Source organism: Cyanobacterium sp. HL-69, assembly GCA_002813895.1.
GTDB lineage: Bacteria > Cyanobacteriota > Cyanobacteriia > Cyanobacteriales > Cyanobacteriaceae > Cyanobacterium.
In genome coordinates, this window is the sequence record CP024912.1 from 1,960,829 (window position 1) to 2,018,499 (window position 57,671).

Consider the following 57,671-nt stretch of genomic DNA (forward strand, 5'->3'; position numbering starts at 1 on the left):
CCAATACGCATGGCTGACACACAACAGGCGATACCGTAATCATCTCCATACTCAGGGCGCATCAAGTCATCGTTTTCATATTGAATGGAACTGGTATCAATAGAAACCTTAGCACAATAGCGTTTGAAGGCTAGGGGTAGTTTTTCTGACCATAAAATGGTTAAATTAGGTTCAGGCGCAGGACCTAAATTATAAAGGGTATGGAGGAAGCGGAAACTGGTTTTTGTCACCAAGGGGCGCCCGTCTAAACCCATACCGCCGATAACTTCCGTTACCCACACTGGATCTGCGGCGAATAATTGGTTATACTCAGGAGCGCGTAGAAACCTTACCATGCGCAATTTGATCACAAATTGATCAAGCAATTCTTGGGCTTCGGTTTCCGTAATCAATCCCTTGTCTAAATCCCTTTGAATATAAATGTCGAGGAAGTTGGCAGTGCGCCCCAAGGACATAGCCGCCCCATTTTGTTCCTTAACAGCGGCTAAATAGCCAAAATAGAGCCATTGCACCGCTTCGGTGGCGTTAGTGGCGGGGTTACTGATGTCAAAACCGTAACTACTTGCCATCTCTTTTAATTCCTGGAGGGCTTTGATTTGCTCGGTAATTTCTTCCCGTAGGCGAATGGTATCTTCATCCATCAAGTCCATTTCAAGGGAGAGGAGTTGATTTTGTTTGTCTTCCATGAGGAAGTCCACGCCATACAATGCCACTCGGCGATAATCCCCGATAATTCTGCCTCTACCGTAGGCATCAGGTAAACCTGTGATAATACCTGATTTACGGGCTTTTCTCATCTCGGTGGTGTACGCAGAGAAAACCCCATCGTTATGGGTTTTACGATATTTGTTGAATATATCATGGATTAAGGGATCTATGCTGTATCCATAAGCCTCGAGGGATTTTTCCACTACCCTAATACCACCATTGGGCATGATGGCACGTTTAAGGGGTTTATCGGTTTGTAAGCCGACTATTTTTTCTAAGTCTTTGTTGATGTAACCAGCTCCGTAGGCGTTGATACTGGAGGGAATTTTGGTTTCGGCATCCAATACTCCTTTTTCTCTTTCTTGTTTCATCAACAATTTAACCTCCGTCCACAGGTTATGGGTGGTGGGGGTGGCATCGCTGAGGAAAGATTCGTCGTCGGCGTAGGGGGTATAATTTCTTTGTATAAAATCTCTGACATTAACTTCTTGTTGCCATTTTCCGCTCTCAAATTCTTCCCAGATAGGGAATTTTGCTGTAGGGTTGGAGGCGGTTTTGTCTGTGATCATTACCATATGTTGCGATCTAGCTTTTGTCTATTGGTAGCTAGTCCTCCTTACTACTATTATACTCTTTGGCTCTAAGGGCGATCGTTTCGTTTTGTTAATGGTGTAATGTTTTTTTGATAAGATATTGAACACTTAAACCTAATACCTAAAAATTTACTGCACTCCTTATCTACTGCTTAGTTCTGATATTTGTAGTACAGCATTTGGGGTTAAATCTGAATTATACGTGCCTATCCATATATCATATTGACCCGATTCTGGATTATTAAAGCGTATGGAAGGGTTATGACTTCTAGAGTTGCCACTATCATCATCACAAAACCATTGACCATCTGGATTATTAATGACTAGGGTTGTATCGTATGCTGAATCTACTGAGATAATCAGAGGTTGTGAACCAGGGGTAAAATTGATACGATAATCTGGAGCCTGAGAAATGTTTCCAACGCATGAGCCTCCGATGGACTCACTAGCATCAATGCTTCCTCCAGCTTGTACAGTTATGGTGTGCGGATCTGGTAAAAATCCTCCAGAGAGTCTGGCCGAGCCATAAGTCGGATCAGAATCGTAGTCTTGGGCTGACACTCCTAGTGTAATGCTACCTAAAAGAGTTGCGCTAATAAACAGGACTTTACTAAACATATGTTTAATTTTTTTTAACGAGAATATCAAGAATTTATTGGAAGATAGTCTTTCTCTAAACTCTTGCTACGGTAATTGTACTGTGTCGTGATAAAGGCGATCGTTTCTTTTTGTTAACCAATTTGAGTTAATCCGTATATAATTATTTTAGGGTAACAAACATCTGTTTTATGGCAGTTATTTTTCCCCATTTCACTCCGCTGAAAAGTATTGATTTTGATAACATTAAAAGCTGTCATACTTACGTGTAATTACTGACAGTATGATGTCACAATACTTGATTATTAAGAATACATTTACCAAATTATTCCAAGTTACTATACCGTGATTTTGTTTACATAGAACTTTATCATTTAGCAAACTAAAAATTATATGAAATGTATATTAATATCAAAAAATAACTACAATCAAATCGTAAACAACAACTAATGTAATGAGATGAAGAAACAAATCGTATTAATATCAGCTTTAACAGCATCCCTGTTAACTTTTTTTCCCAGCCAAAAAAGCTCTGCTTCGGTACTGACCTTTGACATAAATGGAATACAGAATGGCGCCCTTATTTCCCAAGACTATGGTGATAATATTAATTCAACCAATAATGGGATATTCAACTATGAAGAAGGAAATGGTTTTACTCCCAATATTACAGTTTCTAATAATCTTAGTTTTTGGCAAGAGGGCTATGGTGACTTGAATGGTGTTGGCTATTCAAGTGACGGCGAAGGTTTAGTCTCTTTTACACCGGATACTGGGTATAGGGTTCGCCTTAATAGCTTTGACATAGCAAGTTATGCCCCTGATCAAAATGACCAAATCTTACAGATATTAGACGGAAATGACAATATATTATTAGACTTAGGGCCACTTTCTTTTCAAAATGTTGAAACTCAAACTTTTACAAATCTCAACATTGTTAGTGGAGGTATTTTAAAAATTAGATTCGGAAATAATGATTTTATCGGTATAGATAATATTGATTTTGATCAGGTACTAGAGATTCCAGAGCCTTCTTCTATGGTAGGGATTTTATTTTTAGGCGGATTAGGCTTAGCTTCTATGAAGAAAAAAGAAAAAATTCGGGGATAACTAATTTTCTGTTATCTATTCCGATTAGGATAAAAAGTATTAGAGATATTGCAAAAGCAATGTTTTAAATAATTTCATATCAAACGTTATCCTTTGTTTTAAAAAATTCCCTAAAAACTGTTTTGGGAATCTTCTGCAATCAACATACCTAAGTATATTATAAAGATAAAGTCGTCTTTTATTAAGTACTCTTACGTAATTATCCTCACGATGTAAGGAAATCTTAATTTAACGAGTCATAGCACATAAAATACTGGTTCGATTGACCATATAGATAAAGTAATCTAATTTATTTCCTCGGTTCATTGGTTGAGATACAATGGTGAAATAATAATTAAGTCATTAGATTAATGGTTTTCAGTGTTACCCGCAATAAATGGCAACTGATAATTAAGCAGTTGGAAAAAGTTTTAGGGAAAAAAGGGGTAATTAAACGCAAAGAAGAATTACTCACCTATGAGTGTGATGGTTTGCCTCAATATCGGCAACGCCCTGCTGTTGTTACTTTACCAAGGACAACGGAGGAGGTAAGTGCGATCGCCCGTATCTGTCACGAGAACGACATCCCATGGATAGCAAGGGGTGCAGGGACAGGATTATCAGGGGGAGCATTGCCCGTCGAAGACTGCGTTTTAATCGTTACCGCCCGTATGGCAAAAGTATTAGACATCGACTACGAAAACCAAAAAATCGTCGTACAACCCGGCATCATCAATAATTGGGTCACTCAAACCGTCACGGGTGCAGGGTTTTATTATGCTCCTGACCCCTCTAGCCAGATCATTTGTTCTATTGGAGGCAATGTGGCCGAAAACTCAGGGGGTGTCCACTGTCTCAAATATGGCACAACGACTAATCATGTCTTGGGCTTAACCATCGTCACCCCAGAAGGGGACATCGTCAAAATCGGAGGAAAAGTCCCAGAAACCCCTGGATATGACCTCACAGGCTTATTTGTTGGCTCAGAAGGTACTTTGGGTATTGCCACAGAAATCACCCTAAAAATCCTTAAAACTCCTGATTCTATCTCCGTAGTTTTAGCAGATTTTAATAGCATTGAAGAAGCAGGAAAAGCCGTTGCCGAAATTATCCGCTCAGGAATTATCCCTGCAGGAATGGAAATGATGGACAATTTTAGCATCAATGCCGTGGAAGATATTGTGGCTACTCAATGTTATCCTCGGGATGCCCAAGCCATCTTGTTAGTGGAGTTAGACGGTTTAGAAGTAGAAGTCAAAAACTACAAGGAAAAAGTAGGAGAAATTTGTTTACAGTGCGGTGCGAGAAATATTACCTCCGCCGAAGATGCCCCCACCCGTCTAAAATTATGGAAAGGCAGAAAAGCCGCCTTCGCCTCCATGGGCAAAATTAGCCCTAATTATTTCGTACAAGATGGAGTTGTGCCGCGATCGCAATTAGCCTCGGTATTAAGCGAAATAAGTGCCTTAGGGGAACAATATGGCTACCGTATCGCCAATGTTTTCCACGCAGGAGACGGAAATTTACATCCTCTTATTTTATATAACCAAGCCGAAGAAGGAAGTTTTGAAAAAGTAGAAGAATTAGGGGGAGAAATTCTTAAACTTTGTGTAAAAGTAGGTGGTAGCATATCAGGAGAGCATGGCATCGGTAGCGATAAAAAATGTTACATGGCAGATATGTTCAGTGAGCCAGACTTAGAAACCATGCAATACGTCAGAAGTGCTTTCAATCCCAAAGGATTAGCCAACCCTGAAAAAATCTTTCCCACCCCTCGCACCTGCGGAGAATCTGCCAATGCTCAAAAAGCTGAATTTAAAGGTAGTCAAGCATTTTAAGAACTAACATTACGTACTCATTTATAAGTTAGGTTTTATCTTTAACAAGGGGCCTCTCGCCCCTTGCCCAATTCCTAGCCCCCTCCCCAACTCCTAGCCCCCTCCCCAACACGTGTACGAACATAGCGTGAGCATCCAACATTTTTACCACCTCAAACTAATTATATTTTTGCGTAACATCAGTCAATAAAAGGCGAGGCATGGGGAATGGGCAATGGTTAAATATCTGATTTGTTAATTATTTAACAGTTTTGAATTATCAAGTCCTTGATTTTGGTAAAATTTAAGGACATAAGATATTTTTCATATAAAAAAATGAATAAAACTGTTGCTGATATAATGACTCCCTCACCCATCACCGTCAATCCTGATACTCCCCTCAACGAAGCCATTACGATTTTGGCTGAAAAAAAATTAAGTGGTTTGCCGGTGGTTGACAAGGATAATAAACTGGTGGGAGTAATCTCTGAGAGTGATTTAATGTGGCAGGAGACGGGGGTTGAGCCACCGCCATATATTATGATTTTGGATAGTGTTATTTACCTACAAAATCCTAATCGTTATGAAAAAGATGTACACAAAGCTTTGGGGCAAAGTGTGGGGGAAGTAATGACCAACAAGCCGATTACTGTTAAGGTTGATGACACTGTAAAAAAAGCGGCTCAAATTTTCCATGAGAAAAAAATAAGTCGTTTACCTGTGGTTGATGGTGATGGTAATGTAGTGGGCATTGTTACCCAAGGGGATATTATTCAAGCTATGGCTTTGGATCATTAATAATTCATTATCCCTGTTTTTCTAACAGTTTTTCTATTTATCAAAACTTATTTTCAGATATTATTTAAATTTAACAAATAATTTTAAAACAAAAGCAGAATATAACATTGAGTCAATTTTACTAAATTTATCAGTATTTATTCACAATAATTCTTAGAGCGAGTTTCACGTAAATTTTATGTATTAGAAAAATTACATTATGGAAGTTTTTTGGAAACTTAAAAAAAGTGTAAATTAATTCTAATATTGATTATCAATTTAAAATTTATCAACCATAACAAAAAAGTATATGACTAGCACACCAGAATCAGTTAAAAAACTCCTTTACTCAGAGGATTTTGGCGATCGCATTCGGGGCATTAACGAATTAAGAAACCTATCTCCCGATGATGCCTTTGAATTGATTATCCCCGTGATTGCCGATGACAATGTCAGGGTAAGATATGCCGCTGTATCACAACTCGACACCCTTGGAGGAGCGGATTTAGCCAAGAGTAAAGAAGTATTGTTAGACCGATTATATAATGATCCTGAGTCCGACGTTCGGGCGGCGGCAGCTGATGCTATTGCGGGGCTAAAAATGACAGAGGCTTATCCAGACTTGGAAAAAGTATATAACAGCACCGATGACTGGTTAATTCAATTTAGTATTGTGGCAGCCCTCGGAGAATTGGGGGATAGTAGAGGATTTCTACTCCTAGAAAAAGCTCTAAATTCTGATAATGCTTTGCTTCAAACGGCTTCTATCAGTGCCTTAGGAGAGTTAGGGGATAATCGGGCTATTGATTTACTTTTACCCTTTGTGGATAACGATGATTGGCAAATACGCCACCGTCTCGCCCAAGCCCTCGGCAGACTGGGGGGTGAAAAAGCTCAAGGTGCTTTACAAAAATTAACAAATGACAAGTCCGACGCAGTGGCAGAAGAAGCAAAAAATTATGTAACTGATAATGGATAACAGTTGTGAAGGTTAAGTGTTAGGTTTTTGGTGTTAAAAGTGGATAATTTATTAATCTTCCCCATTTGACTTTTTGGTTTGCTAATATTAAGATTCATTAAGTCAAAATGGAGATTTATAAACAGTGAACAAAAAATTTCTGAGTCAATTAACCCTTTCCCTTGTAATTGGTAGTACGGGATTATTTGGTTTAATGTCTTCCGTAGAGGCACAACAGAAGACAAGTAAACAGCTTACTTTTCAACAAAAAGAACAACTTTACGAACTACTAACCCAAGGTAAGGAGTATATTGATAGCGGAGATTTAAACAACGCGCTCAATGCTTATCGCCAAGCCTCTAGTATTGATGAAACTAATGCCCGTATTTTTTCAGGAATGGGCTTTTTATATGCTAGTAATGGGGATTATTCCTCTTCTGCCCAAGCCTATCGTCAGGCGGTTTCCCTAGAGCCTGATAATGCTCGTTTTTATGGTGCTTTGGGTTATACCCTTGCCAGAAGTGGTGATGATGAAGAAGCCATGAGGGCTTACACTAGGGCGGTGGAGTTAGAGCCTCAAAATGCGGAATATCATTTGGCATTGGGGGTAATTTCCCTCAGAAATGGACAACATCAGGCGGTGGAAAGACATTATCAACAAATTGTTTCTTTGAATGCCACGGATGAAACTGCCTATGATGTCATGGCAACTTCTTTGTATCAACAGGGAAAGTATGAAAGTGCGATCGCACTTTTAACCGAAGCCATCAGTAAATTTCCTCATAATACAGATTTACAAGTAAAATTAGCCACAGCTTATTTTCAACAGGGCGATGCCGCTGAAGGTTTGAACAAATTAGAAAGTTTACACGTCAGTAACCTCAGTGATGCCAATGTCATCTTGAAAATGGCAATGTTATACGAACAAAATGAAGACTGGGAAATGGCTTTAAGCGGTTATAGAAAAGCCTCTAGTGTCGATCCTAATTCTGTGGTTGCCCATGGTAGTATAGCTAGGGTGTTGGAAAAACAAGGTAATAACATTATGGCCATTGTGGCTTATCGTCAATTTATCGAAGTTGCCCCCCAAAATCCTTATGGTTATCATCGCTTAGGAATGCTTCTCAAAGAAAGAAGTAGAAATGAAGAAGCCGAAGCCATGCTCAAGAAAGCAGAAGAAATTTATCAACAAAGGGGTGATTTAGCTTCAGCCCAAGAAGTTAATGAAGTTTTAAAATAACAAAAGAGGTTTTGATATAAACTGACCATGACTTCTTAGTTTGACTTTGCCTTGTTTTTTCTTCCATAACTTAATCATTAATTACTAAATGTTTACAAAGTCTCAATCATCGATTTTTACTTGGGTTTCTGGTGTTTTAGGTGGCTTAATGCTAGTGGTATTAAGTCAGGGGGCTAGTGTGGCTCAAAATTCGGTGGTTGAGACAAATACCCCATCATTAAACTTTATTCAGGCGGTTTTTTTGGGGTTTGTGCAAGGGGCAACGGAATTTTTGCCCATCAGTAGCTCTGCTCACTTAAAAGTTGTGCCAATGGCTTTGGGATGGGGGGATCCAGGGGTTGCTTTTACTGCTATCATCCAACTAGGTAGTATCTTGGCCGTCATTTGGTACTTTTGGCAGGATTTAAAAAATTTAACCATGGGCATGATTAAGGCATGGCGTACCAAAAATTATGATACCCATGAATTTAAAATTGGTACTGGTATCATCGTCGGTACTATTCCTATCTGTGTGGTAGGTTTAGCTATTAAGGCTTTTGTGGATGATTTTGATGGCTCTGCGGTGAGGGGTTTGAGTGCGATCGCCCTTGCGTCTATAATTATGTCTATCCTCCTTGCCATGGCTGAAAAATTTTGTCACCCCAAAAGAACTTTTGATGACTTATCTATCAAAGATGGTATCTTGATGGGGTTAGCAGAAACCTTGGCCCTAATACCGGGTGTATCTCGCTCAGGTTCGACTATTACCGCTGGATTGTTTATAAATTTAGAACGCTCGACGGCGGCTAGATTTTCTTTTTTACTAGGTATTCCAGCCATTACCATCGCTGGTTTAGTGGAATTAAAAGATGTTTTAGCCCTAAATTTGACCAACGAATCCATTATGCCCTTAGTTGTCGGCACTATTTCTTCCGCCATCTTTTCTTATCTTGCCATTGCTTGGTTAATTCGCTTTTTACAAAAACAGAAAACTTGGATTTTTGTCTGGTATCGTCTCGTATTTGGTTTAATTATCCTAGGAGTAATCTTTTTTAATTAATCTCCATTGCCCATTCCCTATTCCCCATTGCCCTGAAAATGCTTGACATAGCCAAATTAGCCAGACAAATGCCCCAAATAGGGCAACAGATGCAAAAAGATGCCCAAGCTAGTTTAAAAAGATTGGAAATGGCTCAAGGACTTTTTTCTGAGGCAAATAAACATCAGGATGAGTTAATTAAAGCACAGGAAGTATGGGGCGATCGCATGATATTCTCCCCTGGCACCCCCGTAGAATCCTTAGACACTGCCATCGATATACCAGATGCACCCCCTAGCCATAGCGTTTTTTCCAGTGATGGCTCCCAAATAGCCCCCTCCCACCACGAAATTATCTATTGTTATCTAATCAATATAGGTAGAATAATGCTCCATTATGGGCAAAATTTTCATCCCCTATTAGATAGTATTCCCGAAATTTATTATAAAACCGAAGACCTCTACGGCTCCAGAAAATGGGGCATCCGCACCGAAGAATGGATGGGCTACCTTCGCACCATGCAAGAAGTGCAAGTATTAACCGAGATGGCTTGTACATGGGTAAACCCTCCCGGCGCCCATTTTAATATTCCCAATTTAGCCATGACAGATGGCTCATTGGTTTACTGGTTTTTGGATAATTTACCCACCGAGGCAAGGGAAGAAATTTTAAACCCCGTTATCGAATCTTGGGAGCAATTACGGCAAAGTAAAATCCCCCTCGTGGGATACATCAGCGCATCCCGTAGCATAGAGGTAATTAGTTTTTTACGCCTCATGGCTTGTCCCTATGAAGTACCTAATTGTAATAATTTTTGCTCCTTGGATAATGAAAAAAATCCTTGCCAAAAAGTAGAACCCTTAAGGGATACCAGCCTATGGAATAAGATTTTGCAACCCCGCCAAAGAAGCGCTATTTTCCGCAGTAATTCCCGTATCTTGGATTGTTACCCCGAAAGTCAAAAAACCCATTTTTGCTACCTTCATGGCGGTGTAGAGGTGGCTAGGGTGGAATTTCCTCAATGGATAGCCGAGGATTCAGAGTTGCTAAATCAAGCCCTGAGTATTACCCTTACCCAAATCGACAAAGGTTTTGGTTATCCCGTTGCCCTCGCTGAAGCCCATAATTTGGCGGTGATAAAAGGGGGCGATCGCACTCAGTTCTTTTCCCTCATTGAGGGTCAAATGTTAAGATATGGGGTGCGAAATGTGGGTGTTTCTTATAAAGAAGCCCGTAAACGGGGCAGTATAGCTTAGGGCGTGTCATCAATTAAGCCATATAACGACTGCGGCTAGATAAATAGCACCAAGAAAATTTATTTTTCGTTTATCATACCTAGTGGCTATGGCTCTATATTGTTTTAATCGGGCAAAAAAGTTCTCAATCAAATGTCTTGCTTGATATAAATACTTATCATATTCTCGTTGTTCTTTTCTATTTCTTTTTGGTGGAATAACCGCTATTTTATCCTGCTTCTTTAGCTTTTCCAGAACTCTTTCATCCGCATCATAACCTTTGTCCCCTAACAAAATATCTGCCTTTATTTCTTTTAGTAAAACATCTGCACCGTCCAAATCACATTTTTGTCCTCCGGTGAGGAAAAAACCTGTAGGATTACCTAATGCGTCAACCGTAGTATGAATTTTTGTACTTAAACCTCCTTTACTTCGACCTATTGCTTCCTCGTTTTTATCCCCCCTTTTGCACCAGCACTATGCTGGTGTGCTCTTACTATGGTTGAATCAATCATGGCATATTCATCGTCACTATCTCCTGCCAAAATTTGAAAAACCTTTTCCCAGACACCTTTTTTATTCCAACGACTAAAACGAGTATGAACCACTCGAAAATCACCAAATCGACTAGGTAAATCTCGCCAAGGAATACCAGCTCGATACCTGTACAATACCGCTTCGACAAAAAGTCGATTATCTTTGGCGGTGACTCCCACTGTACCAAATCGACCCGGTAATAAATCTTTAATTTTTTCCCATTGATCGTCTCTCAAACCATACCTGCGCATCTCTACCATATCCTCACTTTTGTCACAATTACTATCATCCTTATTTTATCTGTTATTCTCTTCTATTTGATGACACGCCCTAGGGGGAATGGGGAATAGGCAATGGGCAATGGTTTTCTAATTTTGAAACATCATATTAATCCGCATAACTTTTTCTTTGTTGTCTTTGATATTCTGCCAAAAAAAGGCTAGTGGCGATCGCCACATTAAGAGATTCCACATTGTTAAGTAGAGGAATTTTAACCTTCTCCGTTGCCAAAGCAGCCAAATCAGAAGACAACCCCTGAGACTCATTACCCATTAACAAAATTGTCGGCAAAGAAAAATCGACCTCCCAAGGAGTCTTATCCCCCTCCAAAGAAGTAGCAATAACTTGATAACCCTTATTTTTGTAACCTTCCACAAGAGTTATTAAATCATCCTCCGCCCTCGCATTGATGCGAAACCATTCCCCCACAGAAGCCCTCATCACCTTGGTATTATCCAAATCCACACTATCCCCACTCAACCACAACATATCCACACCCATGGCCACGCTAGTACGAATTATAGTGCCTAAATTGCCGGGGTCTTGTAACCGTTCTACCACCATGCCCAACTTGATATTTTCAGGATCTTTACTTTGGCGATGATGACGAGGGGCAGTAGCCAAAACTCCATCAGGAGTTACCGTAGTAGCCACAGATTTCATCACCTCATCACTAACAATTTCCACCCTTTGGGCTTGAGTCTGTAAACTTTGGGCGAGAAGATAATTTTTGTTTTGCCATATAGGGGTAAACAATAAAGTTTCAAGGGGGTATTGCACCTGAGAGGCAACCTCCAATAAATTTGTCCCTTCCAGTAAACAAAGATTTTGTCGATGTCTTTCCGATGGGCGTTGTAACTTGCGTATTTCTTTTATTAGGGGGTTTTTTAGACTACTTAACACGGTTTTTTTTGAGAATGGAGAATAGGGAATGATTTAATATAAAAGTTTCCTTCTCCTGGGGGAGAGGGGTTAGGGGTGAGGGTATAATAAGTTTTGACAAGAAACAGCCCATCAGTGGTCCTCATCAATTATTAATCAACTAACGTGCTCAAAAATAAGTCCATAACTATGGCGAATTAGTAGAAGATTGATGCCACACCATGATAATCTTAAAAGTGTCAAATTTTATTATAAATTAAAGTTTACGAAAGTAAATAAAACTAAAAATCAGCATGGTTGCAACAAAAGAAAAAACTAACGTCGGTAAAATCACCCAAGTAATTGGGCCGGTGGTTGATGCTGAATTTCCTAGCGGCAATCTTCCCCGTATTTATAATGCGCTCCGTATTGAAGGAACTAACGAAGCAGGGCAAACCGTTGCGGTAACTTGTGAAGTACAACAGCTTTTAGGTGATAACCAAGTTCGTGCAGTTTCCATGACTACTACCGATGGTTTGGTAAGAGGTATGGAAGTAGTTGATTTGGGTAAGCCTATTAGTGTACCTGTGGGTAAAGCTACCCTAGGACGTATTTTTAACGTTTTAGGTGAAACCGTTGACAACAAAGGTCCTGTTAACACCACTGAGACTTCTCCTATTCACCGTAAAGCTCCTGCTTTCACCGAATTAGATACTACCCCCACTGTATTTGAAACTGGTATTAAAGTTGTTGACTTATTAACCCCCTATCGTCAAGGCGGTAAAATCGGCTTGTTCGGTGGTGCTGGAGTTGGTAAAACCGTTATTATGATGGAATTGATCAACAACATCGCTATCCAACACGGTGGCGTATCTGTGTTTGGTGGTGTGGGCGAGCGCACCCGGGAAGGTAATGACCTTTACAACGAAATGATCGAATCTAACGTAATTGATTCTGAAAATCCCGAAAACTCTAAAATTGCTCTTGTTTACGGTCAGATGAATGAGCCCCCCGGAGCTAGAATGCGTGTGGGTTTATCTGCTCTAACCATGGCAGAACATTTCCGTGATGTTAACAAGCAAGACGTATTATTGTTCATCGACAATATCTTCCGTTTTGTACAAGCAGGTTCTGAAGTATCTGCACTTCTTGGTAGAATGCCCTCTGCGGTAGGTTATCAGCCCACCTTGGGTACTGATGTAGGAGATTTACAAGAACGTATTACCTCCACCAAAGACGGTTCTATCACCTCTATCCAAGCGGTATATGTACCTGCGGATGACTTAACTGACCCCGCTCCTGCAACTACCTTTGCTCACTTGGATGGTACCACTGTATTATCCCGTGCTTTAGCTTCTAAAGGTATTTATCCTGCGGTGGATCCTTTAGGTTCTACCAGCACCATGTTACAGCCTAGCATTGTGGGTGATGAGCATTACAACACTGCCCGTGCTGTGCAATCTACTCTACAACGTTATAAAGAGTTACAAGATATTATTGCGATTCTTGGTTTGGATGAATTGTCTGAAGAAGATCGTTTAGTGGTTAACCGCGCCCGTAAAATTGAGCGTTTCTTGTCTCAACCTTTCTTCGTTGCTGAAGTGTTCACTGGTAGCCCTGGTAAATATGTTTCCCTCGAAGATACTATCAAAGGTTTCCAAAGAATCCTTTCTGGTGAGTTAGATTATTTACCTGAACAGGCTTTCTACTTAGTTGGTAACATTGATGAGGCGATCGCCAAGGGTGAAAAGCTCAAAGGTTAAGGACAATTAACAAAGCACCCTTAGATTAATTCTTTGGGGTGATGATGGAAGGAAAGACAGGAAAATATTAATTTTGTCTTTCCTTTTTTCGAGAAAAATAAAATTATAAGTATTAAATTTTTAGTTTCAATTATGACTTTAACAGTAAGAGTAATTACCCCAGATAAGACTGTTTGGGATCAAGATGCTCAAGAGGTAATCTTGCCTAGTGGTAGCGGACAGTTAGGCATTTTAACTAATCACGCTCCTCTTCTCACTAACCTTGACATCGGAGTTTTGAGAGTGCGCACCGAGAAAGATTGGAAATCCATCGCCGTAATGGGTGGGTTTGCTGAGGTGGAAAATAATGAGGTCAAAATTCTTGTTAATGGTGCTGAGTTAGGAGAATCCATCGACAAGGAAACTGCTAAAAGTGACTTGGAAACTGCTGAAAATGAGTTAAAATCTGCAAATTCTGGTAGCGATCGCCAAGCACAAATCAAAGCAAATTCTCAGTATAAAAAAGCTAGAGCTAGACTTCAGGCAACCAACAGTTAATAAACTTTTAAAGGTAGGGTGGGCAATGCCCACCGCAATCATTGATAATTAACAATTACTTATTGTTTTTCAAACTCTTTGATCCTCAACTTCTCAGCTAATTCATATTTACTTTTCACCGCCACAGAAACTAAATAATTATTATCAATTTTTAGGTTTTTTATCTGCCATTCTGTTTCTATATCCTCAGAAATAATTTCTATATCTTCACTTAGAAAATTATAACTTAATTCAATGGTATCCAATCCCCCAGACAATCCCTCTCCAGTGGCTTTTAAATAGGCTTCCTTCGCAGTCCAAAGGGTATAAAATAGTTTTGCTTCATTTTCTTGATTTACTTGCTTTATTAACTGGAATTCACTGGGGCAAAAAAAACGTTGAGCAAGTTGTTTAAACTTTACTTGTTTACTAATATTTTCTATATCTACCCCTATTAATTGATTAGAAATTCCGTACACTATCCAATGATCAGTATGGGATAAATTGAAATGTAGGTTAGGATAATCTCTTAAAAATGGTTTTCCTTTTTGATTATAATTAAAGACAATTTTGTCTGGATTTATGTTGAGATAAATACTTAAAATAATTCTTAACTTTGCCCTACTAATACAAGTGCGATCGCCCTGTAACTTATTCTTAAAACGTTGGATTTTATCTAATTCATCTGGTGATAAAAGAGATTTGAAATAAGCTAAATCACACAAAAACTTATTAGTATTAACTGAATAAATATCTAACATATTAAAAATAATCAAGCTGGAATAAATCAATAAAACGAATGTTCAAGTCACTATTACTTAATATCAATAAACTTTTAAGCATAAATAGTAATTTAAGGTTTACTTATATACTTTTGTTTATAAAACAATAATTTTAAAACACATTTGTTACTTACTTAAAAATTTAGATTATAATACCTCTAAAAATGAAATTAAAGTAAATAATTTTTAATTATTGAATCAATGCCATGTCTAAATTTGCAACGACCATTTTTATCAGTAGCCTATTTTCACTATTTCTAGTCAGTACCCCCACTCTGGCTCAACAAAAATATCCTCTTATTTGTCGGTCTGGGGGACGTATTTCCATTAGAACACTGGCTGATGGAAGTGGAGAAATTCAAGGACTGAAACAAGGGCGAACCGCTGTCAACAGGAACAATCCAAACTCTTCTCTAGCTCCAGGGGAATGTGGATGGGAAGACAGAGCGATGAATAGTAACGAACCCACTACAATTTGTTACAGCAATGTTGCTGCTTTTAACATAACACCCATAACAACAATTATTGAAAATTTAAACTATCGTGGTGCTGGGGTTGCCAGATACCTTGTACACAACGACACAAGTAACCGCTGCATGAGAGTTAATTAGTTACCTATCAAACCATTTTTACAAAAAAACACCATGTTCCAAAACTATTTGCAAAAGTTTAGTCTTACTCTTCTTTTAAGTGTAATGACTGCTCCTCTCAACATTACTTTATCCCATGCCCAACCTCAAAGCTATGAATTAATTTGTCGAGGTGGAGGTGCTTGGCTAGTAACGACGGGGGATTTGAATACCGTGACAGAAAGGGGAAGACAATATGTATATGCTCCTGTTCGTGCTAGATTTGCCCCCGGTAATCCTAATATTGATCGCAACAGTGCTGATTTTGTTAATGCTTCTCCTAATGTAAAAGCTTTTCTGGTGCAACAAGCCCTAGCACCGGGAGAATGTTCATGGATTGACCGAGGAATGCGAAATGGTGAGCCATCAATTCTGTGTGATGTTACGGGGAAAAGTAGTGATGTGAATGCGATTCGTTACATTAATTTTATTTCTCGAAGTGAAGCCAGAGCTCGTTTGATGGTTTATAACGATAATGGTCAATGTCTCAGGGTTACGAGTTATGAAAATTTAGGAAGTGGCTTTTGATACTAAATCCCGTTTCAATAATATACTAATTAGGGCGGGGAACAGGGAACGGGGAACAGATAGTAATTGTTTATTGTCAATTGTTACACGGTGAATAATAGTAAACTCTACTAATCGGATTTGGTATGATATTACTTTTTTTGCCGAAAAACAAGATCTACACATTCTCTAAACTTTTCCTTTCATAAAAAATCCCCTCTAATAAAGGAGGGGTAAGAAAAGATAATAGTTCTTAATAATTAAGAAAACAACTTTGTGCCGATCAACATTTTGCCATTGCTACCATTACCATGGGAACCTATTTCATGGACATTTTTACTCATTTCTCTGGCTTGGTGATAACTGTCGATTTCACCTTTTTCAAAATATAACAAAGATGCCTTGCGTAAATCATCCACCGCTTTTTGCTTCGCTCCAGAATCTAAGTATAAAATACCTCTCTTGTGATAGGCTTCGGCATAATCACCATCTTTTTTGATAGCTTCAGTATAATCGGCGATCGCCCCTGAGATATTACCCAATTTACTATGACTGTTGCCCCTTTCATAGAAGAAACTAGCCGAATCAGGCTTAACCCGTAACTCTTGGGATAAAATTTCTACCTGTCGTAAATTACTAACAATCTCTTTTATCTCCTTAGTTTCCCCATTCAAAGCACTAACATTTTGGTCTAAACTATCCTTAACATTGTTTAAACGCTCATTAAAGCCTAGTTTCAAATCCTCTATCTGATTACCAAAATCAGCCTTACCCATCACCATCGCCTCCTTCAATTCCCCATGATTAGCTTCCACCATAGTATATAGAGACTCTATTTTTTGTTGTTGAGCATTAAAAGCGCCAATCAATCTTTCCTCCGACTGCTTACGGCTAAAAACATTACAACCAACCCCCACCGTAGAAGCCACCGATAAAGGAATGATTTGACCAGTAACCGCAGAGGCGATCGCCCCTAAAGCTGTGACACCCAAACCCACATAACCGAGCATATCAACTTGCTTATCCATAATCTTAAAAACCTTATTTCAAATAAAAAATAAATTAAACCAACACCGCACAATTAAGCTCAAAAACAGGAATAGCCAACTTAGCCTCCTCAGGAGTCAAAAACTCACTAATCACCTTGAGAAGTAGATCATAAGTGTCAATATTATCATCCTCAAACTTATAAGCCTTAGAAATAGTTTGAAACCAGAGCAACATATTAGTACGTAAACGCTCCATATCATCAAACAACAAAGCCGCCGCCGAATAACGCAACAAATCAACCATATCACGCTTACAAGTTACATAATAATCCTTAAACTCAGGATTACGTTTTTGCTTACCCACCTTCACCGCCTCCATAATCTCATCCGCCCCATCCCTAATTTTCATATAGGCACTCATGCGTAAATCTTTGGTCTCAAAATAATTGTCCAAAAATCTTAACTCGTAATCCTGTGCATAACGTCCATCAGCCTCAAGAGTCAAATCCGCAAATTGTTTTAACATAATAGCAACTCCTTTTGTTTTAATCTAAATAACATCTTCAGTTTGGGCAAGATACTGATCAACCTCACCCTTAGTATTTTGTAGCTGAGAAATCATCGAACGAGTAATCAACTTACCCTCCTCCACCAAGATTTTGCCAGAAATAGGGTGAAGGATATTTTTCTGAGCGCGTCTGCCAATCAAAGCATCCACATCATCAATTTGGCTCAAATACATCCCCGAAGGTAACTCAACCACCACCCCTTCGCCGATAACCCTAGCCTGACAAGCAAGACGAGAATTTGTCTTACAAGTAGTAATCACCTCCAGAGTTCTTTTTTCCCGACGATTGAGGGGCGATAAACTGTCCATACCCTCCTTAATGTAAACGTGACAAGTGGAACACATTCCCCGTCCCCCACACTCTTGCATCACATCCAAATCATTTTTTAGCAAACCAGATAACACATTATCATTAGTTTGAATTGCTGTTTCTGTGCCGATAGGATCTAACTTGATTGTTTTTGCCACAACTTTTAAATAAACCTCTAAAAACTCAATTACAAATATCTTTTTATCTTGACTCACAGAAAAAAGATTATAAACTGGTCATCTCACTACGAGAAAGCCGTTCCATAATAGTAGGGTGATCATGTCCTTCCTCTAACCATCCTTCCGTTAGTTTGATTCTTTCTGCCAAACCAATGACAAAATAATTAGCCTCAGCCCCCATAGACTCACAGCTAGTTTGTACACAGCCCAAATCTTGCCCCGTCAACTGACTAAAGAAAGAGCTTAAAATTCCCGCTTCGGGTTGACAAGAAAAATGTTTATCTTTAGGGGCTGCTGCCGCAAAAGGAGAATTAACAGTTTTCACCACAATAAAACCTTGGGGATAATAATCAAAATCAAATTCTGCTACCCCCCAACCATGGGTTTTCCAACATTGTTTGAGGCAACTAATAAACTCCGCCATCTCCATCTGAGAAAGGGGACGCTCATAATATTCGCTCACCTCACCAATAAAGCGACGGTAAAAACTTTTGCCCCACCAACGACCACAGTTATGGAGAACTACACTAGAAGCCTGTCCAATTTCCTCCTCCAAACCGTCATAAATACCCTGTAAGAGTACCTCTGGCAGCGCAATTAAACGAGAACCTTGGCGGGTTTCCAATAACCCTAATTCAAAGTCACCTTGTACATAGGCATCAGGGGAAAAGTAATTACCTTTTAACGGTTTTTTTTCGACTAAATCTGCAATAGAAATCATTAATTTATCTCCCATATCTAAAAAGTATTGTTTTAAGCCCTGACGGTATCTTTGACCAGATATTCCTTAGCTTGATTTAAGAATGGCTCTAAATCATTCATCTGAGAAGCATTAAGGAAATTTTTTAATTGTGCAACTAACAGGGAATGAACAGCGGAGTCAATAGATTGAGACTCTCTAGCTTCGACAACGTCGGTTAGCCATTCCAAAAGGCGACGTTCCAGAAATTCAGGGTTATTAAGTAACATTGCCATGGCGCTATATCTAGTAATCAATAGCCAATGTTGCAAAGAAGTTTCCAGGGCTTTTTCTTGACTATCAGAAAATTTGGCTACCAATTTATCCGCTACTGTCTGGAAAATCTCAATTTCTTGATCCCTAAGAAGGCGATAGATTGCCATTTTATTTTGAAGATTGTTGATGCAATTAGAAAAAGTTTCTAAATCATCGCTTTGTAAATAGTTGTACTCTGCTTCGTGGATCAGTTGTTGTAATTCTGGGTACATAGTTTTATCCTTAGTTAAAATAGATCAGATAAATCATTCATTTTCAATTCCGAGAAGGTAGAAGTCGGGTTGTTTTGTCTTTTCTCTATAATTGGCTTTTGGGCAATACTTGTCTTAGTCTCTTGTATTTGCTCTCCTGCCCAAGGGAATCTTTGGAAAAAATCTCCTACTTTCATTTGTAAAGAAAGGTTGGTAATAGTCGATAAATCATCATTGTTAGTGTTGAGGTGGGAAGTATAGGCAACCATTTTTTTGATGCCCTTCCAGTTATGGTGAGTGAAAAATTCTTCTACTCTTAAATTAAGGTTTGGAATAAAGTCATCTGCATTAATTAATTCTTGAGTGGTGATTACAGATGAGGGTTGATTTCTCTTAATACCACGCCAATTGGCGTTGGAGAAGAATTGCTCAACACTGATGTCAGAAAATGTTGGTGTTAAGCTCATGTAATTTTCCTGTTAGTTTGAGTGATTGGATATGTGAAGGGTTTATTTCAAAGGTTAATTACTTAAGATATTCGCCATTAACTAATTTTTTCTGAATATCTTTTGCCCCAGCCCCTTCGTTGTGCCAGAAAGTAGCTGCATCAATGCGATCTTGTTTTCCTAGCAAAAACTTACAATAGGTTTCACCCATGGAATAACATTGAATTTCGATGCAGTTTAATTGTTTATTAATAAAACGGCTAAAAAATCCAGCCATCAATCCAGCGTAGATGTGACATACGGGTTTACCCACGTCTCCGAGAGTACGGGCTACCGCAGAATCAAAGATATTAACGAACATAAAACCATTTTTTTGCTCACTTAAATCCACATCCCAGTTTCCCCAACCTTGGGTAGTAAAAGGCCACCACCAAGCTTCCAAAACATAAAGTAAGTTCATATCATGAACATCTTTGGGATATTCATATTCTTTTTGAAACCAATTGCAGAAAAAGTCAGCATCACGGACACCCCAAGCCTTACCAATGTTGTACATTACAACGCTAGATGCGGGTCCTACTTCTTCTTCTAAACCTTCTATTAAACCAACGATAAAATCTTCGGTTACTAAAACATTACGAGATTCGTTCCAATCGGTAATATCTCCGTTAACGGTATCAAAGTGGAAAAAGTCTTCGATGGTATAGTGATCGTGTTTTTTAGGGTATTGATTTTTCCAGAGATTTTTGGAAATTTTTTCAACGATGCGATTAGGTTTTGTAGGGGTAAAAGTCATAGATATTATTGTCCTTTATTAACTCTAAATGTTTGTTTTGTACAATTTTAAAACTATCTCAAAACCAACCTAAATACAGTGTAACTATGTTTTTTTATTGGTAGGTGGTTTTTACACATTTCTATACAATAATTAGATTTTTGTGATGTTTGTTTAAGAAAGATAAAGTTGTTAACTATAATTATTTTTTTAGTAAGGATTGAATAGTTAAACTTTTTTCTTCAATTATGTTGGGTAAATCCTGAACAATAAGGGAACATTTTCCCACAAAAGAGCTATTCCATTTTTCTAACCATTTAAGTTGTATGGTAGTTGCTTGATGGTTAAGGGAGCCAGTAAAAGTTACTTTACAATTTTTATCCATGGAGAATTGTTCTAGCCACTCTACATCTGGTCTTGATTGTTCAAAGTTTTTGGAGGTAATCATTCCCCCAAGGTAACGACTGGTAATTTTTGCTATTTCTTCAAAGTTGATGACTACGTCGGCAATGGTAATTTTGTGAGCCACAGTTCCCTCAAAGGAAGATATCACAGTCATTTTTAAACTTTCAGGGTCAAAGCCTTTATCAAATCTAGTGGAATTATCATATACTGCTCCCCTAAAGTCGGCTCCTCCGATGTGAGTCCCATTGAGGAATGCACCGCACAAGTCAGCTTTGACAAAGTTTGCTTTGGTTACAAAGCTACCTGTCAGATAGGCTTCTTTTATGTTTGCTTTGCTCAAATCTGCTTTAATTAGATAGGCTTTGATAAAGTATGCTCCTTGTAAGTTAGCTCCTTTTAATTTTGTACCTGTTAAGTTGGCTTCGTTAAAGTAACAGTCTCGTAAGTCGGCTCTACTTAAATCTGCTCCTCTTAGGTCTGCATAGCTAAAGTCAGAGCCTCTAAAATTAGCTCCTTTTAAATCTGCATTTCTTAGGTCAATTCTTCTTAGTTGTAGTTTGGGGAAATCTCTTTCTCCCCAGTTATATTTGGCTTGTATATCTGCATTTACTGTCATTGCCACCATCTACTTGACTCCTAGTTTGAGGAACATTTTTCTTTTGCTTTTGACTTGTATTACTTTCTATTTATGACTGAAATTATATTTTTTATTTGTATTAATAATTACTTTTATAACATTTTTATTTATAGAAGGCTATGAATATAATTTGTTTTTTACATTTATTAATTTAACTAAATAATTATTTGAATTTGCTTTGTAATAGTTCAGTATTCTTACTGATCCCATGGGAGTAGTTCTGTTTATTATATATTTTTGGTGTAAAGATAACTGTTTATATTTAAAAATTATGTAAAAGAAAAGTTTGGGAGAGCATTAAAGTTCTTTGGGAGGATGAAGGGAGATATATTATAGTAATAAATATCAAGTTATTTTTAAGTGAAAAAGATTATTCATTAAAAATACTTATTATTTGTTGCCAATATAAATATATTTAATGGTACATATTTTATTTTTTTACCTTGATAGAAGTAAGTTTGACGGCATGTCTTTATTCGTTTTAGATTATTTTGGGGAGATAAATATTAAAAATTTTAATGTTTTTTTGTAGGGAGATGGATAGAAAAAGAGAGTAATATATTTTCTCAGTTAAGATAAGTTTTTGTGGTTTTTAGTCTATTTTCCCTAGATATTAAGGATATTGTATTTTTTGATACAGAAACAATGATGGTAAACATATGAATATCTATTAGTCATTGAATTAAATCATAAAGTCTTCTTCTTAAGTAGGCAAAAAATTAGATAAACTTTCATTAAACTATGGTGATAATGTCAAAGAGAGCAAAGAAAAAAATGTCTGGGTCATACGATCAAGATAGTTTTATACTAAATTCTATCGGATGGTTACGTAGTAAGTTGCCTTCTTATTGGTTTGCTTGTATTCCCTTAAGTGCGTTAATTGTGGTTGTGTGGAATACTGCAAGTCAAGCTCAAGGTTTGGATGGTCCTGAAACTTTAGAAGAAGTTAAGGTCATTTTAGATACTATTTTCTTACTTGTTTGTTCCATTTTGGTTATTTTCATGAATGCCGGTTTCGGAATGTTAGAAACTGGTTTTTGTCGTCAGAAAAACGCTGTTAACATTCTTGCCAAAAACTTAATTGTCTTTGCGGTTGCTACTATCGTTTATTGGGCGATTGGTTACGGCTTTATGTATGGAGATGGTAATGGTTTCATTGGTACTCAAGGTTTCTTCTTTAATGGGGATGGAACGCCTTATGGGGATGATAATTATCCTGCGGCAGTTCCTGCGGCTATTAACTTTTTGTTCCAAGTAGCTTTTGCGGCAACTGCTGCGACTATTGTATCTGGTGCGGTAGCTGAAAGAATCAAGTTTGATGCTTTCTTAATCTTCAGTGTTCTGTTGGTGGGTATTTCTTATCCTATCACTGGTCATTGGACTTGGAATGGTGGTTGGTTAGCGGAAATGGGTTTTTCTGATTTTGCTGGTTCTACCATTGTTCACTCTGTGGGTGGTTGGGCTGCATTAATGGGGGCGGCTATTCTTGGTCCTCGTCAGGGCAAGTATTCTTCTGATGGTCGGGTGAATGCGATTCCCGGTCATAATATGAGTATTGCTACTTTGGGCTGTTTGATTCTTTGGATTGGCTGGTTTGGTTTTAATCCCGGCTCTGAGTTGGCTGCTACGGCTAATGTTCCTTATATTGCTTTGACTACCAATTTGGCTGCGGCTGCTGGTGGTATAACTGCCACTGCAACTTCTTGGATTAAGGATGGTAAGCCAGATTTATCCATGATCATCAATGGTATTCTTGCTGGTTTGGTGGGTATTACTGCTGGTTGTGCGACAGTAGGTTACTTTAGTGCGGTAATTATCGGTGCGATCGCTGGTATTCTTGTAGTATTCTCTGTGGCCTTTTTTGACAAGGTTCTAAAAATCGATGACCCTGTGGGCGCTACTTCTGTTCACTTAGCTTGTGGTATTTGGGGAACATTGGCTGTGGGTATCTTTGGTACTGGGGAAGAAAGCATTGTTACTCAACTCATTGGTATTCTTACTATCGGTGGTTTTACCGTTGTAGCTAGTGCTATTTTCTGGTATGCCCTAAAAGCTACTGTGGGTATCAGAGTTCATGAAGAGGACGAAATTAAAGGTCTTGATATTAGTGAACATGGTATGGAGGCTTACAGTGGATTTGTGAAGGAAGCGGATATTCTTTCTGGTGGTTTCACAAGTTCTATGACTAGCGAGGTTTCTTCTAGCACTGAAGGTTAATCTTGTTCTAGTATCTTACTCCTATTTGTAATTTGTTTCCTCTTCTGAGTTTTCGGGGGGGGAAATTTTTTTTGCGGTGGTTTGGATAAACTAATTAATAAGTTTATGTTGCATTTTTTATGACTAAAAAAGCTATTGTTTTATTATCAGGAGGTTTAGATTCTGCCACAAGCGGTGCGATCGCCCTTAAGGAAGGTTATGAAGTAATTGCCCTATCATTTCGTTATGGACAAAAACACTTCAAGGAATTAGAAGCCTCTGGCAATGTGGCTAAATCCTTGGGTATCAAAGAACATCACATCATCGATGTTAACCTTTCTATGTGGGGGGGATCATCTCTGACGGACGCTACCATGAATATCCCTGAAGATGGGATAAAAGCGGACGAAATTCCCTCTACCTATGTCCCAGGGCGTAATACGGTGTTTATCTCCATTGCCCTTTCCCTAGCCGAAGCCAAGGGGGCTCAAGCTATTTATTTGGGAATTAATGCGGTGGACTATTCTGGTTATCCCGACTGTCGCCCCGAATATTTAGACGCTTTCCAAAATCTTGCCAATTTGTCCTCTAAGGTCGGAATAGAAGGAAAAGCACCTCAATTAATAGCTCCCCTTGTAATGTTGTCGAAAGTAGAAATAGTACAAAGGGCGATCGCCCTTAACGTGCCCATCGAAAAAACTTGGTCATGTTATCAAGGAGGAGAGAAACCTTGCGGAGTATGTGATTCTTGCCGTATTAGAAACAAAGCTCTGATAGATGCAGGTTATCCCGAATTGGTGGGGTAAACCAGAAAAGAATTATTAAGTAATGTAAAGTTATAATAAACATGTAGCAAATTAATCAAAAGATAGGAATAATAATTATGGCTCTTAGCGTAGGCACAAAAGCCCCTGACTTTACCACCAAAGATGATCAAGGAAATACTGTCTCCCTAAAGGATTTTGCGGGTAAAATAGTAGTAATGTACTTCTATCCCAAAGATGATACCCCCGGTTGTACCAAACAAGCCCAAAGTTTCCGTGACAACTACGAAGAATATCAAAACAAAGACATGGTAGTTTTGGGTGTGAGTGTGGATGACGAAGCCTCTCACAAAGCCTTTAAAGAAAAGTATGGTTTACCTTTCCAGCTTTTGGTTGACAGTGATAAAGCTATTACCAAAGCCTATGACGTGGATGGCGGTGGTTATGCCAAACGTGTTACCTACATTATCAACGGTGAAGGTGTTATCACCCATGTAGATAGCAGTGTACAAACTAGCACCCATGCCCAAGATGTTTTAAAAACCATTGGTTAATTTCTCTTTTTGATAAAAGTATCGTAACCCTTTCTAATGGGCAATAATAGGCGGTGGGAGATGGCTCAGATGACTGGTATCAGCTTTTAATTCCCATTGCCATTTATCGTCAATATACCTAAGTTTACTTAGGCTACACAGGGGAATAGTGATGGGTTGATGTTCATGTCCTAATAAAGCCCCAATCATCCCTTGGATGGCGACACTATGCCCCACTATTAAGGGATTATGGTAGTTCATTAATATTTTAGTGGTTTGAGCAGTGCGTTGATATATTTCCTCTAAAGTTTCAGGGTATTGAGGATATATCTGAGGTTGATAATCCAAGTTAATTACATCGAGGTATTTTTTTTCGAGGTTGTCAGGATATTGAGTAAGGGGTTTTGTATCCATCCAATCCTTATTATGCCATTCTCCCAGTCCTGATTCAATTTTAATCGGTAAATTAAGGGCGATCGCAATGGGGTAAGCAGTTTCGATGGCTCGTAAAAAAGGAGAACAAAAAATATGTTTAATAGGTTCATTTTCTAGTCTTTTTGCCACTGCTTTAGCTTGAATTATGCCATCTTCTGATAACGGAGGATCATATTTCTTTTCAGCATAATTAAACCATTGAGGATAAACAAAATCATGTCTATTACCATGTCTTACAATCCACATAAATATTTGATAAAAAAGTATTTTAATTGAGGTGGGCAATAGGGAATAGGCAATGGTTTTCCTGTTTTTACCCTAACACCTAATACTTGTCACCTTAATTGTTAAATGTTTTCTTTGTTTCCAACATTACCTCACTTAGAGGAATTTGTAATCTTTTAGCTATTAAAACACAATCATCATATTCAGGTTGAATATTAACAACTTCCGAATCATATTGAGCAACTTTTACCCTAATATCACCATATTTCGTATTAACAGTCTTCATGTGACGACTCAAAACAGAGCGAGATTGTATCTGCTTTCTGATGCCTAAAGTAGAAGTTTCTCTAAAAATAACCCTTTCACAAATATCTACTTTATCCAAATCACAAATTACCGTTAATAACACCCCAGGGCGGTTTTTCTTCATAGCCACAGGTTGGGTAAAAACATCTTTTGCCCCCAATTGCAATAACTCATCCATCACATAACCAAAAATTTGTGGTGATAAATCATCTATTTGGGTTTCTAATACCGCCACAGTTTCCTCGTCGATGGCTTCTTTCTTTTCTCCTACCCACAGACGGAGAATATTAGGCATGGTTAAATCTTGATTTCCTGCCCCCAAACCAATTTTATGTAAATTCATGGCGGGGGGTTGACCAAATTTTTGAGCCAAAGTAGTAACGATGGCTGCCCCCGTGGGGGTTACTAATTCCTTGTCAATGCCATTGCTATATAAAGGTACTTTTCCCATTTGACACAATTCTAACACCGCTGGTACAGGAACAGATAAACGCCCATGGGCTGCCTTGATAGTGCCTCCCCCTGTGGGTAATGGGGAACATTCCAAGGTGTTAATATCAAGGTAATCTAAGCCGATACAAGTGCCGATAATATCAATGAGGGCATCCGTTGCCCCTACTTCATGGAAGTGAACTTTTTCGGGAGGAATGCCATGAACTTTTCCCTCTGCGATCGCCAGTTGCCTAAAAATTGCTAAACTATTATTAGTAACAGTTTCAGGTAAATTAGCTTGAGTAATAATTTTCTCAATCTCAGGTAAATGCCTATGGTGATGACTATGTTTTAGACTCACATCAACTTTTGTTGCCCTTTGCCCCTGTCTTTGTACATCTTCCTCTGTTAAGGTATATTCGTCGTCCAAATCAAGACTTTTTAACCTATCAATGAGATACTTAAGGGGCATTCCTGCATCCACTAAAGCACCGAGAAACATATCTCCTGCAATTCCTGTGGGGCATTGTACATAAGCAATTTTAGACATTTTACCAACCTTTTTTAATAATTATTTTTAGTAAAGATTAATTACACATTCTATGGCTACTATATATCAATTAAACTCTGAAAATCCTCAAGGGCGATCGATTGAACAAATTACGGACGCTCTCAAACAAGGCGCTATTATGCTTTATCCCACAGATACAGTATATGCCATTGGCTGTGATTTAAATGTTAAATCAGCCGTGCAAAAAGTAAGACAAATTAAACAGTTATCCAGTGATAAACCCCTTACTTTTTTATGTTCTTCTTTATCTCATATTTCTGAATATGCCGTAGTAAGTGATGAGGCATATCGTATCATGAAAAGACTTATTCCAGGACCTTATACTTTTATTTTACCTACTACTAAATTAGTGCCAAAATTGGTGATGTCTCCTAAGCGTAAAACCACAGGAATTAGAGTACCAGATAATAATATTTGTCATAGTTTATTAGAGTCTTTAGATAATCCAATTATTTCTACTTCTGCCCATTTACCTGACGAAGATGGAGAATATCCTTCCCATAACTGGGAAAAGGCTAGGTTATTTGATCATTTAGAAAAGTTAGTTGATATTATTATAGATAATGATGATGATCCTAGTTTAAAAGTTTCTACTATTCTTGATTTAAGTACCTCGGAACCAACGGTAATTAGAAAGGGTTTGGGATGGGAAACTTTAGACAATTTATTTAGTTTTTCTAGTTGATTATATTAGCTTTAAATTGTTAAAAAAATAATATATTTTATGACTAAACAAAGAAAAAAATCTGATTTGCCCACAAAAGTTTGCCCCGTGTGTGGTTTATCTTTTACGTGGCGTAAAAAATGGGAAAAATCTTGGGATGAGGTGAAATATTGCTCGGAAAGATGCCGAAGGCACAAAAATTCTTGATTCATATTTTACTTGTAAAACAACAAAGTAGGTGGGTAACACCCACTGTTACACCTCAGCTATTTTTTATAATCAAATAACTACAAAAGTATAGGAGTAGAAAGTGAAGCCAGATTATAGAACTATTTTAATTAATCCTAATTATGCTAATTACGGTTGTCTTTCGTTGTTATTGATAATGACGGTAATTGTGGCTATCGTGGGCTGGGATTGGGTTATTAATGGGGTGTTAATTTTCCTTGCTTTTTTGATTATTGCCCCTATTCTTGGGGCGGTGGCTTTTCGTTGGTGGCTAAAAACAAATGTAATGGAGGATAGTTGCCCTGTGTGTGATTATACTTTTGCGGGATTTAATAATAAGCAGTGTCGTTGTCCTAGTTGTGGTGAGACTTTGATTGCTAATCATGGACATTTTGAAAGGGTGACTCCTGAAGGTACTATTGATGTAAATGCGGTGGATGTTTCGGTCAAAAAAATAGATGATTTGCCGAATAATTAATGGTTTGGTGAGTGGATAACTCGACTCTAAATGATTGAGGTTTACTTAATTTTTGAATAAGTATCTTTTCATCGCCGACAATGAATTAAAATAGCGTAAATAGTTTTAATAATTAATTTTGGTATTTTTTTATGTATATGACCCCTAAGAGTGGTATTTTACTGCTGGTTTCTTGTGTAAGTGCGATCGCCGTTGTGGGCTGTATTTTTGAATTAACTTCGGGTAATCCAGAATTAGGACAAAATGTAACCAGTTTAATATTAGGTTTTAGTATTCCTTTAAGTATTGTGGCTTTTGTTTTTGCGGTTAAGGATGCCCGAGCAAATTCTCAGTAATAATTAACTATTGCCCATGGTCTATTTTCCCTTCTGGTAATAAATCGGGGCGTTTTTTTCGGGTCGCCTCTAATTGTTTTTGATGGCGCCAATGGGCGATCGCACCGTGATTTCCAGAACGTAATACCTCCGGCACTTCCCAACCCCGAAACACTGGGGGACGGGTATAGTGAGGATAATCCAATAAACCATCCTCAAAACTATCCTGCTCCAAAGAAGCCTTTTTGCCCACCGTGCCGGGTAAAAGACGTATCACCCCGTCCATAAGAGTAAGAGCAGGAATTTCTCCCCCCGTTAACACAAAATCCCCTAAAGATACTTCCCTCGTCACCAAATGTTGTACCCGCTCATCAATACCCTCATAATGACCACAGATGAGGATTAACTGTTGATAATTAGTAGATAAATCCTTAAACAAATTTTGATCCATTCTTTGCCCTTGGGGAGTTAACATAATCACCTCCCGAGGAGCAATATTTGGTACAGACTCCACCGCTGCAAAAATCGGCTCAGGCTTCAAAACCATACCCACTCCCCCCCCATAGGGAACATCATCCACCGTACGATGTTTATCCGTAGTAAAGTCCCGAGGATTGATCAAATTAACCGTCGCAATTTGCTTTTTTAAAGCCCTACCCAATAAACTGGCATGGAGTGCAGAGGTAAAAAAATCGGGAAAAAGGGTAATAACGTTTATTTCCACTGTTGATATTATTTGATAAAGTGAGCTTTGAGCATATAAATAACGAGTTTTTGCTCAAACTGTTAATTATTGGATATGTTACAAATTTAACCATAAAATAGTGTAGGAGATCATAAGATGGACGTTTTTGGGAGCCGAAAGTGTCTATCTGTTGGTGTAATTTTAGAAAAAGAATCAAGTAGGAATTAACATGAAGCAATATCAAAGAAGTTCAGTGCTAGTAATTGGAGGTGCCGAGGACAAAGTACATGGACGAGAAATATTACAAACTTTTTGGCGTTGTGCAGGGGGCGCGGATGCCATCATCGCCATTATACCCTCCGCTTCACGAGAACCTACTATTATTGGCGATCGCTACTTAACCATTTTCCGTGATATGGGAGTAAAAGACTTAAAAGTGTTGGACGTGCGCGATCGCATTCAGGGAGAAGATAAATATTATCAAGAATATGTAGAACAATGTACCGCCGTATTTATGACAGGGGGTGACCAACTTAGACTATGCGGTTTGCTATCCGATACCCCTCTCATGGAAAGAATTCGCCAAAGGGTAAAACTAGGAGAAATCACCCTCGGAGGCACCAGTGCAGGAGCTGCCGTCATGGGACATCATATGATTGCCGGGGGTAGTAGTGGAGAATCCCCCAACCGTGCCTTGGTAGATATGGCCATGGGCTTAGGTTTTATTCCCGAAATTATCGTCGATCAACACTTCCATAACCGTAATCGTATGGCAAGACTACTCAGCGCCCTTTCCAACCATCCCGAAAGAATCGGTATCGGCATTGACGAAGACACCTGTGCCCTATTTAGCGCCGATAATCACTTAGAAGTAGTAGGCAAAGGAACTGTTACCATCATTGATGCCCAAGCCATGAGTTACACTAATCAAGGAAAAGTAGATGCCGAATCTCCCCTTGCCCTTCACAATCTTAGGATTCATATATTGTGCCATGGCGATCGTTACAATCGAAAAACCCATCAACCCACCGCAGCCAGTGGCGATTAATATTATATTTAATGAATAAAATATTAATTATCCCCAAAAAATAAAAGAATGTTCACCCTGAACAGTAAAAAGTCAAGCAAAAACGAGACACTTAAAAATGGCTCTCAAACCCAGTAGCGTCTAAAATCAGAAACAGCATGAAAATCCTCAAAACACAAACCTTAAGGGGTCCAAATTATTGGAGCATTCGCAGACAAAAGCTCATCCAGATGCGTCTCGACTTAGAAAACATAGCCGAAAAACCATCCAATGAAATCCCCGGCTTTTATGAAGGATTAGTGGAAACCCTCCCTAGTTTGATCGAACACTTTTGTTCCCGAGATCATCGTGGAGGCTTCCTCGAACGAGTTAAAGAAGGTACCTATATGGGGCATATTATCGAACACATTGCCCTCGAATTACAAGAATTAGCAGGGATGCCTGTCGGTTTTGGACGCACCAGAGAAACCAGCACCCCCAGAGTTTATAACGTAGTCTTTGAATATGTCTATGAAGAAGCTGGTCGTTATGCAGGTAGAGCCGCCGTCCGACTTTGTAACGCCATCATCGAAAATGGCAGTTATCCCCCCCAAGAGTTAGCTCAAGATGTAGCCGATTTAAACGATCTAAGGGCAACCTCAGCCCTGGGTCCTTCCACTGAAACCATTATCAAAGAAGCCGAAACCCGTTCTATTCCTTGGATGATGTTGAGCGCCCGTTCCATGGTACAACTAGGATATGGAGTTAATCAAAGACGCATTCAAGCCACCCTCACCGAAAATTCTAACATTTTAGGGGTAGAACTTGCCTGTGATAAAGAAGGCACAAAAACCATCCTCCGAGATGCAGGAATACCCGTGCCTAGGGGTACAGTAATTTACTATTTAGACGAACTCGCTGATGCCGTCCAAGATGTAGGCGGTTATCCCATCGTTATCAAACCCCTTGATGGCAACCATGGCAGGGGAATCACCATTGATATTAACACCCGTGAAGATGCTGAAGATGCCTATGATTTAGCAGCGGCAGCCTCCAAAACCCGCTCGGTGATCGTCGAAAAATACTACCAAGGTAACGATCACCGTGTTCTGGTTATCAATGGCAAATTAATTGCTGTGTCCGAAAGGGTACCAGCCCATGTCATGGGGGATGGACAGTCCACCATTGAAGAGTTGATTGAACGAACAAACCTAGATCCTAATCGAGGAGATGGTCACGACAATATCCTAACCCGTATTAGTGTCGATCGCACCTCCCTTGGTGTTCTCAAAAGACAGGGTTTTGAAATGGATACGGTTCTAAAACAAGGGGAAAGAGCCTACCTTAGAGCCACTGCCAACCTCAGTACAGGGGGCATAGCTATCGATCGCACCGATGACATTCACCCCAAAAATGTTTGGATAGCTGAACGTGCAGCCAAAATTATCGGCTTGGACATTGCGGGTATAGACATAGTTACCCCCGACATTACCAAACCCCTTGATGAAGTAGATGGGGTAATTGTCGAAATTAATGCAGCTCCTGGATTTAGAATGCACGTAGCCCCCTCCCAAGGCTTACCTCGCAACGTGGCTGGCCCAGTTTTAGAAATGCTCTATCCCAATAATCACTCCAGCAGAATACCCATTCTGGCGGTCACAGGGACCAATGGTAAAACCACCACCACCCGACTACTGGCTCATCTTTATCGACAAACAGGAAAAGTTGTGGGCTACACCAGCACCGATGGTATTTACTTAGGGGATTATATGGTGGAAAGAGGTGACAATACCGGTCCCTTGAGTGCGGGAGTAATTTTGAAAGATCCCACCGTGGAAGTAGCCGTTTTAGAATGCGCTAGGGGGGGCATGATCCGCTCTGGTTTAGCTTTTGATAGCTGTGATGTGGGAGTAGTATTGAATGTGGCAGCAGATCACCTCGGCTTGGGGGATATTGACACCATCGAGCAGATGGCGAAAGTAAAAGGAATCATTGCTGAAACCGTTAACCCCGATGGTTATGCGGTATTGAATGCTGATGATCCTCTTGTGGCAGAAATGGCAAAAAATGTTAAGGGTAAAGTAGCCTATTTTTCCATGGATCAACATAACCCCATCATTGTCGATCATCTCCGTCGGGACGGCATTGCCGCTATCTATGAAAACGGTTATCTATCTATTTTTGAAGGGGAATGGACTCTGCGCATTGAGAAGGCAGAAAATATCCCTGTTACCATGAAGGGCATGGCACCGTTTATGATTGCCAATGCTTTGGCGGCTAGTTTGGCAGCCTTTGTCAATGGGGTGGATATTGAGTTGATTCGCCAAGGGGTACGTACTTTCAACCCGGGGGCGGCTCAAACCCCCGGCAGGATGAATTTATTTGAATTAAAAGATCATTCTGTGTTGGTGGACTATGCCCATAATCCCGCTGGTTATGAGGCTGTAGGGGCTTTTGTTAAAAATTGGCAGGGCGATCGCCTCGGGGTCATTGGTGGTCCTGGAGATAGACGAGATGAGGATTTGATGTTACTAGGAAAAATAGCCGCCCAAACCTTTGACCATATCATTGTCAAGGAAGATAATGACAAACGGGGTCGGGAAAATGGAGAAGTTGCCGATTTAATAGTTAAAGGTATCCTCAGCGAAAATCCCGAGGCTAGTTATAACGTCATCCTTAACGAAATGGAAGCTCTCGAAACAGGTTTGGATAAAGTAAAAGCCGATGGTTTGGTGGTCATTTTCCCTGAAAGTGTTCCCCGTGCGATCGAATTTATCGAGAAACTGAAAGAGGAAAGTTAAGGTAATAAATAATGGACAATTAACCTTCGTTTGAGAGGTAATTGTTCATTATTAATCCTTTTATCCAAACAAAAATTGGTAGGGTGATAGATACACACCCCACCATTAATATTTACCCTGCTAGGAATTTTATTACTTAATTATCAGCGCCCTCGATAGGTGCAAAACCTTGTCTCTGGATATTTTCAGTAACTACCCGAGGTTCTAAAAATTGCAGTAAATAATCTGGGCCTCCAGCCTTTGAACCTACCCCCGAAAGTTTAAAACCGCCAAAGGGTTGACGGGCAACGATCGCCCCTGTGATGCCTCTGTTAATATAAACATTACCCACCTCAAACTCCTTATAAGCCCTGTCAATATGGGCTGGAGTACGGGAATATAAACCCCCCGTAAGGGCGTAATCAGTGCCATTGGCAATATTGAGAGCATGGTCAAAATTATCAGCCTTTATCACCGCCAACACAGGCCCAAAAATTTCCTCCTGAGCAATTACCGCATCCTGTGTAATATCAGTGAAAACAGTGGGAGGGACAAAATAACCATGGTCAGGGGCTTCTACCTGTATCGCCAAAGTGCCTTGCTCTTTTCCTTTCTCGATATATTCCAAAATACGAGCTTGGGCAGAAGCATCAACCACAGGCCCTATCTTCGTACTAGGGTTTTTCGCATCCCCCACATTAAGGGATTTTACCGCCTCTACCAAACGCTCCACAAAGGCATCATAAACAGTATTTAACACAATCACCCGACTACAAGCCGAGCATTTTTGCCCACTAAAACCAAAAGCCGACTGGACGACTCCTGCCACCCCTTGATCTAAATCAGCGCTTTCATCGATGATAATGGCATTTTTGCCCCCCATCTCAGCGATAACTTTTTTGAGGTGTTTTTGCTTCGGTTGCAATATGGCTGCATCGGCATAAATCTTACAACCCACTTCCCTTGAACCAGTAAAGGCGATTAAATGTATATCAGGATGTTTTACCAAATAATCTCCTACCACCGAACCTTTACCAGGTATATATTGAAATACTCCCTTGGGAATTCCTGCTTCTATCAAAATTTCGGCAATTTTTGCCCCAATTACCGTACTGGTAGCCGCAGGTTTGAGTAAGGCACAGTTACCAGCTGCCAAGGCCGCCACCGTCATGCCCGTGGCAATGGCAAAGGGAAAATTCCAAGGAGAGATAATCAGGGCGATGCCTTTGGGTTGATAAAAATAACGGTCATTTTCCCCTGCCACGTCATAGTTATAACCCTGCTCTAATCGTTCCATTTCCGAGGCATAGTAGCGACAAAAATCGATCGCCTCTGACACTTCAGGATCACCTTCTTTAACGATTTTACCCACCTCAAAACACATCCAAGCGGTTAATTCATGGCGTTTTTGCTCCATAATATCCGCCGCTTTGCGTAGAATCTCCGCTCTTTCCGTGGCGCTAGTTTTGCTCCAAGTTTTAAAGGCTTCCTTGGCACTCTTCATGGCTTCATCGGCTTGGGAAACGGACATTAGGCCAATTTTACCGACAATTTGGGAGGGATTGCAGGGGTTAACGGAATCTATATATTCCTCGGTTTGCGCATATTTCCCGTCGATAAGGGGCAGGTAGGTTTTACCCAATTGATTGTTAACCACGGTGAGGGCTTGTCTGGCTTTTACGAGGTTGCTTTCTCTACCGTAGTCGGTGTCTGGGGCAGGGTTAAAGCCGCTCTTATTAAGGGGGGTTGGGGGGATCTCTTTTTCCCCTTCTATAGGGGAAACTTCCTCTTTTGGTTCAAGATGATGGACAGGGGGAGCGATTAATTCATCGATGGGTTTTTCCTCTGAATTTTGCCGTAAAAAGGAGCTATTGGCAGTATTTTCGAGCAAACGGCGGATAAGGTAAGCCATACCAGGTAATAGTTTTCCATAGGGGGCATATACCCTCACTCGATAACCTTTTTTTACAATAGCTTTGGCGAGATTTTCTCCCATGCCGTAGAGTATCTGGCATTCAAATCTGCGCTTGGGAATTTTTAGAGTTTCGGCAATGGCGATCGCATTTGCTTGGGTTCTAACATTGTGAGAGGCGATCGCACTATACAAATATTGATGATTTTCGAGGAGAAGACGAATAAGATTTTCGTAATTAATATCCGTTTCCGGTTTTTGGTTAAATACGGGCTGTTGCCAGTGATTTTGCTGAGATTTAATAGTTTCTTGATCCCAATATGCCCCTTTCACTAATCTAACAGTAATAGGATTTCCCCGTTTTTTTGCCCACTCAATCCAGCTTAATAAATCCTTTTCTGAATCCCGTAAATAACCTTGAATTGTCACCCCAATATCTGTGCGGGAGCGAAATTCTTCCTCCATCAATAATTCTTGTAAGATAGATATGGTAACGTCCTTATAGGCATATTGTTCCATATCAAAGTGTACCGCTGCACGTTTTTCCTTGGCGTGTCTGAGAAGGGTACGAATGCGATCGCACACCTTAACTTTACTACCTTCTGGGTCAATAGGATCAAACTGCGAGTAAAAAGCCGTCAACTTAACGGATACCTGCACCTTCGCCAAATCTTCTCCATCCGCAGTATCAATTTCAGGAATAGTTGACCATTTTTGAGCCTGATTACTTAATTGAGTAATTAACTCAAGGTAACTTTGTAGATAAGACTCCGCCTCTGTTTCCGTGATTACCGCTTCCCCTAACAAATCGATGGTAAAGCCCATTTTTTCCTTACGCATCTTTTCTACCGCCCGAATTACCTCCTTGATGGTTTCCCCCGAAATATACTTATAAGCAAGGGTTTCCACCGCTTTAGTAATGGTTGCCGAGGCAATTTGGGCAGGAGGTGAATTAGGATCACTAAAATTAAGAATGCCCTTAAGAGCATCAGGTAATTCTACCTCTTCCGTGGTTAAATACTGTTGAAAATGTCGAGCAACTTCTGGCTTACTCTGTAATGCAGGTAACGCATCAATGAAGCGGAATAATTGAACTCTTAAACCGGGGTTACTCATAGTCCACCCCATCAATTTATCGTCAAATTGTACCTGCTCTTTTAACTTACTAAAGATGTTTCCTTTTTGTCTCGTGGCTTGGATCAAATCCCTTGCAATGTTTTGTGTCGTTTCTTCGTAAGATGAGATCTGACTGTTTATAGCTACCATAAAACTCCCCTAATAAATATAATAAAATAACTCTAATTTTTCTTGGCAACTTAAAGTTTGCTATGCTAATATCGCATAATAATATTTTGTTTCACATTATAATATTATCACTAAAATTATTAGATTGAGTATTTTGTTACCGTTTAATACAACCCTTTTTTCTAAATAATTAAGTATTTATCCTTACTAAGATAAAAAAAGGTTATTCGTATTAATAAAAATAAAAAATAAATTATGAAAAAAAAGCAATTATTTATTTACGTTTTATTAGGAATATTCGGAGTATCTATCGTTGCGATCGCCCTTTTAAACATAAAAGTTAACTATAAACAGGAAAAATATATTAATCAAGCGGATACATTTTTCGATAATTTTAACGCGGAAACTTCTAACGATAACCATATAGTATTAGATTCCTATTTACAACAAATTGGACTAGGCAAAGTCAACAAAAGTGATAACAATGGAGAAAATAGTTCCTCCCCTGAAATGGAAGAAACTTTAGTATCATTAAACACTTTTTTTGAAAAACAAAGACAAATTAATAGTAATTATATAGAACCAATTCCCGAAGATTTAAAATTTTTCTTAAAAGAAAAAGAACAAGAAATTATTGATCTACGGAACTATATTTTAAGTATAAAATCTCTTCATTGGGAATATAATCTTAATAATAATTTTAGAGATCCGTTAAGCTATGAAATTCCTTACTTTATTAATATAGTAGCAGCTCAAAAAATTTTAATGTTATATAGTTTGTCAGAGTATTTTCAAGGAAACAAAGAAGAAGTTAACAAAACATTAGAGGCTTCTTTTCAGTTAAACAAATTCATTCAATCTCAACCCTATTTAATAGCTCAACTAGTAGCTTTAATTAATACGCAAGACCAAATAAGATTGTTAAGACAAACATTACCATTAACTGTTTATTGGAGAGAAAACTTAAACAACTATTATTATGATTATTCCCAGGGAATATTGAATGCACTTAAAATAGAAGCATATTTTATAGGTAGTCCTTTTATATTTTCTGAAAATTTGAGTAATAAACCCATTGCTAAATTCATTCAAAAACCCTATTTTCAATTTATGAGTCAAGATTTAGGTAATCGTCTGTTAAAAAGATTTTCTAATCTTGAAAACAAAAGTATTTGCCCGTTAGATATCGCTTCAGGAGAATCGCTTTCTGATAACATTCCATGGTGGAATTATTTAGGACAAATAGCAACACCTAACTTTGGGGAACAATGGTTAAGGGCAAATTTATTAATGTTAGATTGGGAGTTGACAAAAAATATATTAGAAGTAGAAGATATTCGACAAAAAGAAGGAAATTTTCCCAATAATTTAAACAGCTTAAATTCTACTGTGTGTGAGGGTAAAAATTGGGATTATAGACTTGCTAATAATCAAGCTTTTCTCAATTTTGAACAAAATTATCCAGAAGATAGTTTGATACTTAATAGTAATACGGTTTTTTTACCTTTAAATTTTACCTTGAAGTAAAAATTCATATGCCTTTATACTTGACTTGTATTAATTGATGGACAACGGGCAAAAGATCAGAAAGAATAAACAAGAACATATATACGAGTATAAAAATGAAAATTGCGATCTTATCCCAAGATAGTAACCTTTATTCCACCAGAAGATTAAGGGAGGCAGCAGAAAAAAGAGGACATCAAGTTAGGGTGGTAAATTTCCTCCGTTGTTATATGAATATTACTTCTCATAACCCTTCCGTGGTTTATGGGGGGAAAACTTTGGAAAATTTTGATGCGATTATTCCTCGCATTGGGGCTTCTAAAACTTTTTATGGTTTGTCGGTAGTCAGACAGTTTGAAGTGATGGGGGTTTTTAGTGCTAATGAGTCTCAGGCAATTTCTCGCTCTAGGGATAAGTTGCGCTGTGTACAAATTTTGGCGAGGGAGGGTATTGGTTTACCTGTAACGGGGTTTGCCCATGATACGGAAGATATTGATGGATTAATTGAGACTGTGGGCGGTGCGCCATTGGTAATTAAGTTATTGGAAGGTACTCAGGGCATTGGAGTAGTTTTGGCGGAAACTAATCAGGCTGCAAAGTCGGTAATTCAAGCATTTCGAGGTTTGAACGCCAATATTTTGGTGCAGGAGTTTATCAAGGAAGCGAAAGGCGCTGATATTCGTTGCTTTGTGGTTGGTAATAAGGTGGTGGCAGCTATGAAAAGACAGGGGCCAGAGGGAGATTTCCGTTCAAATTTACATAGGGGGGGTAAGGCAGAAAAAATTAAGCTGACTCCTGAGGAAAGAAGCACGGCGATTCGCTCGGCAAAGGCTATGGGTTTAAGGGTTGCAGGGGTGGATTTGTTGCGCTCTAATCATGGTCCTGTGGTGATGGAGGTTAATTCTTCCCCTGGTTTGGAGGGCATTGAGAAGGCGACGGAGGTTGATGTGGCAGATAAAATTATTGATTTTATTGAGAAAAATGTTGATATAAAAACGCGCGATCGCATTCAGGTGTAAATTCTTTAAGGGAATAGGCAATGGGCAATGGGCAATAGAGTATTATTATCAACTATCAATTATCTCCTGTTATTCTATTATTTGTACCGTTGAACATATATCAATAAAATGAAAGTAAAAGCTGCGATCGCCCTTAATGCCAAAGAACCGTTAGTTATTGACACCGTAGAGTTAGAAGGCCCCAAGGCGGGGGAAGTTTTGGTGGAAATCAAAGCCACAGGGGTATGCCATACTGATGCTTATACCCTCTCTGGCATGGATCCTGAAGGCTTATTCCCCACTATTCTCGGTCATGAGGGGGCGGGGGTTGTGGTAGAAGTGGGAGAGGGTGTCAAGAGCCTTAAACCGGGGGATCACGTCATTCCTTTATATGTGCCTGAATGTCGACAATGTGATTACTGTCTCAGTTTCAAAACGAACCTCTGTCAAGCCATTCGCATCACCCAAGGGCAAGGTTTGATGCCTGACGGTACCAGCCGATTTTCCCTAAATGGCAAAAAGTTACACCACTATATGGGTACTTCTACTTTTGCAAATTACACCGTAGTACCTGAAATTTCCCTCGCCAAAATTCGCCCTGATGCTCCCTTCGAGAAAGTGTGTTATATCGGTTGTGGGGTGACTACGGGAGTGGGGGCGGTGATTAATACCGCTAAGGTTGAACCTGGCTCTAATGTTGTGGTATTTGGTTTGGGGGGTATTGGTTTAAACGTCATCCAAGCCTGTCGTATGGTGGGGGCTAATATGATTGTGGGAGTTGATATAAATCCCGATAAAAGGGCGATCGCCGAAAAATTTGGCATGACACACTTTGTTAACCCCAAAGAAGTAGAGGGGGATTTAGTACCCTACCTCGTAGATTTAACCAAAGGAGGGGCGGACTATAGTTTTGAGTGCATTGGTAATACAAAAGTAATGCGTCAAGCTCTCGAATGTTGTCATAAAGGTTGGGGGGTATCTGTGGTGATAGGTGTAGCAGGGGCAGGGCAAGAAATCAGCACTCGCCCATTTCAACTGGTCACAGGGAGAGTGTGGAAAGGTTCGGCTTTTGGTGGTGCTAGAGGACGTACTGATGTACCCAAAATTGTTGATTGGTACATGGAAGGAAAAATTAACATCGATGATTTAATTACCCATGTGATGCCAGTGGAAGACATTAATAAAGCCTTTGATTTGATGCACCAAGGGGAATCTATCCGCAGTGTGGTTACTTTTTAGTTTTTATTGAAAGTGCAGGGGAAATCTCTGCACTCGAATTTATAACGAAAGCATTACTCCATTGAGAAAATTACCCTGAAAACTAGATTAAAATGAGTATATCAAGCTAAATTTAGTCATCCTAATCATAACAAATTTTCATCATGGCAAAAATTACCCTAGAAGTTCCAGACGAACTATCAGAACAATTATTACGAATAGGAGATCGACTTCCTGACCTTTTAGCACTAAGTTTACAACAGCCATTGCTTCCGACTAAGATTTATCACGATATTCTCGATTTCCTGACAAGTAAACCGACACCAGAACAAATTATCGCTTTCCGTCCTACCGCACAAATGCAGGAGCGTCTCAACACGCTATTGATAAAGAGTGAAACTGGTGAACTTACTGGCACAGAAAAACAAGAACTTGATGAATATGAACGCATTGAACACTTAATTATTATGCTCAAAGCAGGAAGTCTTCCTTATTTAGAACGTTGATTTATGAGTACCACTTATATTCCTACCCCATTACGTCGTTTGGTTGAACAAAGAGCTAAATATCAATGTGAATATTGTTTACTTCCTGCTAGTTTATCTTTTTTTTCCCATGAAATTGATCACATTATTGCAGAAAAACATGGAGGCAGAACAGAAGCCAATAATTTAGCTTATGCTTGTTGGCGTTGTAACCGATACAAAGGAACGGATTTAGGCTCATTTGACCCAAAAACAGGGGATTTTTGTTTTCTTTTTAATCCTCGTACTCAGAAATGGGCTGAACATTTTCAAGTCAATGATTTTCTGATATTGGGATTGACACCGATCGCACGAACGACGGTAAAATTACTTCAATGGAATAATAATGAACGCATAGCAGAAAGAAAGAGATTACAACAAATTTAGCCTTCTTCTCTTGACCAATTTTTTTCACGTGATAGGATGAGCGAGTATTTATTTCCATCACTATCAAAGACATTACATTGATTTTCTTTTACAACAGATTGATCACACAGAAAAATAAACCGCCAAAAAAAATATGGAATAGACTGGAAAGTTAAGGGTTAAAAGCCCACAAATCATCATCGAAGGAGTTTAACCATGGCATTATACGCCGACTTACATCGTCATTTAGGGGGTTCAGTAGTACCCCGCATTCTCTGGCGTTATTTCCAACGTCATAACCCAGATTTGGCTCAAAAATATCCTCAATATAAAGAATTTGAAGATTTTTACACGAGGGAAAGAAATACCCTTGAGGAATATTTAGAATTACATACCCTTGTGGAGAGTGTCCAAAATATTGATACTCTCCCTTATTTTATTTATCGTCTCATTCGTGGGGCTTATATTTTTGAAAATTTAGCCTATTTAGAAATTCGTTACACTCCCTATTTACGCACTAACCCTACATTGCCTGAAACCGAGAGAATAGAGCAAATGAAAGCCATTGTGGAGGTGGTAGATAAGGCATCGAAGGTGAATGAATATCCCATCGTCACCAGCCAAATTTTGTGTATGCACACTAGATTATCCTATGAGATAAATAAGGCTATTGTGGATTTAGCCGCCGATAATAAGCATCAAATATGTGCCATCGATGTGGCTGGGGGAGATAAACTATATGGAGAAAAAATGGATGAGTTTGTCAAACTGTATAAATACGCCCGTAGTAGGGACATAAAAACCACTGGACATTTATATGAAACGCCCCACGGTTGCTATCCCGAATTATTACCATACCTTATGCGTATTGGTCATGGTATTCAAATTCCCCTTCAATATCCTGAACTATTACCAGAGGTAGCTTCCCTTAATCAATGTTTAGAAGTATGTCCTACTACCTATGTTAAAACAGGAACTCTTGATGAGTTAAAGCAATTAAAAACAGTTTTTGATCGTTGTTTTGAGGCGGGGGTTGACATTGCCATTTGTACTGATAATGCGGGATTGCATAATGTGCGTCTTCCTTTTGAGTACGAGAATCTTTTAACCCTCGATATAATCGATTTTAAACAACTCCAAGCCTGTCAGGATGCGTCCTTTCGTCATGCCTTTGCATGGCCCTATACTCAACCCCCTAGTGCTTTACTGGTGGGGCTAATGGGCGATCGCACTACCCCCATAGCAAAAAAAGAAAAAACCCTCATGAAGTAGTCAATCAGAAAATAAAACACCAAAAATCAGGAACTCAGGTGATCAAAACGTAGTCAAATGAGATAACTTTGAATAGAGAAAAAATTACTAAATTTGACAAATTTTAAATCAATTATGCTTAAATCCTCACTACCCATAAAACTTGCTACCCTTGCTTTAACCTCCATTTTAGGTTTGATTCCCATGGATTTCGCTAAAGCTGGAATTTTTGAAGAGATGGAAGTTGACCAACAAAACTTTATCGCCGTAGCTCAACCTTTTGGCGAAGATAACAGATTAAATTTGATTGTGGTTGAGCAAATTCCAGGGCAAAATACTTGCTGGAGTGAAAATGGGTCTAATCCTACCAACGTAGATTTATTATTAATCAACTTTGACTTTAGCGGACATTGTCGCCGTGCCACCGATGCCAATGGTTATTCTATTCGCTATGAAGGGCAAGATTTAGGGCTAGACTATCTTTTAACTTTTGTCAAAAGAGAAGGGCAATTACATCTAATTGGTTTCAATATGCGCGAAAATAAACGCATTAATGTTGGTACTGTAGGAGAATACAACGATCAAGCCATGCGCGTTAACCTCAATCCAGGTTGGCAATTTTCCAGAAGAAGTTATCAAGGTAACGCTTTAGGTCACGTTTATTTCAGTTATACTGCCCCCGAAGAAACCGTAGAGCAAAATATGACCGAACCTGAGCCTGAAATGAACCAAACTCCCACCGAAGGACAAATTAGAGACATTGTCGCTCCCTCCGAGGAAAACCAATCCATCAGAAATACATATTCTCAACCCCAAGCCCAATTAAATCAATCTTCTCGCTTCTCCATGCAGTCTCGCTTTAGTAGATAGAAATTTAGAAGTGTTTTCTTTGTAATATTTAATTGTCAATTACCCTTTCTTTAGCTATTGTTTGATCAGTATCCTGTTGATGTATGCTGATTGAGCAATAGCTTTTTCATTTAATATTAAACCACATTAGAAATGCTAAAAAAAATTTTGTCTTTCGGTTTCTCTTTTTCAATTCTTTCTGCCCTGACTCCCCATGTATGGGCTGGAAACATTATGGAACAAATTAAGGAAACAGGGGTAATTAGAGCGGGTTATCGTCCTGATACCGTCCCCTTTGCCTTTGTGGATGATGACGGAAAACCCATAGGATATGCCATCGAATTATTAGAGTTGATTAAGGAAGAAACCGAAGCTAGATTAGGTAAACCCATCGAGTTAGAGTTAATCAAAATCACCCCTAGCAATAGATTTGAACAAATAACAGAAGGAATTATTGACATCGAATGTGGTTCGACTACTATCACTTGGGAAAGAAACAAGTATGTAGATTTTTCAGCTAGTTACTTCGCTAGTGGTACTCAAATGATTGTTAATCGAGGTAGTCAGTGGGCTAATGCAGAGTCTCTTGCCGGTGCTAAAATCGCTGTAATTCCTAATACTACCAATGAAACGGCCATTCGTAATTTTGCCCCTGATGCAGAGTTTATCTTTGTGGAAAGTGAGGAGGAAGGATGGCAAATGGTTCAGGATGATGAGGTGGTAGGTTTTGCTGGGGATGGCATTTTGTTACAGGCACTCAAGGGAGAAGTTTCTGATTCTGCTGATTATGAAATTGTGCCTGAGTTTCCTTATATGATTGAATCCTATGCTTGTACCTTACCTCTAAATGAGTCTGAGTGGCGCAATGTTGTTAATTATAGTTTGGTGCAATATATGCAAGGGGTTGTGGTGGGTGTACCCGAATCTCAGGCTTTATACTCCCGTTGGTTTGGGGTGAATGGGGTTACACCTTACCCCATTGAAACCATGGCGGATTATTTTCAAGGTATCGTCAATGGTTATCAGTGGATTCCTATTGAGGGAAGGTATTAGGGAATTAAGAATGAAGGATTAATATTTGTTGCAAGTCATTTTACTTGTTCTTAGTAATATTGTATCAATAGATAGCTGAGTAGGTAGGCATTATTAAATTGATCTAGTTAAGGGGTATTTAGCCCCTTCTTAATGGAAATTGTAGTTAGATAAAACTTGATCATTAATTTTGCAGATCCATTTATTAAAGTACAAATATTAGTAAATATAATGAATAATCAATTATTTTATGGGGATAACTTAGAGGTTTTAAGAAGACATATTAAAGATGAGTCGGTAGATTTATGTTATATTGATCCGCCGTTTAATTCTAAGCGCAATTATAATCAAATTTATAACAATATAGGAAAAGAAGATCGCGCCCAAGCTCAGGCTTTTATTGATACTTGGACATGGGATGATTTGGCTAATATTGGTTTGGCGGAAATTAAGGAAAATTATTATGGTAAGTTTACAGCGCAAGTGATAGCTTTAATTTCTGGTTTGGAAGCGGTTTTGGGTAAGGGAAGTTTGTTTGCTTATCTGGTTAATATGACTCTACGTATCACGGAAATTCATCGAGTTTTAAAACCTACAGGGAGTTTTTATCTTCATTGTGATCCTTCTGCTAGTCATTATTTAAAGTTAGTTTTAGATGCTATTTTTTGCTCTCAAGGTGGTGATTTTTTAAATGAAATTATTTGGTGTTATGGAGAACGTTGTTTGTCAAAAAGATACTTTAATAAAAAGCATGATGTTATATTTTTATACTCAAAACTAACAAATAATCACATATTTAATTATCAAATAGTGGCTGATGAATATTCTGAATCGACAAAAAAAAAATTTAGATATATTGATGAAAATAATCGCAGATTTAGATTAAGAGGAAGAAATGTTCCAGAAGCTGGTAACTTAAGACGAAAAACGGATATTCCTTTAAAATATGAATGTGAGTTTACCTATCGACAGTATCTTGATGAATCTGATGGTGTTTTAGCAAAAGATTGGATTGAATTGCCATTTATTAATCAGATGTCTAGAGAAAGATTAGGTTACCCTACTCAAAAACCAGAAGCATTATTAGAAAAAATAATCAAAGCCAGTAGCAATGAGGGAGACGTAATATTAGATGCTTTTTGTGGATGTGGTACAACCATCGCTGTAGCCGAGAGACTAAATCGCCCATGGATAGGCATTGACATCACTTATCAAAGTATTAGTTTAATTTTAAAACGCCTTGAGGATAGCTTTGGCAAAGGAGTTTTAGATAAAATTACCTTGAATGGCATTCCCAAAGATATGGAATCGGCCACGGCTTTGGCATTGAAAAAAGATGACCGCACCAGAAAAGAATTTGAAAAATGGGCGGTTTTAACCTACACCAATAACCGTGCAACTATTAATGATAAAAAAGGAGCTGATAAGGGTATTGATGGCATCGCATTTTTTGATGGGGGAGAAGATAAACCAGAAAAAATTATTATTCAAGTAAAGTCGGGCAATGTAAAATCGGGTGATATTCGAGATTTACAAGGAACAATGAGTTTAAATGAAGCTAGTTTAGGAATATTTATTACTCTTAAAAAACCCACAAAGGCGATGATTACAACAGCAAAAGAAGCGGGAATTTATCAAAGTAAATTCATGAATAAGCCTGTGGATAAAATTAGTATTGTAACTATAAAAGAAATTATTGAAGAACAAAAACGTCTTGACATCAGATTAGTGTTAGAGGTTTTGAAGTCTGCTGAAAAACAAAAAGAAACTCTTGATAATCAAGTCAAGATTAATTTTGATAATTAAAAAAATATTGTGTGTGCGGATTACCCTAATATTTTATACTTGTCAAGGGATTGTTATTGATTGTTACATAAGTTAATATGGAAGATGTAATCAAGCAAAGGAGCTTGAAAAAATGGCAATTTTAACTTTATCATTAATGGCGATCATGGTCTGGATCTGTGCGATCGCACTTTTAACTGTATCCTCAACTAACGGGGAAAGTTTAAAAGGATTGGTGCAACCATGGCAACATCAAGACACTGATTATGCTCTAATACCTATCCCTGTAGAAACAAGAAACAGAGCAAATTTTAACCAACGTAGGTAAAAATTTAAGGTGCGCTGGATATTACAGCCTTAGAGTGATGGGAAGATAAAAGTTTTATTATCAATTATTCATTCTCAATTATGCCTCTGGATGACGTACAAAAGGTAATGAAATCACTTCCCCTTCCACCTCATTCACCATCACTTTTAAGCCCTCTCCCCCCGCTTTGGTGCGAATATAACCGAGGGCAAATATTCCTTCTGGGGTGTCGCAATGGCTGGTAATAGTACCAACCTTCTCTCCATTGAGGGTTATTAACTTACTTTCGCTCAAATTTACAGGGGAAGCGAATTTGATACCCCATAATCTTTGTTTTACTCCCTTATAGGTATTTAACCTAGCGATGGTTTCTTGCCCAATATAACAACCTTTATCAAAAGAGATAGCATCCCATAACCCAGCTTCAAGGGGATTATAGTCGGTGGTTAATTCATGGTTAGGTTTAGGTTTACCTTGCATAATTCTTAGTTTTTCATAGGCTTCATTGCCAATGGGGCTAACTTTTTTTTGGCTAAGTTTTTCCCATACCCTAGGGGCGTTGTCTTGGGGAATGATGAGGGTATAGCCTTTTATTTTTAAACTACTACTATTTATTAAGGTTAACTCAGTGTCGTCAATGTTGATATCATGATGGCTAAATTCGGGGCTATGGAGTTGAGATTCTGTCGCCCATTCTGCCAAAATTTCGGGGCTTTTTTCTCCTATGAGGGTAAAAATTGCATATTTTCCTGTCAAGTCTTCTAATTCGACTTTGTCGAAGGGAAAAATATATCTATCCATCCACTGCATTAATGGCTGATTTTGTTGAGGAGATGTTAATATTAATAATTCTTTTTCTTTTACTATAACGGTTACTAAATCGATGGTTCTTCCTGTAGAATTGACGAAAACACTTATTGCCCCTTCTCTATTTTTGAGAGATTGAATCTTATTTGTGGTTTGATTATGAATAAATGAAAGTCTATCTTCCCCTGATACTTTTATTAAACCACCACAAGTGCGATCGCAAAGCGCCACTGGGTGGTCGCAAAGTGCCACTTCTTGAAATGCTTGATTAACTATAGTGGAATCATTATTAAAAGTTGAGGGAGTAGAGTCTGATTCAGAAAAAATTGCTCCCTGAGCCTTTTGTAAATCTTGTAAACTTGTCATAGTGTATCATAAAGAATTAATCTACAGCCATTATAACAATAATGAGCTATCAAGAATATCTAAAAATAATAAAAAGTCAGCTTTTATAACTTAGAAAAAACAACCTTATTATTAGCTATTATATATAATAATTATGATTACAATAAAAAACTTAATAATACCAATAATTTATTATTAAATACTTAAAATTACTTGATAGGTAGGTTGGCAAAATTAACTATAGCTCTTATTTGATTAAGACTCTTATGAACAAGGGGTTTAAACCTCTTGCCTAAATCGATTTAATTATGCCTACTTACTTAATCAACGATGATTCACAAAAAAAATAATGCTAAAAACCATGATAACTGAACTTATGAAATCCAAATTATATTTCTAATAACATAGATAATCAAATACTATTTTTTATTTGTAAGAATATATTACATTACTCAAAACTGCTTGAATAAAACTAACTTGAAACATATACTATTTATTCTTCCTTATCTTAGCCTAGGGGGTACTGAAAAACAGGCTTTTAGCTTAATAGAAAAATTAATTGATAAACATGAAATTTCTTTATTAGCTCCCGAAGGAGAAGGTAAACTAACCTTTATGACACTTCCCATCAAACAAAAAGAATTTACCCGTTGGGATTATAATTTTTTCAAAGGATTTTGGGAACTCTTTAGAGCAGTAAAGCAACTGAATAATCAAAAAAAAATAGACCTTATTCATATTCATGGAGCCCATGAATTAATGATTCCCATTCGCCTAATTTTAGGCAAAATTCCCATGGTTTTTACTGTCCATGGTTATCATGGTTATAATGCAAATATTAGTTATAGATTAAGTTGTTTGCTAAGTAATATTTTAGCCAATAATGTGATAAGTGTTTGTGAAGCAGAGTTTAATATTCTGAAAGAATTAGGGTTAAATGAGAAAAAGTTAAATTTAATTTATAATGGTGTAAATAAACCAGTTTTAAACTCAGAAATATCCCTCACCTATATTGATAAATTTTCTTTAAATCCAGAAAAAGAAATAATAATTGGTACAGCGGCTCGTCTTAATGAAGTAAAAGGATTAACTTATTTATTACAAGGATTTGCCATAGTAAATACGCATTTATTATCAAACAATGATGGATTAAATAACAACTTAAAATTAGTCATTGCAGGTACAGGAAAATTAGAAACTGCTTTAAAAAAACAAGCAAAAGAATTAAAAATTGATCATCAAGTAGTTTTCGCTGGTTATATTAATGATTTACCCAATTTGATGTCCTTATTTGATGTATTTGTATTACCATCTTTGCAGGAAGCGGCTAGTTTAGCTTGTATAGAAGCCATGTCTTTAGCAAAACCCATTATTGGCACTTCTGTGGGCGGTATTCCTGAGCAGGTGTATGATAATGTTAATGGTTTTATTGTTGAGCCTCGAAATCCTCAGCAGATTGCGAATAGTTTAATTCAATTAATTGAAAATCCTTCCCTGCGAGAAAAGTTTGCTAAAAATAGTTACTTACGTTATCGGGAATATTTTGATAGTGAGGTGATGGTTCAAAAAACTGTGGAGTTGTACGAAAAAACCATTAATTTATGATTATTTTGTTGACATAACATTCAAATTATTGCATATGAGGCGATCGCCCTTACTAACATACGATAGAGGTACATTAATATTACATCCCCCCCCAAAAGGGAAAGCATGGATAGACTTTGCCACTTGGGATGACAGAGTTGAGAAATTTCGTATTCCAGCCCATCAATATCGCTCATTGATAGAAAGCCTTGAAGAAAATCAAATTAACTTTATCGATGATGCCAAAGAATTTAGCACCCTCGACATCGAAGCCAACCTTACCCTAACCCCTTACGCCCATCAACAAGAAGCCCTTGAAGCATGGAAAAAAGCCCAAAGACAAGGGGTTGTCGTCTTGCCCACCGCCGCAGGGAAAACATACTTGGCACAAATGGCGATCGCCTGTACTCCTCGCACTACCTTGATATTAGTACCCACCCTCGACTTGATGCACCAATGGTATGCCCAAATGGAAAACGCCTTTCCTAACATTGAAGTAGGCTTACTGGGGGGAGGAAGCCATGACAGTAGCCCTATTTTAATCGCCACCTACCACAGCGCCGCCATCCATGCCAAACATCTGGGCAACCAATACGCCCTGCAAATTTTTGATGAATGCCACCATCTACCCACCGACTTTTTTAAAGTAATCGCCGAAGAATCTATTGCCCCCTACCGTTTAGGGTTAACCGCCACCCCCGAAAGAGGAGACGGAAGCCATAGTAAATTAGATACCCTTATCGGAAAAGTAATCTATCGCAAAACCCCCGAAGAATTATCAAAAATTGCCCTGTGTGAATACGAAATTATCCCCATCAAAGTAACCCTCACCCCCGAAGAAAGAAAACAATATCAAGAAGCTATCCAAACTCGCAACGACTTTCTCAAAGAATCCCATATCTATCTTTCCAGCCTTGAAGGGTGGCAACAATTTGTGATGGCTAGTGCCAAATCTGCCCAAGGAAGAAGGGCGATGATAGCCCACCGACAAGCAAAGGAAATCGCATCAGGCACCAATGGTAAACTGAAAGTATTAACGGAGTTAATTAGTGAGCATTATCCCGATAGAATGCTAATCTTTACCAACGATAACGCCACGGTTTATCGCATTTCCCAACAGTTTTTAATCCCTGCCATCACCCATCAAACTCCCGTAAAAGAGCGCCACAAAATCTTAACAAAATACAAGGAAGGAGACTATCGAATTATTGTGGCTTCCCATGTACTTAATGAAGGGGTTGATGTGCCTGATGCCAAGATTGCCATAATTTTATCAGGTACAGGGTCAACTAGGGAATATATTCAACGATTAGGGCGTATTTTGCGCAAAGCTAATCAGCAAGAAAAGTTAGCGAAGTTATACGAAGTGGTAGCGGAAAACACCAGCGAGGAAAAAACCTCTAATCGCCGTCAAGAAAAAATGAAAAAATCGAAAAAGCAAGGGGAAGTGATACCCCTATCCTATGGCAAGACTAAAAACAGCGGAAATTTTAAAGCAGCGGAAAAAAAAGATAATCCCATGGACAATTAATCGTTATGAAGTAATAAAGGGCGATCGCCATATAGAAATTGCTCTTTTTGCTAGGTGTTGTTGTCGCCTACTCAGACTATCAGGATTCCATTCTTCTGCTAAAATCTTTTGGGTTAAACTATAACTACTTTTTTGATAAAAATCCTTTTTAAAAGAATAACTTTTATTACCAATTTCACGGTTAAAATGAGGTTCTAGTAGAGTCATATTTCCCAAACGATAAACCATTTCTTCCATTTGGTTATCCGTAAAAAACTCCCCCCATTCAACAGAAGGAGACTCGGGTAAAATATGCTCAATGGAAAAACTATCCTCATCAATATTTAATCCTGAAATATCATTTTCCAACTTACAAAAAATATACTTAACTAACTTTTTTCCTTGCCCCCTAGTGGATATAGTCATAATAGAAAAATCTTGACTAAATTTATCATCCGATACATAAATCGAGCGCACCTTATCAAATACTTGCCGAGGGTTATTAATTTCTTTTTTGTTAATGGCTACGGCAACTTGATTATAAATTTTTTCTAACTCATTAGGATTCAAACCGCTAACTACGTTATAACGAAAAGAAACTACACAAATTAATTTTAGTAAACGGGTGAAATTTTCTGGAGAAAAGCTATGGTAGGCGGCAAACAAAACAGGATAGGCTTGTTTTACCCTAAACAAATTTAATTCACGGATATAAACACAATTTTCAGGGGTATCAATCCAAAAATCATCATAGGGATTACCTAATGCAATAAACAAACCGCCGTAGTTTTCCAACTCATCGAGTAAAGTAAAGGCTTCTTGAGGAGTTGTAACCCATTCACGGACAACTTTAAATAGTCTCTCCCGTCTTACTCTAATTTTTCTTGTACTCAGATAGTAGCGCAGAAATTCGGGAAATTTTGCCATGGGTACTGTATTAATGATTCTTCGCCATTGTCTTTGGGCTTCTTGTAAATCATCTGGCCCTTGGAATAGAGAAAATAGGTAATTTTTTAATAAATCCGTGGCACTTAAATCAATACCTCTAGCATTGAGAGTCTCAAAAACTGTATAAGCATTTAATTCGTCTTCTACGTTGATTTGAATAAATAATAACTTTTTCGCAATAATATCTGTGAGGAATTCCGTGAGGTTTTCACCCGTGGCAGTCACCGCCATTAATTTTCCTAACTCAGTACTAAAATAGTCGAAAGCACCCCAGAGTAATTGATTTGATTTTGAGAGACTTCTTAAATTACGTGGTTTTCTTAAGTTAATTAAATTACTTTGATAAAAGTCATTATTACCTTCATTTAATAGTATTTTACTAGAGTAACGGAGCGATCGAGGATCTTTATCTCCTAAATAAGTACGCCTTAAAATTTCTTGTCTTTCTTGATTGGCTTCCTTATCTTTCTGGGCTTGAATTAAATTGTTGATTTCCTGAATAACGCAGATAACAATAATACTTAGGGTAGCTAATCTTTGCTGACCATCAATAATTTGAAATTCTTTATCGGAAGTAGCTATATTTTGAAGGACGATCGCCCCCATGTAGTGACTAGCTTCAGGATTATGATAAAGTGTTAGTATATCCTCCCATAAATCTTCCCAATTTTCCTTTTGCCAAGAGTAGTTTCTTTGAAATAAAGGTACTCTGTAAATTTTACCATTCCCTAGTAAATCTCCGAAACTACTGGTACGAGTATCAAGAAGGTTGATTTGTCCCATGGTTAAATGATATTGTCACCTATTATCAAAACGATTACCTTTTATCAACTTATCGTAATTAACGTAGAGTCAGAGGACGAATATTATTACGATACTCCCCTTGATTTAAACCCATACCTTGATTCGCACTGTTACTGGGAATTTGTTGATTGAGGGCGACAACTCTTTCTCCTGCACCAGGGTGGGTACTTAGAATATTTGCCCTTCCGCCCCTATCAAGTTTTTGCATAAAATCAGGCATTGCCCTCGGGGCATAACCAGTTTCAGTAATTATTCTTAAACCGAGGGTATCGGCTTCTAATTCATCTTGACGGCTATTGGGTAAACTGACGGCAGCGGCAACTCCTAGTTGTACAATTTGGGCATTACCTAATCCTGCGGCACTCAATAATCCTTGGGTTACGGCTTGTTGACGAATTTGTTTTTGGGAGTGTTTGGCTACCACATGGCCTATTTCATGGCCGATTACACTAGCCAATTCCGCTTCGTTGGAGGCGGTGCGTATTAATCCTGTATTGATATAAACAAAGCCGCCCATGGTGGCAAAGGCGTTAATTTGGTCATTATCTACCACAGTAAAAGTATAGGGCAAGTTGGGGCGATCGCTCCTTTTTACTAATTGTTGTCCAATGTCATTTACGTAGCGATTAACGTTTTGATTTCGATATACCTTTACTCTGCCACTATTTATTAACTGTTGACGCATCTGTCGCCCATATTCTACTTCTTGAGTATCGGAAATATTACTGATTTGGATGACTTGAATACCCCGCAAAAATAACTCTCCCCAAGGGAGGGCATAACTAACGGTAACGTTATTAAAAATAACGGTGAGGGCAACGGTGATAGATAGTATTATGTGGAAAAAACGACGTTTCATGACTTTGTGGAGAAAGAAAATTATGATATGCTTTCGACTCAGCAAACTAAGCCTATGGTTTTAGACGGCACATACTTCTAATTTGTTTCATCTTGTGGTAAAGAACTTTTTAGAAGTAATAAGAGCGATAATGGGTTTTAGTATATGATAGCAGTCTTATTCTTATGATCGATCGCACTTTAGAACCAGAAGTAATGGACAGTGAAGAGGAAGCCCTTGAGTATGATTCCATGGATTTTACCGAGGTTAACCGAGATTTCGCCCAGTTAGCGGCTAATGTAGCCCCACAGCATAGTTTTGTTTTGGATTTAGGCACGGGAACAGCCAGAATACCCATAATATTTTCACAAATGCGCCCCGACTGTCAAATAAGGGCGATCGACTTAGCCCCCTCCATGTTAAAAATAGCCCAAAAAAATATTGATTTAGCCCATAAAAATCAACAAATAAAACTAGAATTAGCAGATAGTAAAAAACTAAATTATCCAGACCAAACCTTCGATGTAGTCATGTCCAATAGTTTAGTCCACCACATACCAAATCCCCTTGATTTATTCCAAGAAATTAACCGAGTAATCAAACCAAAAGGAAAAGTAATTATCCGAGACTTGTTACGCCCTGCATCCTCCCCAGAAGTTATGGACATAGTCGCCCAAGCCAACCTAGACTATAGCCCCAGACAAAAACAACTGTTTGAAGACTCCCTCCATGCAGCCCTGACCATCGCAGAAATCAAAACCATTATCCATGAGCTACAATGGCAAAAAGTCAACATTTATCAATCATCCCCTAGACATTGGACATTAGAAAAAACCTAGGGAACTTTCATGAAAAATAATCGTCCATAAATCACTATTTAAAATTGCCTAAAGATTCTAATATCTTTCACTCCTATAAATGGATTTTATGTAAATTTTGCTCAACCAAATAACAATTATTTTGTCGTCATAAAAAAATATATTCAACCTTGAGGAAATCTAACTATGTGGAATAAATATACTCAAATTTTCGGCTCTCTCGCAATATTAATAGTTCTTGCTTACCCCACCTATGATGTGATGAGGAATTTTGCCAATGAAAGGGATGGTCGTATGCAATCAACCAGCTATGAGTTTTCTCGCTACCTGAGAGACAGAGGAATTATATAGGGTAATAAGGTGCTAGGGGTTAACAATTGTTGTTTGTTGCTCTAATTATCCATTATCCATTACCAATAAACCTGCTAAAATTAAGCCTTGTATGTAGATGAGTGCAAGGAAAAAAGAACGTGAAAGTATTAGTAGTGGGTAATGGTGGAAGAGAACACGCTTTGGCATGGAAGTTGTTACAATCTCCTCAAGTAAAACAAGTTTTTTGCTCTCCTGGTAATGGAGGCACTGCCACCCTAGCCAATTGTCTTAATGTAGGAATTGCCGTGGATGATTTTACTTCCATGGTGGATTTAATCAAAAAAGAAGCCATCGATTTGGTGGTAGTAGGGCCAGAACTACCTCTATCTTTGGGCATTACCGATTATCTGAAAGAACATAATATTAACGTTTTTGGGCCCGATAAAGCGGGGGCAACCATCGAGGCGAGTAAGTCTTGGGCTAAGGATTTGATGGTTAGTGCCAATGTACCTACGGCAAAATCAGCTACTTTTACCAGTGCAGAGGAGGCGAAGGAATATATTACTCAAGAGGGTGCGCCCATTGTGGTAAAGGCTGATGGGTTGGCAGCAGGAAAAGGGGTGGTGGTAGCTATGACCCTAGGTGAGGCGTTAGGGGCTATTGATGAACTTTTTGCCCAAAAGTTCTCTACGGTGGTGGTAGAGGAGTTTTTGACGGGGCAGGAGGTGTCTGTTCTGGCTCTCACTGATGGGCTTACTATTCGTCCTTTGATAGCTGCCCAAGATCATAAACAGGTGGGGGAAGGTGATACGGGGGCAAACACTGGTGGTATGGGGGCTTATGCTCCTACTCCCTTGGTGAATGCCCAAATGAGCGATCGCATTTACACAGAAATTTTGCAACCTACCCTCAAGGCATTACAGGATAAGGGCATTGACTATCGGGGAGTGTTGTATGCCGGATTGATGATTACCCCAGAGGGTGAACCCAAAACCCTTGAATTTAACTGTCGTTTTGGAGATCCTGAAACTCAGGCGGTGTTACCCATGCTCAAAACTCCTTTATTTGATGTGCTTTTGGCTTGTGCCGAGCAAAATTTGGCTTCTTTACCTCCTTTTGAGTGGCACGAAGGTAGTGCGGTGTGTGTGGTGGGGGCATCAGCTGGTTATCCTGGGAGTTATGAAAAAGGGAAGGAAATTTCTGGGGTAATGGAAGCACAAAGCACAGGGGCGACGGTATTTCATGCAGGTACAAAGTTAATGGATGATCGCCTTATAACCGATGGTGGTAGGGTATTAGGGGTAACTGCCATGGCTGATGATTTTCAAGGTGCGATCGCCTCTGCTTACCATGCCATGGATAAAATCTCTTTTGAGGGTATTTATTTTCGCCGTGACATTGGACACCGCATTATGCGCAATTGACAATTAATATAGTATTTCTCATAGTTATGAGATATGTCTATTATGTCCAAGTCCCCCTTATGATACCAAATCCGATTAATAGAGTTTACTATTATTCACCGTGTAACAATTGACAATAAATAATTACTATCCGTTCCCCGTTCCCTGTTCTCTGTTCCCCGCCCTAATTAGTATATTATTGAAACGGGATTTAGTATGAAGGGGGATTTAGGGGGATCATCTTGCGTAAGTCCTGTAACTTCTAATTAATGGAGGAAGAAAAAATTAATATTACAGTTAATGGTGAAACTCACCACTTTGAAACCAATCTGCTTTTACTGCAACTTCTGGAGATCTTAAAATTTAATCCTCGTTTAATTGCCCTAGAGTATAATGGGGAAATTCTCCATCGTCAATATTGGGATTCTACCATGGTACAAGATGGCGATCGCCTTGAGGTGGTAACTATTGTGGGAGGCGGTTAATTTTTTGCATTAGTTGGTAAATGCGATCGCCCATTTCCTCCCATTTTCCTGCCCTCACCAAATCCGTGGGAAATAAGTCCCCAGAAAGCCCAACGGCGATCGCCCCTGCATCAAGGAAATCAATAGTTTCAGCCATGGTTACTCCCCCCGTGGGAATCAAGGGAAACTGATTCATGGGGCCTTGCAAACTTTTGATATAGTCCACCCCTCCCAACGCTTTTACAGGGAAAACCTTAACCGCCCTTGCCCCTCCATCGAAGGCGTTGATAATCTCGGTAGGGGAAAGAGTACCAGGGTTAAAAGGGATATGATGGTAATGGGCAAAGTTGAGTAAATCTTGGTCAAAATGAGGACTAAAAGCAAATTGGGCTTGGGCTTCTATGGCATTTTTTAACTGTGCCATGGTCAAAATTGTACCTACTCCCACATAACAATCAGGGAGTGTTTGGCGTAGGTGATAGACTAATCTTTCTGGCTGATAACTATTCCAAGTAACCTCGATTAATTTAATACCTCCCTGCGAAGCAATGTAAGCCATTTTTTCCCCTATTTCTTGACTGGAAGCCCTGATAACAGCAATGAGACGATATTGTTTGAGAAGGGAGAACCAACAGTCGAGCATTAATTTTTTAGTGGTTAGAATTGATTATTATTCGACAATCATTAATAATGAGTAAGAAAAATGCAAATATTTTGCACAAAAGAGCATTATTCACCAAGGTAAAACAACAGTTTATTATTTAATTACTGTCACTCTTTAACACATCATCAATCAACAAGGAAGGGATAGCGTGAAAATACTGGTACTAGCATGGGAATTTCCGCCGAGAATAGTAGGGGGCATTGCTCGTCATGTAGCAGAATTATATCCTGAAATTGTTCAATTAAATCATGATATACATTTAATTACCGTCGAATTTGGTAGCGCCCCAGCTTACGAAAAGGTAGAAGGACTCAAAATTTACCGTGTGCCCGTCGCCCCCCATGATAATTTTTTTGAGTGGGTAAAAAACATGAATCGCAGTATGCAAAGTCACGCCCAAAAATTAATTAATAATATGGGTACTTTTGATTTAATCCATGCCCATGATTGGTTAGTGGCAGAAAGTGCGATCGCCCTTAAACATCAATATAAAATACCCTTAGTAGCCACCATCCACGCCACCGAATACGGCCGACACAATGGCATCCACAACCAAACCCAAGCCCACGTATTTTATCACGAAGCCAATCTTATATACAACGCATGGCGAGTCATCGTCTGTAGTAACTATATGCGCCAAGAAATCCATCAAGTTTTCCATTGCCCTTGGGATAAAATTGACATAGTTTATAACGGCATCAGAGCCGAAAAAAAGCAACATCCCCCCTACTTCGATAAAATGGAGTTTCGCCGAAAATATGCCGCCGATGACGAAAAAATAATTTACTATGTCGGCAGAATGACCTATGAAAAAGGAATTCAAGTATTATTAAATGCCGCCCCCCAGATTTTACGAGCCACAGGGGGAAAAGCAAAATTTGTTATCATTGGCGGAGGTGATACCCATGCCATGAAAGTTCAAGCAGGAAGACTAGGCATATGGGATCGATGTTATTTTACAGGATTTATGTCAGAAGAAGATCTCAACAAATTTCAAACCATCGCCGACTGTGCCGTTTTCCCCAGTTTATACGAACCCTTTGGCATCGTTGCCCTAGAAAGTTTTGCCTCAAAAGTGCCTGTAGTGGTTTCCAACGCAGGAGGATTACCCGAAGTAGTACAACACAACAAAACAGGCATTAC

Annotated in this window: 58 protein-coding genes (2 of these 58 running past the window's edge); 37 read left to right on the top strand and 21 right to left on the bottom strand. The window is 38.7% G+C overall.

All coding sequences use genetic code 11. The annotated features are described in order from the left end of the window. A protein-coding gene (gene pflB / locus AA637_RS08975; protein ID WP_446682470.1) for a formate C-acetyltransferase crosses the window boundary here: on the bottom strand, positions 1–1,283 show its 5' portion. The gene continues 988 nt to the left of window position 1, outside the view; the window shows 1,283 of its 2,271 coding nt (coding positions 1–1,283); the start codon lies at positions 1,281–1,283; the stop codon falls past the left edge of the window. Positions 1,284–1,442: 159 nt separating this feature from the next. Further along, positions 1,443–1,919 carry a peptidase S1 gene (locus AA637_RS08980; protein ID WP_446682471.1) on the bottom strand — a complete coding sequence of 159 codons (477 nt, stop codon included), beginning with the start codon at positions 1,917–1,919 and terminating at the stop codon, positions 1,443–1,445. Positions 1,920–2,357: 438 nt separating this feature from the next. Between AA637_RS08980 and AA637_RS08985 the strand changes: the two genes are divergently transcribed. The 7 genes from AA637_RS08985 (at position 2,358) to AA637_RS09015 (ending at position 10,053) form a co-directional block, all read left to right on the top strand. Next, positions 2,358–3,008 carry a PEP-CTERM sorting domain-containing protein gene (locus AA637_RS08985; RefSeq protein WP_446682472.1) on the top strand — a complete coding sequence of 217 codons (651 nt, stop codon included), beginning with the start codon at positions 2,358–2,360 and terminating at the stop codon, positions 3,006–3,008. Between the two features lie 350 nt (positions 3,009–3,358). Next, positions 3,359–4,825, top strand: a complete 1,467-nt coding sequence (gene glcD / locus AA637_RS08990) for a glycolate oxidase subunit GlcD (protein ID WP_446682473.1) — start codon at positions 3,359–3,361, stop codon at positions 4,823–4,825. Between the two features lie 315 nt (positions 4,826–5,140). Then, positions 5,141–5,602: a CBS domain-containing protein gene (locus AA637_RS08995; RefSeq protein WP_446682474.1), complete on the top strand. Its 462-nt coding sequence runs from the start codon at positions 5,141–5,143 to the stop codon at positions 5,600–5,602. 289 nt (positions 5,603–5,891) lie between these two features. Continuing rightward, positions 5,892–6,560, top strand: a complete 669-nt coding sequence (nblB, locus tag AA637_RS09000) for a phycobilisome degradation protein NblB (protein WP_446682475.1) — start codon at positions 5,892–5,894, stop codon at positions 6,558–6,560. A 124-nt stretch (positions 6,561–6,684) separates the two neighbouring features. Then, complete coding sequence (locus AA637_RS09005; protein ID WP_446682476.1) at positions 6,685–7,779, top strand: tetratricopeptide repeat protein; 1,095 nt, start codon at positions 6,685–6,687, stop codon at positions 7,777–7,779. Positions 7,780–7,867: 88 nt separating this feature from the next. Continuing rightward, positions 7,868–8,818 (top strand): undecaprenyl-diphosphate phosphatase, encoded by a 951-nt coding sequence (locus tag AA637_RS09010; RefSeq protein WP_446682477.1) that lies wholly within the window; start codon positions 7,868–7,870, stop codon positions 8,816–8,818. A 38-nt stretch (positions 8,819–8,856) separates the two neighbouring features. Further along, positions 8,857–10,053, top strand: coding sequence for a DNA double-strand break repair nuclease NurA (locus AA637_RS09015; protein ID WP_446682478.1), 1,197 nt, complete (start codon positions 8,857–8,859; stop codon positions 10,051–10,053). 9 nt (positions 10,054–10,062) lie between these two features. Here the strand turns inward: AA637_RS09015 and AA637_RS09020 are convergent. Continuing rightward, a protein-coding gene (locus tag AA637_RS09020) for an IS5 family transposase (RefSeq protein ID WP_446684519.1) occupies positions 10,063–10,820 on the bottom strand; the annotation gives its coding sequence in 2 pieces (ribosomal slippage) (positions 10,063–10,481 and positions 10,481–10,820; 759 coding nt in all). Between the two features lie 136 nt (positions 10,821–10,956). Then, positions 10,957–11,751: a TrmH family RNA methyltransferase gene (locus AA637_RS09025; protein WP_446682479.1), complete on the bottom strand. Its 795-nt coding sequence runs from the start codon at positions 11,749–11,751 to the stop codon at positions 10,957–10,959. Between the two features lie 272 nt (positions 11,752–12,023). On the opposite strand from AA637_RS09025, the gene atpD reads away from it, so the two are divergent. Both atpD and atpC read left to right on the top strand, forming a co-directional pair. Beyond that, positions 12,024–13,472 (top strand): F0F1 ATP synthase subunit beta, encoded by a 1,449-nt coding sequence (gene atpD, locus AA637_RS09030; RefSeq protein WP_446682480.1) that lies wholly within the window; start codon positions 12,024–12,026, stop codon positions 13,470–13,472. A gap of 132 nt (positions 13,473–13,604) precedes the next feature. Beyond that, the gene (atpC, locus tag AA637_RS09035; protein ID WP_446682481.1) at positions 13,605–14,009 is read left to right on the top strand and encodes an ATP synthase F1 subunit epsilon; all 405 of its coding nucleotides are present in this window, start codon (positions 13,605–13,607) and stop codon (positions 14,007–14,009) included. 59 nt (positions 14,010–14,068) lie between these two features. Here the strand turns inward: atpC and AA637_RS09040 are convergent, their stop codons facing one another. Then, positions 14,069–14,749, bottom strand: a complete 681-nt coding sequence (locus tag AA637_RS09040) for a 4'-phosphopantetheinyl transferase family protein (protein ID WP_446682482.1) — start codon at positions 14,747–14,749, stop codon at positions 14,069–14,071. 470 nt (positions 14,750–15,219) lie between these two features. Between AA637_RS09040 and AA637_RS09045 the strand changes: the two genes are divergently transcribed. Beyond that, a complete protein-coding gene (locus AA637_RS09045; protein ID WP_446682483.1) occupies positions 15,220–15,381 on the top strand; it encodes a hypothetical protein in 162 nt (53 codons plus the stop codon). A gap of 33 nt (positions 15,382–15,414) precedes the next feature. Beyond that, entirely contained in the window at positions 15,415–15,927 is a 513-nt protein-coding gene (locus tag AA637_RS09050) for a hypothetical protein (protein WP_446682484.1), read from the top strand. Positions 15,928–16,166: 239 nt separating this feature from the next. On the opposite strand, the gene AA637_RS09055 is transcribed toward AA637_RS09050, so the two are convergent. The 8 genes from AA637_RS09055 to AA637_RS09090 form a co-directional block, all read right to left on the bottom strand. Further along, positions 16,167–16,934, bottom strand: coding sequence for a tetratricopeptide repeat protein (locus AA637_RS09055; protein ID WP_446682485.1), 768 nt, complete (start codon positions 16,932–16,934; stop codon positions 16,167–16,169). A 34-nt stretch (positions 16,935–16,968) separates the two neighbouring features. Beyond that, on the bottom strand, positions 16,969–17,421 hold the full coding sequence (locus AA637_RS09060) for a hypothetical protein (RefSeq protein WP_446682486.1): 453 nt from the start codon (positions 17,419–17,421) through the stop codon (positions 16,969–16,971). Positions 17,422–17,445: 24 nt separating this feature from the next. Next, positions 17,446–17,931, bottom strand: coding sequence for a 2Fe-2S iron-sulfur cluster-binding protein (locus AA637_RS09065; protein WP_069792067.1), 486 nt, complete (start codon positions 17,929–17,931; stop codon positions 17,446–17,448). Between the two features lie 67 nt (positions 17,932–17,998). Beyond that, entirely contained in the window at positions 17,999–18,673 is a 675-nt protein-coding gene (locus tag AA637_RS09070) for a V4R domain-containing protein (RefSeq protein ID WP_446682487.1), read from the bottom strand. Positions 18,674–18,705: 32 nt separating this feature from the next. Beyond that, positions 18,706–19,179 (bottom strand): phycobilisome protein, encoded by a 474-nt coding sequence (locus AA637_RS09075; RefSeq protein ID WP_069792068.1) that lies wholly within the window; start codon positions 19,177–19,179, stop codon positions 18,706–18,708. 14 nt (positions 19,180–19,193) lie between these two features. Beyond that, positions 19,194–19,625, bottom strand: coding sequence for a hypothetical protein (locus AA637_RS09080; protein WP_446682488.1), 432 nt, complete (start codon positions 19,623–19,625; stop codon positions 19,194–19,196). Between the two features lie 58 nt (positions 19,626–19,683). Further along, on the bottom strand, positions 19,684–20,400 hold the full coding sequence (locus tag AA637_RS09085; RefSeq protein ID WP_446682489.1) for a V4R domain-containing protein: 717 nt from the start codon (positions 20,398–20,400) through the stop codon (positions 19,684–19,686). A gap of 181 nt (positions 20,401–20,581) precedes the next feature. Beyond that, complete coding sequence (locus AA637_RS09090) at positions 20,582–21,400, bottom strand: pentapeptide repeat-containing protein (protein WP_446682490.1); 819 nt, start codon at positions 21,398–21,400, stop codon at positions 20,582–20,584. A 795-nt stretch (positions 21,401–22,195) separates the two neighbouring features. Between AA637_RS09090 and AA637_RS09095 the strand changes: the two genes are divergently transcribed. The 3 genes from AA637_RS09095 (at position 22,196) to AA637_RS09105 (ending at position 24,935) form a co-directional block, all read left to right on the top strand. Continuing rightward, complete coding sequence (locus AA637_RS09095; RefSeq protein WP_446682491.1) at positions 22,196–23,638, top strand: ammonium transporter; 1,443 nt, start codon at positions 22,196–22,198, stop codon at positions 23,636–23,638. 119 nt (positions 23,639–23,757) lie between these two features. Next, a complete protein-coding gene (queC, locus tag AA637_RS09100) occupies positions 23,758–24,423 on the top strand; it encodes a 7-cyano-7-deazaguanine synthase QueC (protein WP_446682492.1) in 666 nt (221 codons plus the stop codon). A gap of 77 nt (positions 24,424–24,500) precedes the next feature. Beyond that, positions 24,501–24,935 carry a peroxiredoxin gene (locus AA637_RS09105; RefSeq protein WP_069790481.1) on the top strand — a complete coding sequence of 145 codons (435 nt, stop codon included), beginning with the start codon at positions 24,501–24,503 and terminating at the stop codon, positions 24,933–24,935. 33 nt (positions 24,936–24,968) lie between these two features. On the opposite strand, the gene AA637_RS09110 is transcribed toward AA637_RS09105, so the two are convergent. Continuing rightward, positions 24,969–25,595, bottom strand: a complete 627-nt coding sequence (locus AA637_RS09110; protein ID WP_446682493.1) for a histidine phosphatase family protein — start codon at positions 25,593–25,595, stop codon at positions 24,969–24,971. A 94-nt stretch (positions 25,596–25,689) separates the two neighbouring features. Then, the gene (gene larC, locus AA637_RS09115) at positions 25,690–26,862 is read right to left on the bottom strand and encodes a nickel pincer cofactor biosynthesis protein LarC (protein WP_446682494.1); all 1,173 of its coding nucleotides are present in this window, start codon (positions 26,860–26,862) and stop codon (positions 25,690–25,692) included. A 52-nt stretch (positions 26,863–26,914) separates the two neighbouring features. Between larC and AA637_RS09120 the strand changes: the two genes are divergently transcribed. The 4 genes from AA637_RS09120 (at position 26,915) to AA637_RS09135 (ending at position 28,588) form a co-directional block, all read left to right on the top strand. After that, positions 26,915–27,568, top strand: coding sequence for an L-threonylcarbamoyladenylate synthase (locus AA637_RS09120; RefSeq protein WP_446682495.1), 654 nt, complete (start codon positions 26,915–26,917; stop codon positions 27,566–27,568). Positions 27,569–27,607: 39 nt separating this feature from the next. Beyond that, positions 27,608–27,754 (top strand): DUF2256 domain-containing protein, encoded by a 147-nt coding sequence (locus tag AA637_RS09125; protein ID WP_446682496.1) that lies wholly within the window; start codon positions 27,608–27,610, stop codon positions 27,752–27,754. A 103-nt stretch (positions 27,755–27,857) separates the two neighbouring features. Further along, entirely contained in the window at positions 27,858–28,253 is a 396-nt protein-coding gene (locus AA637_RS09130; protein ID WP_446682497.1) for a hypothetical protein, read from the top strand. Positions 28,254–28,390: 137 nt separating this feature from the next. Next, complete coding sequence (locus AA637_RS09135; RefSeq protein ID WP_069790476.1) at positions 28,391–28,588, top strand: hypothetical protein; 198 nt, start codon at positions 28,391–28,393, stop codon at positions 28,586–28,588. A 7-nt stretch (positions 28,589–28,595) separates the two neighbouring features. On the opposite strand, the gene trmD is transcribed toward AA637_RS09135, so the two are convergent. Continuing rightward, positions 28,596–29,291 carry a tRNA (guanosine(37)-N1)-methyltransferase TrmD gene (trmD, locus tag AA637_RS09140; protein ID WP_446682498.1) on the bottom strand — a complete coding sequence of 232 codons (696 nt, stop codon included), beginning with the start codon at positions 29,289–29,291 and terminating at the stop codon, positions 28,596–28,598. Positions 29,292–29,481: 190 nt separating this feature from the next. Here trmD and AA637_RS09145 point away from each other — a divergent pair, with 190 nt between their 5' ends. Continuing rightward, positions 29,482–30,300 (top strand): cyanophycinase, encoded by an 819-nt coding sequence (locus AA637_RS09145; protein ID WP_446682499.1) that lies wholly within the window; start codon positions 29,482–29,484, stop codon positions 30,298–30,300. Between the two features lie 137 nt (positions 30,301–30,437). Beyond that, positions 30,438–33,059: a cyanophycin synthetase gene (cphA, locus tag AA637_RS09150; RefSeq protein WP_446682500.1), complete on the top strand. Its 2,622-nt coding sequence runs from the start codon at positions 30,438–30,440 to the stop codon at positions 33,057–33,059. A 136-nt stretch (positions 33,060–33,195) separates the two neighbouring features. On the opposite strand, the gene pruA is transcribed toward cphA, so the two are convergent. Further along, positions 33,196–36,216 carry an L-glutamate gamma-semialdehyde dehydrogenase gene (pruA, locus tag AA637_RS09155; protein ID WP_446682501.1) on the bottom strand — a complete coding sequence of 1,007 codons (3,021 nt, stop codon included), beginning with the start codon at positions 36,214–36,216 and terminating at the stop codon, positions 33,196–33,198. A 234-nt stretch (positions 36,217–36,450) separates the two neighbouring features. Between pruA and AA637_RS09160 the strand changes: the two genes are divergently transcribed. The 10 genes from AA637_RS09160 to AA637_RS09205 all read left to right on the top strand — a co-directional run bounded on the left by AA637_RS09160 (position 36,451) and on the right by AA637_RS09205 (position 46,052). Continuing rightward, a complete protein-coding gene (locus AA637_RS09160; RefSeq protein ID WP_446682502.1) occupies positions 36,451–37,722 on the top strand; it encodes a hypothetical protein in 1,272 nt (423 codons plus the stop codon). Positions 37,723–37,817: 95 nt separating this feature from the next. Continuing rightward, positions 37,818–38,720: a 30S ribosomal protein S6--L-glutamate ligase gene (gene rimK / locus AA637_RS09165; RefSeq protein WP_446682503.1), complete on the top strand. Its 903-nt coding sequence runs from the start codon at positions 37,818–37,820 to the stop codon at positions 38,718–38,720. 108 nt (positions 38,721–38,828) lie between these two features. After that, entirely contained in the window at positions 38,829–39,938 is a 1,110-nt protein-coding gene (locus tag AA637_RS09170) for an S-(hydroxymethyl)glutathione dehydrogenase/class III alcohol dehydrogenase (RefSeq protein WP_446682504.1), read from the top strand. Positions 39,939–40,081: 143 nt separating this feature from the next. Continuing rightward, positions 40,082–40,423, top strand: a complete 342-nt coding sequence (locus tag AA637_RS09175) for a hypothetical protein (protein ID WP_446682505.1) — start codon at positions 40,082–40,084, stop codon at positions 40,421–40,423. Positions 40,424–40,426: 3 nt separating this feature from the next. Continuing rightward, entirely contained in the window at positions 40,427–40,828 is a 402-nt protein-coding gene (locus AA637_RS09180) for an HNH endonuclease (protein WP_446682506.1), read from the top strand. A gap of 195 nt (positions 40,829–41,023) precedes the next feature. Next, positions 41,024–42,079, top strand: coding sequence for an adenosine deaminase (locus AA637_RS09185; protein WP_446682507.1), 1,056 nt, complete (start codon positions 41,024–41,026; stop codon positions 42,077–42,079). Positions 42,080–42,193: 114 nt separating this feature from the next. Then, complete coding sequence (locus tag AA637_RS09190; protein WP_446682508.1) at positions 42,194–42,928, top strand: DUF3747 domain-containing protein; 735 nt, start codon at positions 42,194–42,196, stop codon at positions 42,926–42,928. A 132-nt stretch (positions 42,929–43,060) separates the two neighbouring features. Further along, positions 43,061–43,960, top strand: coding sequence for an amino acid ABC transporter substrate-binding protein (locus AA637_RS09195; RefSeq protein ID WP_446682509.1), 900 nt, complete (start codon positions 43,061–43,063; stop codon positions 43,958–43,960). A gap of 210 nt (positions 43,961–44,170) precedes the next feature. Further along, positions 44,171–45,745: a DNA methyltransferase gene (locus AA637_RS09200; RefSeq protein ID WP_446682510.1), complete on the top strand. Its 1,575-nt coding sequence runs from the start codon at positions 44,171–44,173 to the stop codon at positions 45,743–45,745. 112 nt (positions 45,746–45,857) lie between these two features. After that, on the top strand, positions 45,858–46,052 hold the full coding sequence (locus AA637_RS09205) for a hypothetical protein (protein ID WP_446682511.1): 195 nt from the start codon (positions 45,858–45,860) through the stop codon (positions 46,050–46,052). A 78-nt stretch (positions 46,053–46,130) separates the two neighbouring features. Here the strand turns inward: AA637_RS09205 and ygfZ are convergent, their stop codons facing one another. Beyond that, positions 46,131–47,204: a CAF17-like 4Fe-4S cluster assembly/insertion protein YgfZ gene (gene ygfZ, locus AA637_RS09210; protein ID WP_446682512.1), complete on the bottom strand. Its 1,074-nt coding sequence runs from the start codon at positions 47,202–47,204 to the stop codon at positions 46,131–46,133. 456 nt (positions 47,205–47,660) lie between these two features. Here ygfZ and AA637_RS09215 point away from each other — a divergent pair, with 456 nt between their 5' ends. Together AA637_RS09215 and AA637_RS09220 are read left to right on the top strand one after the other, a co-directional pair. Next, a complete protein-coding gene (locus tag AA637_RS09215; protein ID WP_446682513.1) occupies positions 47,661–48,788 on the top strand; it encodes a glycosyltransferase family 4 protein in 1,128 nt (375 codons plus the stop codon). Positions 48,789–48,822: 34 nt separating this feature from the next. Beyond that, positions 48,823–50,298: a DEAD/DEAH box helicase gene (locus tag AA637_RS09220; RefSeq protein ID WP_446682514.1), complete on the top strand. Its 1,476-nt coding sequence runs from the start codon at positions 48,823–48,825 to the stop codon at positions 50,296–50,298. 3 nt (positions 50,299–50,301) lie between these two features. On the opposite strand, the gene AA637_RS09225 is transcribed toward AA637_RS09220, so the two are convergent. After that, positions 50,302–52,008, bottom strand: a complete 1,707-nt coding sequence (locus AA637_RS09225; RefSeq protein WP_446682515.1) for a DUF262 domain-containing protein — start codon at positions 52,006–52,008, stop codon at positions 50,302–50,304. A 58-nt stretch (positions 52,009–52,066) separates the two neighbouring features. Next, positions 52,067–52,888 (bottom strand): M48 family metallopeptidase, encoded by an 822-nt coding sequence (locus AA637_RS09230; RefSeq protein ID WP_083260411.1) that lies wholly within the window; start codon positions 52,886–52,888, stop codon positions 52,067–52,069. Positions 52,889–53,055: 167 nt separating this feature from the next. Between AA637_RS09230 and AA637_RS09235 the strand changes: the two genes are divergently transcribed. The 4 genes from AA637_RS09235 to thiS all read left to right on the top strand — a co-directional run bounded on the left by AA637_RS09235 (position 53,056) and on the right by thiS (position 55,885). Then, positions 53,056–53,706, top strand: coding sequence for a class I SAM-dependent methyltransferase (locus tag AA637_RS09235; RefSeq protein ID WP_446684563.1), 651 nt, complete (start codon positions 53,056–53,058; stop codon positions 53,704–53,706). Between the two features lie 165 nt (positions 53,707–53,871). Then, a complete protein-coding gene (locus AA637_RS09240) occupies positions 53,872–54,036 on the top strand; it encodes a hypothetical protein (RefSeq protein ID WP_446682516.1) in 165 nt (54 codons plus the stop codon). A gap of 119 nt (positions 54,037–54,155) precedes the next feature. Further along, a complete protein-coding gene (gene purD / locus AA637_RS09245) occupies positions 54,156–55,421 on the top strand; it encodes a phosphoribosylamine--glycine ligase (RefSeq protein ID WP_446682517.1) in 1,266 nt (421 codons plus the stop codon). A 248-nt stretch (positions 55,422–55,669) separates the two neighbouring features. Further along, entirely contained in the window at positions 55,670–55,885 is a 216-nt protein-coding gene (gene thiS / locus AA637_RS09250; protein WP_446682518.1) for a sulfur carrier protein ThiS, read from the top strand. On the opposite strand, the gene AA637_RS09255 is transcribed toward thiS, so the two are convergent. Further along, positions 55,866–56,507: a bifunctional 4-hydroxy-2-oxoglutarate aldolase/2-dehydro-3-deoxy-phosphogluconate aldolase gene (locus AA637_RS09255; RefSeq protein WP_446682519.1), complete on the bottom strand. Its 642-nt coding sequence runs from the start codon at positions 56,505–56,507 to the stop codon at positions 55,866–55,868. The two genes, thiS and AA637_RS09255, sit on opposite strands and share 20 nt — an antisense overlap. A gap of 169 nt (positions 56,508–56,676) precedes the next feature. Here AA637_RS09255 and AA637_RS09260 point away from each other — a divergent pair, with 169 nt between their 5' ends. Next, positions 56,677–57,671, top strand: partial view of a glycosyltransferase family 4 protein gene (locus AA637_RS09260; RefSeq protein WP_446682520.1) — the 5' portion only. It continues 196 nt past the right edge of the window; only the first 995 of its 1,191 coding nucleotides appear in the window; it begins with the start codon at positions 56,677–56,679; its stop codon lies beyond the right edge, outside the window.

Bases quoted from the DNA above. Each gene is read 5' to 3' on its own strand.
- AA637_RS09160 (WP_446682502.1), top strand. From the start codon at position 36,451: ATGAAAAAAAAGCAATTATTTATTTACGTTTTATTAGGAATATTCGGA.
- larC (WP_446682494.1), bottom strand. From the start codon at position 26,862: ATGTCTAAAATTGCTTATGTACAATGCCCCACAGGAATTGCAGGAGAT.
- cphA (WP_446682500.1), top strand. From the start codon at position 30,438: ATGAAAATCCTCAAAACACAAACCTTAAGGGGTCCAAATTATTGGAGC.
- AA637_RS09070 (WP_446682487.1), bottom strand. From the start codon at position 18,673: ATGATTTCTATTGCAGATTTAGTCGAAAAAAAACCGTTAAAAGGTAAT.
- AA637_RS09045 (WP_446682483.1), top strand. From the start codon at position 15,220: ATGAATAGTAACGAACCCACTACAATTTGTTACAGCAATGTTGCTGCT.
- AA637_RS09060 (WP_446682486.1), bottom strand. From the start codon at position 17,421: ATGTTAAAACAATTTGCGGATTTGACTCTTGAGGCTGATGGACGTTAT.
- queC (WP_446682492.1), top strand. From the start codon at position 23,758: ATGACTAAAAAAGCTATTGTTTTATTATCAGGAGGTTTAGATTCTGCC.
- AA637_RS09010 (WP_446682477.1), top strand. From the start codon at position 7,868: ATGTTTACAAAGTCTCAATCATCGATTTTTACTTGGGTTTCTGGTGTT.
- AA637_RS08985 (WP_446682472.1), top strand. From the start codon at position 2,358: ATGAAGAAACAAATCGTATTAATATCAGCTTTAACAGCATCCCTGTTA.
- AA637_RS09075 (WP_069792068.1), bottom strand. From the start codon at position 19,179: ATGTACCCAGAATTACAACAACTGATCCACGAAGCAGAGTACAACTAT.
- AA637_RS09085 (WP_446682489.1), bottom strand. From the start codon at position 20,400: ATGACTTTTACCCCTACAAAACCTAATCGCATCGTTGAAAAAATTTCC.
- ygfZ (WP_446682512.1), bottom strand. From the start codon at position 47,204: ATGACAAGTTTACAAGATTTACAAAAGGCTCAGGGAGCAATTTTTTCT.
- AA637_RS09050 (WP_446682484.1), top strand. From the start codon at position 15,415: ATGTTCCAAAACTATTTGCAAAAGTTTAGTCTTACTCTTCTTTTAAGT.
- thiS (WP_446682518.1), top strand. From the start codon at position 55,670: ATGGAGGAAGAAAAAATTAATATTACAGTTAATGGTGAAACTCACCAC.
- AA637_RS09095 (WP_446682491.1), top strand. From the start codon at position 22,196: ATGTCTGGGTCATACGATCAAGATAGTTTTATACTAAATTCTATCGGA.
- AA637_RS09190 (WP_446682508.1), top strand. From the start codon at position 42,194: ATGCTTAAATCCTCACTACCCATAAAACTTGCTACCCTTGCTTTAACC.
- AA637_RS09220 (WP_446682514.1), top strand. From the start codon at position 48,823: ATGAGGCGATCGCCCTTACTAACATACGATAGAGGTACATTAATATTA.
- AA637_RS09110 (WP_446682493.1), bottom strand. From the start codon at position 25,595: ATGTGGATTGTAAGACATGGTAATAGACATGATTTTGTTTATCCTCAA.
- AA637_RS09040 (WP_446682482.1), bottom strand. From the start codon at position 14,749: ATGTTAGATATTTATTCAGTTAATACTAATAAGTTTTTGTGTGATTTA.
- AA637_RS09145 (WP_446682499.1), top strand. From the start codon at position 29,482: ATGAAGCAATATCAAAGAAGTTCAGTGCTAGTAATTGGAGGTGCCGAG.
- AA637_RS09120 (WP_446682495.1), top strand. From the start codon at position 26,915: ATGGCTACTATATATCAATTAAACTCTGAAAATCCTCAAGGGCGATCG.
- AA637_RS09205 (WP_446682511.1), top strand. From the start codon at position 45,858: ATGGCAATTTTAACTTTATCATTAATGGCGATCATGGTCTGGATCTGT.
- AA637_RS09105 (WP_069790481.1), top strand. From the start codon at position 24,501: ATGGCTCTTAGCGTAGGCACAAAAGCCCCTGACTTTACCACCAAAGAT.
- AA637_RS09195 (WP_446682509.1), top strand. From the start codon at position 43,061: ATGCTAAAAAAAATTTTGTCTTTCGGTTTCTCTTTTTCAATTCTTTCT.
- AA637_RS09185 (WP_446682507.1), top strand. From the start codon at position 41,024: ATGGCATTATACGCCGACTTACATCGTCATTTAGGGGGTTCAGTAGTA.
- AA637_RS09135 (WP_069790476.1), top strand. From the start codon at position 28,391: ATGACCCCTAAGAGTGGTATTTTACTGCTGGTTTCTTGTGTAAGTGCG.
- AA637_RS09240 (WP_446682516.1), top strand. From the start codon at position 53,872: ATGTGGAATAAATATACTCAAATTTTCGGCTCTCTCGCAATATTAATA.
- AA637_RS09055 (WP_446682485.1), bottom strand. From the start codon at position 16,934: ATGGATAAGCAAGTTGATATGCTCGGTTATGTGGGTTTGGGTGTCACA.
- AA637_RS09225 (WP_446682515.1), bottom strand. From the start codon at position 52,008: ATGGGACAAATCAACCTTCTTGATACTCGTACCAGTAGTTTCGGAGAT.
- atpC (WP_446682481.1), top strand. From the start codon at position 13,605: ATGACTTTAACAGTAAGAGTAATTACCCCAGATAAGACTGTTTGGGAT.
- AA637_RS09125 (WP_446682496.1), top strand. From the start codon at position 27,608: ATGACTAAACAAAGAAAAAAATCTGATTTGCCCACAAAAGTTTGCCCC.
- AA637_RS09175 (WP_446682505.1), top strand. From the start codon at position 40,082: ATGGCAAAAATTACCCTAGAAGTTCCAGACGAACTATCAGAACAATTA.
- AA637_RS09230 (WP_083260411.1), bottom strand. From the start codon at position 52,888: ATGAAACGTCGTTTTTTCCACATAATACTATCTATCACCGTTGCCCTC.
- AA637_RS09015 (WP_446682478.1), top strand. From the start codon at position 8,857: ATGCTTGACATAGCCAAATTAGCCAGACAAATGCCCCAAATAGGGCAA.
- AA637_RS09170 (WP_446682504.1), top strand. From the start codon at position 38,829: ATGAAAGTAAAAGCTGCGATCGCCCTTAATGCCAAAGAACCGTTAGTT.
- glcD (WP_446682473.1), top strand. From the start codon at position 3,359: ATGGTTTTCAGTGTTACCCGCAATAAATGGCAACTGATAATTAAGCAG.
- AA637_RS09255 (WP_446682519.1), bottom strand. From the start codon at position 56,507: ATGCTCGACTGTTGGTTCTCCCTTCTCAAACAATATCGTCTCATTGCT.
- AA637_RS09180 (WP_446682506.1), top strand. From the start codon at position 40,427: ATGAGTACCACTTATATTCCTACCCCATTACGTCGTTTGGTTGAACAA.
- AA637_RS08980 (WP_446682471.1), bottom strand. From the start codon at position 1,919: ATGTTTAGTAAAGTCCTGTTTATTAGCGCAACTCTTTTAGGTAGCATT.
- pruA (WP_446682501.1), bottom strand. From the start codon at position 36,216: ATGGTAGCTATAAACAGTCAGATCTCATCTTACGAAGAAACGACACAA.
- rimK (WP_446682503.1), top strand. From the start codon at position 37,818: ATGAAAATTGCGATCTTATCCCAAGATAGTAACCTTTATTCCACCAGA.
- nblB (WP_446682475.1), top strand. From the start codon at position 5,892: ATGACTAGCACACCAGAATCAGTTAAAAAACTCCTTTACTCAGAGGAT.
- AA637_RS09200 (WP_446682510.1), top strand. From the start codon at position 44,171: ATGAATAATCAATTATTTTATGGGGATAACTTAGAGGTTTTAAGAAGA.
- AA637_RS08995 (WP_446682474.1), top strand. From the start codon at position 5,141: ATGAATAAAACTGTTGCTGATATAATGACTCCCTCACCCATCACCGTC.
- AA637_RS09090 (WP_446682490.1), bottom strand. From the start codon at position 21,400: ATGACAGTAAATGCAGATATACAAGCCAAATATAACTGGGGAGAAAGA.
- atpD (WP_446682480.1), top strand. From the start codon at position 12,024: ATGGTTGCAACAAAAGAAAAAACTAACGTCGGTAAAATCACCCAAGTA.
- AA637_RS09080 (WP_446682488.1), bottom strand. From the start codon at position 19,625: ATGAGCTTAACACCAACATTTTCTGACATCAGTGTTGAGCAATTCTTC.